50 protein-coding genes, 2 tRNA genes and 1 pseudogene (1 of these 53 cut by a window edge) are annotated in these 53,589 nt (G+C 60.5%); 26 read left to right on the top strand and 27 right to left on the bottom strand.

Going from position 1 to position 53,589, the window contains the following annotated elements:
- From FFS18_RS17575 to FFS18_RS01735, 4 genes are all read left to right on the top strand, one after another.
- Positions 1 to 283: hypothetical protein (locus tag FFS18_RS17575; RefSeq protein WP_212743009.1), on the top strand; the 283-nt coding region annotated here is incomplete at its 5' end.
- Positions 284 to 456: 173 nt separating this feature from the next.
- Positions 457 to 1,524, top strand: a complete 1,068-nt coding sequence (gmd, locus tag FFS18_RS01745; RefSeq protein ID WP_137869532.1) for a GDP-mannose 4,6-dehydratase — start codon at positions 457 to 459, stop codon at positions 1,522 to 1,524.
- The gene (fcl, locus tag FFS18_RS01740; protein ID WP_137869509.1) at positions 1,524 to 2,459 is read left to right on the top strand and encodes a GDP-L-fucose synthase; all 936 of its coding nucleotides are present in this window, start codon (positions 1,524 to 1,526) and stop codon (positions 2,457 to 2,459) included. The genes gmd and fcl overlap by 1 nt, the downstream gene beginning before the upstream one ends.
- Positions 2,456 to 3,676: a WcaI family glycosyltransferase gene (locus FFS18_RS01735; RefSeq protein WP_137869508.1), complete on the top strand. Its 1,221-nt coding sequence runs from the start codon at positions 2,456 to 2,458 to the stop codon at positions 3,674 to 3,676. Before fcl ends, FFS18_RS01735 begins: the two co-directional genes overlap by 4 nt.
- A 15-nt stretch (positions 3,677 to 3,691) precedes the next feature.
- Here the strand turns inward: FFS18_RS01735 and FFS18_RS01730 are convergent, their stop codons facing one another.
- The 13 genes from FFS18_RS01730 to FFS18_RS01670 form a co-directional block, all read right to left on the bottom strand.
- The gene (locus FFS18_RS01730) at positions 3,692 to 4,858 is read right to left on the bottom strand and encodes an AGE family epimerase/isomerase (protein ID WP_137869507.1); all 1,167 of its coding nucleotides are present in this window, start codon (positions 4,856 to 4,858) and stop codon (positions 3,692 to 3,694) included.
- Positions 4,858 to 6,087: an HAD-IIIA family hydrolase gene (locus tag FFS18_RS01725; protein WP_137869506.1), complete on the bottom strand. Its 1,230-nt coding sequence runs from the start codon at positions 6,085 to 6,087 to the stop codon at positions 4,858 to 4,860. Before FFS18_RS01725 ends, FFS18_RS01730 begins: the two co-directional genes overlap by 1 nt.
- Positions 6,088 to 6,094: 7 nt before the next feature.
- Positions 6,095 to 7,093 (bottom strand): GHMP family kinase ATP-binding protein, encoded by a 999-nt coding sequence (locus tag FFS18_RS01720; RefSeq protein WP_249340250.1) that lies wholly within the window; start codon positions 7,091 to 7,093, stop codon positions 6,095 to 6,097.
- Positions 7,094 to 7,132: 39 nt separating this feature from the next.
- Positions 7,133 to 8,335: a glycosyltransferase gene (locus tag FFS18_RS01715; protein ID WP_212743008.1), complete on the bottom strand. Its 1,203-nt coding sequence runs from the start codon at positions 8,333 to 8,335 to the stop codon at positions 7,133 to 7,135.
- A 37-nt stretch (positions 8,336 to 8,372) separates the two neighbouring features.
- Positions 8,373 to 9,722 carry a hypothetical protein gene (locus FFS18_RS01710; RefSeq protein WP_137869503.1) on the bottom strand — a complete coding sequence of 450 codons (1,350 nt, stop codon included), beginning with the start codon at positions 9,720 to 9,722 and terminating at the stop codon, positions 8,373 to 8,375.
- Between the two features lie 103 nt (positions 9,723 to 9,825).
- The gene (locus tag FFS18_RS01705) at positions 9,826 to 11,166 is read right to left on the bottom strand and encodes an MATE family efflux transporter (RefSeq protein ID WP_137869502.1); all 1,341 of its coding nucleotides are present in this window, start codon (positions 11,164 to 11,166) and stop codon (positions 9,826 to 9,828) included.
- Positions 11,163 to 12,197: a hypothetical protein gene (locus tag FFS18_RS01700; RefSeq protein WP_137869501.1), complete on the bottom strand. Its 1,035-nt coding sequence runs from the start codon at positions 12,195 to 12,197 to the stop codon at positions 11,163 to 11,165. The genes FFS18_RS01705 and FFS18_RS01700 overlap by 4 nt, the downstream gene beginning before the upstream one ends.
- 177 nt (positions 12,198 to 12,374) lie before the next feature.
- Positions 12,375 to 13,571, bottom strand: coding sequence for a hypothetical protein (locus FFS18_RS01695; protein WP_137869500.1), 1,197 nt, complete (start codon positions 13,569 to 13,571; stop codon positions 12,375 to 12,377).
- Positions 13,571 to 15,748 carry a GumC family protein gene (locus FFS18_RS01690; protein WP_137869499.1) on the bottom strand — a complete coding sequence of 726 codons (2,178 nt, stop codon included), beginning with the start codon at positions 15,746 to 15,748 and terminating at the stop codon, positions 13,571 to 13,573. Before FFS18_RS01690 ends, FFS18_RS01695 begins: the two co-directional genes overlap by 1 nt.
- Positions 15,749 to 15,895: 147 nt before the next feature.
- The gene (locus tag FFS18_RS01685; RefSeq protein WP_171005187.1) at positions 15,896 to 16,582 is read right to left on the bottom strand and encodes a polysaccharide biosynthesis/export family protein; all 687 of its coding nucleotides are present in this window, start codon (positions 16,580 to 16,582) and stop codon (positions 15,896 to 15,898) included.
- Positions 16,583 to 16,712: 130 nt separating this feature from the next.
- Positions 16,713 to 18,098, bottom strand: a complete 1,386-nt coding sequence (locus tag FFS18_RS01680) for an O-antigen ligase family protein (RefSeq protein ID WP_137869497.1) — start codon at positions 18,096 to 18,098, stop codon at positions 16,713 to 16,715.
- A 39-nt stretch (positions 18,099 to 18,137) separates the two neighbouring features.
- Positions 18,138 to 18,851: an FkbM family methyltransferase gene (locus tag FFS18_RS01675; RefSeq protein ID WP_137869496.1), complete on the bottom strand. Its 714-nt coding sequence runs from the start codon at positions 18,849 to 18,851 to the stop codon at positions 18,138 to 18,140.
- A 239-nt stretch (positions 18,852 to 19,090) separates the two neighbouring features.
- On the bottom strand, positions 19,091 to 19,711 hold the full coding sequence (locus FFS18_RS01670) for a class I SAM-dependent methyltransferase (RefSeq protein ID WP_212743007.1): 621 nt from the start codon (positions 19,709 to 19,711) through the stop codon (positions 19,091 to 19,093).
- A 281-nt stretch (positions 19,712 to 19,992) separates the two neighbouring features.
- On the opposite strand from FFS18_RS01670, the gene FFS18_RS01665 reads away from it, so the two are divergent.
- Entirely contained in the window at positions 19,993 to 20,742 is a 750-nt protein-coding gene (locus FFS18_RS01665; RefSeq protein WP_171005186.1) for an FkbM family methyltransferase, read from the top strand.
- A gap of 19 nt (positions 20,743 to 20,761) precedes the next feature.
- Here the strand turns inward: FFS18_RS01665 and FFS18_RS01660 are convergent, their stop codons facing one another.
- On the bottom strand, positions 20,762 to 21,532 hold the full coding sequence (locus FFS18_RS01660) for a metallophosphoesterase (RefSeq protein ID WP_137869493.1): 771 nt from the start codon (positions 21,530 to 21,532) through the stop codon (positions 20,762 to 20,764).
- A 335-nt stretch (positions 21,533 to 21,867) separates the two neighbouring features.
- On the opposite strand from FFS18_RS01660, the gene wecB reads away from it, so the two are divergent.
- Genes wecB through FFS18_RS01645 form a run of 3 tightly spaced genes read left to right on the top strand, consistent with a single transcriptional unit; the run spans position 21,868 to position 25,073 of the window.
- The gene (gene wecB / locus FFS18_RS01655) at positions 21,868 to 22,941 is read left to right on the top strand and encodes a non-hydrolyzing UDP-N-acetylglucosamine 2-epimerase (protein ID WP_249340254.1); all 1,074 of its coding nucleotides are present in this window, start codon (positions 21,868 to 21,870) and stop codon (positions 22,939 to 22,941) included.
- Positions 22,928 to 24,223 carry a UDP-N-acetyl-D-mannosamine dehydrogenase gene (wecC, locus tag FFS18_RS01650; RefSeq protein ID WP_137869491.1) on the top strand — a complete coding sequence of 432 codons (1,296 nt, stop codon included), beginning with the start codon at positions 22,928 to 22,930 and terminating at the stop codon, positions 24,221 to 24,223. The genes wecB and wecC overlap by 14 nt, the downstream gene beginning before the upstream one ends.
- Positions 24,174 to 25,073 (top strand): class I mannose-6-phosphate isomerase, encoded by a 900-nt coding sequence (locus FFS18_RS01645; RefSeq protein ID WP_249340249.1) that lies wholly within the window; start codon positions 24,174 to 24,176, stop codon positions 25,071 to 25,073. Before wecC ends, FFS18_RS01645 begins: the two co-directional genes overlap by 50 nt.
- A gap of 19 nt (positions 25,074 to 25,092) precedes the next feature.
- Here FFS18_RS01645 and FFS18_RS01640 read toward each other — a convergent pair whose 3' ends face one another.
- Positions 25,093 to 25,809 (bottom strand): FkbM family methyltransferase, encoded by a 717-nt coding sequence (locus FFS18_RS01640; RefSeq protein ID WP_137869490.1) that lies wholly within the window; start codon positions 25,807 to 25,809, stop codon positions 25,093 to 25,095.
- A 187-nt stretch (positions 25,810 to 25,996) separates the two neighbouring features.
- On the opposite strand from FFS18_RS01640, the gene hslV reads away from it, so the two are divergent.
- From hslV to FFS18_RS01595, 9 genes are all read left to right on the top strand, one after another.
- On the top strand, positions 25,997 to 26,563 hold the full coding sequence (hslV, locus tag FFS18_RS01635; RefSeq protein ID WP_137869489.1) for an ATP-dependent protease subunit HslV: 567 nt from the start codon (positions 25,997 to 25,999) through the stop codon (positions 26,561 to 26,563).
- A gap of 5 nt (positions 26,564 to 26,568) precedes the next feature.
- Positions 26,569 to 27,870 (top strand): ATP-dependent protease ATPase subunit HslU, encoded by a 1,302-nt coding sequence (gene hslU, locus FFS18_RS01630; protein WP_137869488.1) that lies wholly within the window; start codon positions 26,569 to 26,571, stop codon positions 27,868 to 27,870.
- 143 nt (positions 27,871 to 28,013) lie between these two features.
- On the top strand, positions 28,014 to 28,877 hold the full coding sequence (locus FFS18_RS01625) for a helix-turn-helix domain-containing protein (RefSeq protein ID WP_137869487.1): 864 nt from the start codon (positions 28,014 to 28,016) through the stop codon (positions 28,875 to 28,877).
- Positions 28,878 to 28,997: 120 nt separating this feature from the next.
- Positions 28,998 to 29,939 carry a tetratricopeptide repeat protein gene (locus FFS18_RS01620; protein WP_249340248.1) on the top strand — a complete coding sequence of 314 codons (942 nt, stop codon included), beginning with the start codon at positions 28,998 to 29,000 and terminating at the stop codon, positions 29,937 to 29,939.
- Positions 29,893 to 30,897, top strand: coding sequence for a tRNA lysidine(34) synthetase TilS (gene tilS, locus FFS18_RS01615; RefSeq protein ID WP_249340247.1), 1,005 nt, complete (start codon positions 29,893 to 29,895; stop codon positions 30,895 to 30,897). The genes FFS18_RS01620 and tilS overlap by 47 nt, the downstream gene beginning before the upstream one ends.
- Before the next feature lie 80 nt (positions 30,898 to 30,977).
- Entirely contained in the window at positions 30,978 to 32,924 is a 1,947-nt protein-coding gene (gene ftsH, locus FFS18_RS01610; RefSeq protein WP_137869484.1) for an ATP-dependent zinc metalloprotease FtsH, read from the top strand.
- A 124-nt stretch (positions 32,925 to 33,048) separates the two neighbouring features.
- A complete protein-coding gene (locus FFS18_RS01605; protein WP_249340246.1) occupies positions 33,049 to 33,372 on the top strand; it encodes a hypothetical protein in 324 nt (107 codons plus the stop codon).
- Positions 33,373 to 33,405: 33 nt separating this feature from the next.
- Positions 33,406 to 33,891, top strand: a complete 486-nt coding sequence (locus tag FFS18_RS01600) for a DUF11 domain-containing protein (protein WP_171005185.1) — start codon at positions 33,406 to 33,408, stop codon at positions 33,889 to 33,891.
- A gap of 19 nt (positions 33,892 to 33,910) precedes the next feature.
- Positions 33,911 to 34,516, top strand: a complete 606-nt coding sequence (locus FFS18_RS01595; protein ID WP_137869481.1) for a DUF3800 domain-containing protein — start codon at positions 33,911 to 33,913, stop codon at positions 34,514 to 34,516.
- Between the two features lie 131 nt (positions 34,517 to 34,647).
- Here the strand turns inward: FFS18_RS01595 and rpoZ are convergent, their stop codons facing one another.
- Positions 34,648 to 34,992 (bottom strand): DNA-directed RNA polymerase subunit omega, encoded by a 345-nt coding sequence (gene rpoZ, locus FFS18_RS01590; protein WP_137869480.1) that lies wholly within the window; start codon positions 34,990 to 34,992, stop codon positions 34,648 to 34,650.
- 139 nt (positions 34,993 to 35,131) lie between these two features.
- Here rpoZ and FFS18_RS01585 point away from each other — a divergent pair, with 139 nt between their 5' ends.
- Positions 35,132 to 36,328, top strand: coding sequence for a phospholipase D-like domain-containing protein (locus tag FFS18_RS01585; protein ID WP_137869479.1), 1,197 nt, complete (start codon positions 35,132 to 35,134; stop codon positions 36,326 to 36,328).
- Here the strand turns inward: FFS18_RS01585 and FFS18_RS01580 are convergent.
- The gene (locus FFS18_RS01580; protein ID WP_137869478.1) at positions 36,325 to 36,963 is read right to left on the bottom strand and encodes a class I SAM-dependent methyltransferase; all 639 of its coding nucleotides are present in this window, start codon (positions 36,961 to 36,963) and stop codon (positions 36,325 to 36,327) included. The genes FFS18_RS01585 and FFS18_RS01580 overlap by 4 nt on opposite strands.
- 148 nt (positions 36,964 to 37,111) lie before the next feature.
- On the opposite strand from FFS18_RS01580, the gene FFS18_RS01575 reads away from it, so the two are divergent.
- The gene (locus FFS18_RS01575) at positions 37,112 to 38,422 is read left to right on the top strand and encodes an MFS transporter (RefSeq protein ID WP_137869477.1); all 1,311 of its coding nucleotides are present in this window, start codon (positions 37,112 to 37,114) and stop codon (positions 38,420 to 38,422) included.
- Here the strand turns inward: FFS18_RS01575 and FFS18_RS01570 are convergent.
- Positions 38,419 to 40,746: a CDC48 family AAA ATPase gene (locus FFS18_RS01570; protein ID WP_502704163.1), complete on the bottom strand. Its 2,328-nt coding sequence runs from the start codon at positions 40,744 to 40,746 to the stop codon at positions 38,419 to 38,421. The genes FFS18_RS01575 and FFS18_RS01570 overlap by 4 nt on opposite strands.
- Before the next feature lie 154 nt (positions 40,747 to 40,900).
- On the opposite strand from FFS18_RS01570, the gene FFS18_RS01565 reads away from it, so the two are divergent.
- Complete coding sequence (locus FFS18_RS01565; protein WP_137869476.1) at positions 40,901 to 41,779, top strand: LysR substrate-binding domain-containing protein; 879 nt, start codon at positions 40,901 to 40,903, stop codon at positions 41,777 to 41,779.
- A gap of 35 nt (positions 41,780 to 41,814) precedes the next feature.
- Here the strand turns inward: FFS18_RS01565 and FFS18_RS17330 are convergent, their stop codons facing one another.
- Positions 41,815 to 41,982, bottom strand: a complete 168-nt coding sequence (locus FFS18_RS17330; protein ID WP_171005184.1) for a hypothetical protein — start codon at positions 41,980 to 41,982, stop codon at positions 41,815 to 41,817.
- Between the two features lie 111 nt (positions 41,983 to 42,093).
- A tRNA-Thr gene (locus FFS18_RS01560) sits at positions 42,094 to 42,168 on the bottom strand.
- A gap of 117 nt (positions 42,169 to 42,285) precedes the next feature.
- Between FFS18_RS01560 and FFS18_RS17800 the strand changes: the two genes are divergently transcribed.
- Positions 42,286 to 42,414 (top strand): hypothetical protein, encoded by a 129-nt coding sequence (locus FFS18_RS17800; RefSeq protein ID WP_283214393.1) that lies wholly within the window; start codon positions 42,286 to 42,288, stop codon positions 42,412 to 42,414.
- Here FFS18_RS17800 and FFS18_RS01555 read toward each other — a convergent pair.
- A complete protein-coding gene (locus tag FFS18_RS01555; RefSeq protein ID WP_137869475.1) occupies positions 42,404 to 42,718 on the bottom strand; it encodes a DUF1905 domain-containing protein in 315 nt (104 codons plus the stop codon). The two genes, FFS18_RS17800 and FFS18_RS01555, sit on opposite strands and share 11 nt — an antisense overlap.
- A gap of 102 nt (positions 42,719 to 42,820) precedes the next feature.
- Positions 42,821 to 43,822: a peptidylprolyl isomerase gene (locus FFS18_RS01550; RefSeq protein ID WP_137869474.1), complete on the bottom strand. Its 1,002-nt coding sequence runs from the start codon at positions 43,820 to 43,822 to the stop codon at positions 42,821 to 42,823.
- Positions 43,823 to 43,895: 73 nt separating this feature from the next.
- Between FFS18_RS01550 and FFS18_RS01545 the strand changes: the two genes are divergently transcribed.
- A tRNA-Ser gene (locus tag FFS18_RS01545) sits at positions 43,896 to 43,986 on the top strand.
- Between the two features lie 111 nt (positions 43,987 to 44,097).
- Here the strand turns inward: FFS18_RS01545 and FFS18_RS01540 are convergent.
- Together FFS18_RS01540 and FFS18_RS01535 are read right to left on the bottom strand one after the other, a co-directional pair.
- Positions 44,098 to 45,759: a recombinase family protein gene (locus FFS18_RS01540; RefSeq protein WP_137869473.1), complete on the bottom strand. Its 1,662-nt coding sequence runs from the start codon at positions 45,757 to 45,759 to the stop codon at positions 44,098 to 44,100.
- Complete coding sequence (locus FFS18_RS01535; protein ID WP_137869472.1) at positions 45,756 to 46,241, bottom strand: DUF2924 domain-containing protein; 486 nt, start codon at positions 46,239 to 46,241, stop codon at positions 45,756 to 45,758. Before FFS18_RS01535 ends, FFS18_RS01540 begins: the two co-directional genes overlap by 4 nt.
- Here FFS18_RS01535 and FFS18_RS01530 point away from each other — a divergent pair.
- Positions 46,188 to 47,338, top strand: a protein-coding gene (locus FFS18_RS01530) for an IS3 family transposase (protein WP_137869471.1) whose coding sequence is annotated in 2 segments (ribosomal slippage) — positions 46,188 to 46,440 and positions 46,440 to 47,338 — 1,152 coding nt in all. Because the reading frame shifts where the segments join, the coding sequence is not laid out codon by codon here. The two genes, FFS18_RS01535 and FFS18_RS01530, sit on opposite strands and share 54 nt — an antisense overlap.
- Here the strand turns inward: FFS18_RS01530 and FFS18_RS01525 are convergent.
- On the bottom strand, positions 47,300 to 47,695 hold the full coding sequence (locus FFS18_RS01525; RefSeq protein ID WP_212743006.1) for a DUF6602 domain-containing protein: 396 nt from the start codon (positions 47,693 to 47,695) through the stop codon (positions 47,300 to 47,302). The two genes, FFS18_RS01530 and FFS18_RS01525, sit on opposite strands and share 39 nt — an antisense overlap.
- Positions 47,692 to 48,453: a nucleotidyltransferase family protein gene (locus FFS18_RS01520; protein ID WP_137869470.1), complete on the bottom strand. Its 762-nt coding sequence runs from the start codon at positions 48,451 to 48,453 to the stop codon at positions 47,692 to 47,694. Before FFS18_RS01520 ends, FFS18_RS01525 begins: the two co-directional genes overlap by 4 nt.
- Positions 48,454 to 48,770: 317 nt before the next feature.
- On the opposite strand from FFS18_RS01520, the gene FFS18_RS01515 reads away from it, so the two are divergent.
- The 3 genes and pseudogenes from FFS18_RS01515 (at position 48,771) to FFS18_RS01505 (ending at position 52,667) form a co-directional block, all read left to right on the top strand.
- The gene (locus FFS18_RS01515) at positions 48,771 to 49,409 is read left to right on the top strand and encodes a hypothetical protein (protein ID WP_137869469.1); all 639 of its coding nucleotides are present in this window, start codon (positions 48,771 to 48,773) and stop codon (positions 49,407 to 49,409) included.
- Between the two features lie 201 nt (positions 49,410 to 49,610).
- Positions 49,611 to 49,808: pseudogene (locus FFS18_RS01510) on the top strand (pseudouridine synthase); the annotation flags it as partial.
- A gap of 210 nt (positions 49,809 to 50,018) precedes the next feature.
- Positions 50,019 to 52,667: a TonB-dependent receptor gene (locus FFS18_RS01505; RefSeq protein ID WP_171005182.1), complete on the top strand. Its 2,649-nt coding sequence runs from the start codon at positions 50,019 to 50,021 to the stop codon at positions 52,665 to 52,667.
- Positions 52,668 to 52,778: 111 nt separating this feature from the next.
- Here FFS18_RS01505 and FFS18_RS01500 read toward each other — a convergent pair whose 3' ends face one another.
- A protein-coding gene (locus FFS18_RS01500; RefSeq protein ID WP_120216837.1) for a TonB-dependent receptor crosses the window boundary here: on the bottom strand, positions 52,779 to 53,589 show its 3' end. 2,177 nt of this gene lie beyond the right edge of the window; 811 of the gene's 2,988 nt are visible here — the last part of the coding sequence; its start codon lies beyond the right edge, outside the window; its stop codon occupies positions 52,779 to 52,781.

Here is a 53,589-nt window from a genome sequence, read left to right as displayed (position 1 = left end):
TTCATTACTGCCACCTTCGCATTGCGAAATTCAAAAATTGCATGGGCTTAAGCTGATTTCGCTGATTGAAGCACAGAAACTGCCAAAGACCATTTTTTCGAGAGTTAGCCTAGAAGTGGGGCGCGATGCAATGCAACTTGTGGCTGATCGTCACAGCAGACCGTCGGGTCAGAACACTATGGCGCAGGAGGTTGGTTTTGTCGGAACGCAGATTCCCGACACCATCAATTTTCTTTGGCTCAGACCGAGCTGTCGCTTGACCCGATCACGCCCTTGCGGGTAGCCGGATGGCCAATCAATATCGGACCCACTAATTCAGCCGAAAAAATTTGCCTATCAAGTCAATAGACAATCCCGACTCCTTGACAATCATGGATCATTCTTGCGCGTCGGCGAAAAAGAGTCGTTTTATTGCACGTCTATGCGCGCATCATTGGAGCAATTAACATCGTGACGTTGAATTCAGAAAAGACGGCCCTGATCACGGGTGTCACCGGTCAGGACGGCGCTTATCTCGCGGAATTACTTCTGGAGAAGGGGTATACGGTCCACGGCCTCAAACGTCGTTCCTCGTCGTTCAATACCGGTCGAATCGAAGGCATCTATCAAGATCCTCACGTGGCCAATCCCCGGTTTTTTCTCCATTACGGCGATATGACCGATAGCACCAACCTGATCCGCATCGTTCAGGAAACGCAGCCGGACGAGGTCTATAACCTTGCGGCGCAAAGTCATGTGCAGGTCAGCTTTGAAACCCCGGAATATACCGCCAACTCCGATGCCATCGGAACATTGCGCCTTCTTGAAGCCATTCGCATTCTGGGCCTGGAAAAGAGCTGCCGATTCTACCAGGCTTCGACCTCCGAACTTTATGGCCTTGTCCAAGAGGTGCCGCAGCGCGAAACGACGCCATTTTACCCCCGTTCGCCTTATGCGGCGGCAAAACTCTATGCCTATTGGATCGTCGTCAATTATCGCGAAGCCTATGGCATGCATGCCTCGAACGGAATTCTGTTCAACCATGAAAGCCCGTTGCGCGGGGAGACCTTTGTAACGCGAAAGATCACCCGTGCGGCGGCGGCGATCAAACTCGGAAAACAAGATCGTCTATACCTCGGCAATCTCGACGCGCGTCGCGATTGGGGTCACGCACGCGAATATGTACGCGGCATGTGGATGATGCTTCAGCAAGATCAACCCGATGATTATGTGCTTGCGACAGGGGAAACCACCCATGTGCGCACGTTCGTCGAATGGGCATTTGAGGATGTCGGAATCAATTTGGAATGGCGCGGCGACGGTGTCGATGAAAAAGGATATTGCCGCGATACGGGGATCCTCCTGGTCGCGGTCGATCCGCGCTATTTTCGTCCGACGGAAGTCGAGCTTCTGATCGGCGATCCGACAAAGGCGCACACCAAATTGGGCTGGAAGCATGAAACATCGGTCCGCGAATTGGCACGCGAAATGGTTCAAGCTGACCTTGTTGTTATGGCCGAACAGCCGGTCATGAAAGGCGCGTAATGCCCCACAAGATCGCAGGAAAGAGGGTCTTTGTTGCAGGTCACCGTGGTATGGTCGGCGGTGCGCTGATGCGACGTCTGGCGTCGGAAAATTGCGAACTGCTGGCGGCACCGCGCGCGGAACTCGACCTGATGAATCAATCAGATACTGCAGCATGGCTGGCGCGCGAGCGTCCGGACGTGATCATCGTCGCCGCAGCGAAAGTCGGCGGCATTCTGGCGAATCAGACCTATCCCGCAGACTTTCTTTATGACAATTTGGTCATTGCCACGAACCTGATTGGCGCGGCACACGCGGCCGACGTCAATCGGCTGCTATTCCTGGGGTCGTCTTGCATCTATCCGAAGTTCGCCGAGCAGCCCATCCGCGAGGAGGCGCTTCTTACCGGCCCGCTGGAACCGACAAATGAATGGTATGCGGTCGCGAAGATCGCGGGGATCAAGCTCTGCGAGGCTTATCGACGCCAGTTTGGCCGCGACTATATATCTGCAATGCCGACGAACCTTTACGGCCCCGGGGACAATTTCGATCTCGATTCCAGTCACGTTCTTCCGGCACTCATCCGCAAAGCGCACGATGCGCGCACGGCTGGCGCGGCGTCGATCACGCTATGGGGTACCGGGTCGCCACGCCGCGAATTCTTGCATGCCGATGATTGTGCTGACGCGTGCCTGCACCTGCTGGAAAATTATTCCGACGAGATGCACGTGAATGTCGGTTCGGGAGAGGACATCACGATCCTCGAACTTGCGCAAATGGTATGCGATGTCGTGGGCTTCGAGGGAGTGATTGACCACGACCTGTCGAAGCCGGATGGAACGCCAAGGAAGCTGATGAGCGCCGATCGCCTCCGCGCAATGGGTTGGCGACCCACGATCGAATTGCGCGACGGCATTGCGGCGACCTATAAATGGTATCTGGAAAACCGCGCATGAAATTTCTGGTCGTCGGGCTCAACTATTCGCCCGAGCCAACCGGATCCGCACCCTACTCTGCCGATTACTGCGAAACATTGGCTCGCGGTGGGCATGAGGTTCGCATGGTGTGTGCCGCGCCCTACTACCCGCATTGGCGCACGTTCGACGGCTATCGCGGGCTCCGCTGGCCACGCCGCCTGGAAAACGGCGTCTTGGTCTGGCGGTGCCCTATATATGTCCCGAGCCGCGCCTCGGGAGCGGCCCGTATTGCTTTTTATATCAGTTTTTTCCTCTCGTCCTTCATTCCAGTTCTGTGGTCGGCAATGCGGATGCGACCGAACGTCATCGTCAACATGGCGCCCACGTTGATTTCTGCCCCATCGGGATTGCTCGCCGCCAAACTCTGTGGGGCACGCACCCAGGTTCATGTTCAGGACTTTGAGGTTGAAGCAGGGTTTGCGACCGACCAGTTGGCGTCCGGAGGGCGTTTGGCACGCTGGGCCATGGGGTTCAGTAACTGGGCGATCCGGGCGCATGATTTTGCCACCAGTATTTCACCGGCGATGGTCAAAAGGCTTGTTCATATCCGGGCGAGCGACACCGATTGTTATGAACTACGCAACTGGGCCGATATCGCAAACATCGTGCCGCAGGAAAACTCGAAATTTCGCAAGCTATGGGATGTCCACACCCGCCATGTCGCACTCTATTCAGGCAGCATCGCGCGCAAACAGGGTTTAGACATGCTGATCGAAACGGCCCGGTTGCTTCGGGACCGCCAAGATCTGACCTTTGTGATATGCGGAAACGGGCCCTTTCGGGCGCAGTTGATCGAGATGGCTTCCGGGCTGCCCAATATCCAATTTCATGACTTGCAGCCGCGCGAAGATCTGGGTGAACTGCTGAACCTCGCGACGATTCACCTGCTGCCGCAAAAGCGCGACGCGGCCGACCTGGTGTTGCCATCAAAATTGACCAACATGCTCGCATCCGGCCGCCCGGTGATTGCGGGCGCTGATGCCGGCACCGGCCTTGCGGACGAGATCGCGGACTGTGGCATCGCCGTGGAGCCCGAGAATTCTGACGCGATGGCGCACGCGCTTGTTTCGCTTCTTGACGATTCGAAAAACTATGCGCGATTGGCTCTCAAGGCGCGGCAACGCGCAGAATCGGTCTGGGCACGCCAACCGATCCTAGATCGCTATCTTGCCTGGATCGGTCATCGCCTCGCTTAACGCCTGTCCATAGGTTCAACGAAGCAATCGATGCATCTCCGCCACCGCGCAGATGATATGGTACATACTGGATGCGCGAGCATCATCGGCCAAAACCCGGTTGTCGCGGTCGATAAATTCATATGCGCCGCCGGTGACGGGATAGGCGAGATAGCGTTCGACCCCAGCCACCGAGCGCGCAACGCGGTCATACGCATCATCGCGCGCAGCATCGTCCTCGGCGATTTCGGCCATCGCCAGCCAACATTTTATCCGCTCCGTCTGCTGCCAAAGCCGCGCGCGGTCATCCTTCACCGTCCGATCATCCCAGATTTCCATAATCGCCAGATCGCGTTGCCTGTCGACGCCGAATTCCTCTGCGGTGCTCGCCAGCCGCGATGCCGCCGATCGCGCGACGTCAACGCCTCGCGAAGCGTCCCATCGCCATAACAGCCACGCCCATTCGAATTGATGTCCAGGCTCTACGATCCGGCCGCTATCATCAGACATCGGCGTCCAATCGCCATCGAAAAACTCCCGTAGCATGCCATCGCTGCGTATGAAGTGTTCCAGTGCGAGACCGCCGATCTGCTCGGCCTGCCGGGACCAGACATCCGCCCCGCCGGTCAGCGTGCCTTCCCACGCCAGGCAAGCTTCGAACATATGCATGTGCGGGTTTGCCTTTAACGGTAGCGAGCGTGGCACGCTTTCCTCAAAGCCACCCAGCGGATGCCGCCATCCTGTTTGCGCGCTAGCCAGAATTCTTTCAGCAACCTGCTGAAGTTCGGCAGGTTTGCCGAGATACGCATGGGCAGCGGCGAGTCCGAATAGAGCAAAGGCGTGGTCGTAAAGGTCAAATCGTGCATCGACCGTAACACCTCCGGGTCGCGTGACCGATTTGACGCTTCCGTCCGCGTTGAGGCAATTACCAAGCAGATACGAGACGCCATGCTCAACCAATTCTGCCGCAGGGCCGGACCAGCCCAGTGACCCCGCCGTCGCAAAGGTAAAGATCTGACGGCCCACGACACGGGTGCGACGATCGGCATCCGACGCTCGTCCATCGTGGCTGATCGTTTCAAAATAGCCGCCGTCCCGGCGATCGGTCCCGACGCGGTCCCATAGCGGCAGAGCATCATCGAACAGCCATGCCGTAGCGCGATCGCGAGCGTCAACTGCTCGATCGAATGCCGTCGCAATCATCACACAAGGCCCCGTTCCGTGGAAATTTCAAGGAGGCGGTGAACCAATGTGTCGAGCGCCCCCCCTGCGAAATAATGCGCGTCGATTCCGGCCGCCTTGGCCGCATCAAGGTCGCTCTGCTTGTCGCCGATCAGAACGCTGCCACTCATATCAACGCTCCACTGCTCAGCAAGGTCGAGGATCATCCCGGGTGCTGGCTTTCGCCAGTCGCAGGCTTTGCGGTATTGCTCGATGGTGCCGTCGGAATGATGGGGACAATAGCGATAGTCGTCGATGTGCGCGCCAATCTCGGCAAGCTCCATCTGCATGTGGTCGAACAAGTCCGCAACCGCCGTTTCCGGATAGAGTCCCCTTGCCACCCCGGCTTGATTTGTCACGACGAAGACCAGGTAACCCGCATCATTTGCCGATCGCACTGCCGATCGGGCACCCGCGATCCAATCAAAGCGTTCCATGGTGCCGACATAGCCATGATCGACATTCAACACGCCGTCGCGATCGAAAAAGATCGCAGGTCTGCGAATAAGCGCCGGAATGCTCTCCTGGGCTTCCGAATAGGAGTCGGGTATGCCGATATCGAGGAAGAACCCGTCGTAGGCCCGCGCACCGATTCTTCGTTCGGCGACCAGAGCGGGGAAAATGTCGCGCTCGAGCGAGCAAATATCCGCAATCAACTGCAAGACGGCATCGCGGCGCATCGCATAGATACCGCCGTTGATAAGTCCACTCGACCGTCCCGGTGCGCGATCTGCAAAATCCTGAACGACCCCGTCGACCACCTCAACGACCCCGAAGCGGTCAGGCTGGGCAACCTCGCGGAGTGCCAATACACCGGCCAGAGCGGGACTCCTCTGCAGTTCAAGACACAATAGACGCAGCGGGATGTCAAACAGGCTGTCACCGTTCATCAAGATGAACTCGCTGGCGAGGATGTCTTCCGCATATCGGAGCGCGCCGCCAGTCCCTGCGGGCACGGGCTCGACAATCACGCGAATATTTGCCTTCAAACTTGCGATGAAGCGGCTTTCCTTGACGAGGCGGACGACCTGATCGGAGCAGAATCCACTCAGCAGAACGATGTCGTTGAAACCCTGACGGACGACTTCGCCGATCAGGATTTCCAGGAAAGGACGACCGCCGACCGGCAGCAGCGGCTTCGGCGTTGCATGCGTTAGCGATCCCAAACGGGTCCCCAGCCCGCCGCAAAGAATAACGGCCTGACGGATCATGGCGCGCTCAGATTTGCCACACTTCGCAGCCCCGCTCGACGATCTTGACCGGACTCGCCATCGCGCCCGCGGCGTTCAGCGACGTAATCAGTCTATACCGCCATTCGGGGTGAACGAGGAAAAACAGAAAGCCCCCGCCGCCCGCTCCCGAGACTTTGCCGCCGAGCGCGCCCTCCTGCAGTCCGAATTCGAGCATCTCGTTGATGCGCTGGTTCGCAACAGCGGCCGCAGTCGCGCGCTTGGCGAGCCAGCTTTCATTGAGGATGCGCGCCATTTCGTCGATGTTGCCGTTCAGGACGGCCGCCTTCATGTCGATCGCGTCGGATTTCAGTTTGTGCAGCGCCTCGACGGTCTTCCCGTCCGCAGCCGTCATGCCCTTCACCTGTTCGGTGATAATCGACGCGGACTCACGCGACTGCCCCGTGTAGCAAGTCACGATCGAGGTCTCGACTTCGTTACGCACCCCGGCATTGAGACGCAGAGGATTCACGATGACGCGGTCGTTGGCAAGATATTCAATGAAGTTCATGCCACCAAAGGCGGCGGCATATTGATCCTGCCGCCCGCCGGCGAGTCCCAGGTCGATGCGTTCGATTTCAAATGCCAGTTTCGCGACGTCATAGGGGCCGAGCGGTGCGTCGAGAACCGCGCGCATTGCTTCGACCAGCGCTACAACAAGCGCCGACGACGAGCCTAGCCCGGAACCGGACGGCGCATCGACGGTTGTCGCGATCGACATCGGTATCCGGATGCCACCGCCGAAATCGCGGATCATGCGTTCATATACGCCGCGGTGCAAAACAAGCTTCGCCGTGTCGAGTGGCCCATCCAGGTCAAACTCTTCGGCCATCCCGACATCATCCGCCACAAACCGGATGAGCGGACGATCCGTCGGCAAGAGCGTCGCAAACGCAAAACGATCTATCGTTACATTCAGGGTCGCGCCGCCATATTGGTCGCAATAGGGTGACAGGTCGGTGCCGCCACCCGCAAGTCCGAGACGCAACGGCGCACGGGCGCGAATTTTTCCTGCAAGGCGCAACATTTATCTTTCGCTATCCGTCGTCAGCCGATGCCGTCCGGAGCGAATGGCGTCAAGTAACGTCTTGCCGCGACTGACCCAATCGAACTTGCCGTCACATTGCGCGCGCGCGCGTGCTGCCATCGCGTTCAGGCGGGCTAGATCGTCGATCGCCGCGACAATCGCATCGACAAGTTCGTCGACTGTTTCGGCCGCAATTAAATCGGTATCGAGATCCAGCGGCAACCCTGCCGCTTGCGATCGGATTGTCGCGACGGGTATGCCATTGAATATGTAATTCACGACCCGATGTTTGAAGCCACCGCCGAGTTCGTCGGGCATCAAACCGATCCGCGAATCGTAAAGATAAGGCAGTGGGTTTTCGACAAAACCCAGCGCCCGGACTGTCGATGACCTATGTTCGATCGATTCCAGAAAAGCCGGGTCCGAACGCCCGAGGATCAACAGTTCGATACCCGCCGCCGAAAATCGTTCGTGCGCGGCCGCGACGAAACGTCGCAGATTTTCCTGCTTGGCGATCCAGAGCAGTGAACCCATCATGATCACGCGGCGCGCCGTCTGTTCGGTAATCTCGCCAGCTGGTCGCTCGGCGCCGCTATAGGCTGGGGTGACCGTCACATATTGTTTATTGGGTTCTGCGGCGCGATAAAGCGCGCCATCCTCGTCCGTATTGGTCGCAATTATATCGACGGCCTCAACGAGCTTATCCTCGAGCCGGGCCGCCTTTTCGGCATCGTGGCGCACGATCAAACGCATGGCCGGATTGCCGGCGTATTGATCAGCAACCGTGCGACGTAGCGACGCTTCGTGATTATGCGACAAATAGACGAGGACGGGACGTTGATCGCCCCGACTGGCGCAATAAGCCTGTACCGCCTCCAATGCCCAGCCTGTGGCATAATAATCGAATATGATGGCATCCGGGTGCCGTGCGAGTGCGGCTTCGAGTGCATGCAAAAACGCGCCGGTGCGCTGCCTGACGGCGTCACTGGGCAATGGTGTCAACAGGCTGAGCGCGCGCGACCAGCGGCTGGGTGCAAGGTGGGTCCGTTCTCCCAATGGAGCAATGTTTGCCGTCTCGTCCCGGATCGTCGCGAGCACTTCGACGGAAGCGCCGTTCGGATCGAGGCTGGACAATAGACCTTCCGAATAGAGTAGCTGACCGTCGGTGGGATTTCGCGAATCCCAACGGGCAATCCATAACAATCTCATTGCCGACAGACTTTCTTCGTTTTGCTTAATGCTATGCCGCGCGCGCGGAACGATCGCCCGCCCAGCTTTTCTGGGCAACAAATGCGACCGCGGCGAAAGTGAACAGAATGTACCAAGGCCGGTAAGCCGAAACACCGCCAAAGGTCTGCAACGCCAACAACCAAGCAACAAACGGAAATGCCAACCTTTGTATGCCAAAAACTCGAAACAGTCTTGCAAGTAAAATTACTAAAACTGTACCACCAAGCACACCAAAAAAGATCCAATACTCCCAAAACGCGTTCGAAATGAGGAAGGCTCCGTCACGTTGCGTACGAATATAGGGAAAAAGCGCAATAATATCGTAACTTCCGTACGCTTTACGCGCAAGCGGCAGCAAGGCGTCAAACGAGCCAAGTCCCAAACCGAAAAGAAAATTGTCGCGCAGACTTTCAAGCCAGATCAGCGGAGGTCCGAACACCCGCAGGACATAGCTGCCGCCGCCAAGGATCGACCGCGTTGACAGGCCGGACAGGCCGGTGCCGTATACGAGCAAGAACGACATCGCCAGCAGCCCGACGACCATCCCCACGCCCGCCAACCAGGAATATTTGCCGCGCTCGCCAGGGCGCAGGGCGAGCGCGCCGTAAAATACAGCGGCCGTAAAGAATATGATCGTCGGACTGCGCATCACGACCATGCAGATCAGCGAAACAATCAGCGCCCCGCCCACTTTGAAGACGAAACGGGTCCGAAGCAGCAGAAATATCGTGGCGATCAATATTCCGGCACCGATCCCGACGACGCTGGGCTCACGCGCGAAAAAGCGCGGCCGCACCGCGCCATAGGACGCGACGTCACGGATATCGGCCGAATAGAGAAGATTTTTCGGGTAGAGAAATTCACGAAACGCGTCACTGATCTCTCGAACGGCATCAAATCGTTCGAAGAACGATCCGACGACAATAACTGCGAGAATTATCGAAAAATACTGGATCAGCTTCTCGCGCGACGACAGGATAATTATGATGAACATGCAGTATGCCGACACCATGGCGGTAATTAATTGCGCATAGGATTTAAGAAATTCGACGATAAACACCCGCCCTGTTATAGTAGGAACGATCGCGATCATTGGGACTGCCAGAAAAAACAAACCAATAATTGTAACGTGAACAGATTTGATCGCGCTGCGGTTCAAAAATCCGCCGACGACGGCAAGCAACGTCGATCCCGCATAGGGAACGATCAGCGAGTCAACTGAATAGACCGACAACTCCAGATACATGGCAACAAAGTGCAATGCCACGACGGCCGCATTTTGATTGGGACTGAGCGCATGGATCAGTACCGCCGGAATCGTCGACTTTCCCAGTGCTTCTTGTTGCGCCCATTCGTTCATATTTGTTCCATATCAGATCGTTAGATTTTTGAAAGCCTATTGCCGGATAAACGCGGTGCTCACTTCGACGCAAGTCAATGAGCGCGCATCGAGAAATCGCCCCTTACTGCCGATGAAAACGAAGTTGTCGGAGGCCGTTGGCAAACTGCGCGCTCGTTGGCCAAGGCCGGATTGCCAGTGACCGGCAGTTCAATATCGTCATCAGCACGGCGCCCGCCGCCAGCATCGCCATGCCACCCGCTGCTGCGAGCGGAGCGCTTCCGAGGTCCGCCAGAGCCCATATCGCGATCGGCGCCGCAAGCGTCGCCGCTCCCTGCCCCAACATGTTCCAGCGACTGATGTTCGCCCCTATCGCGGCGAGAAAGGCCGGGGCCGATAGCGCGTTCGCCATCCAGCCGACGACGGCGATCGCAATCATCGCGACGAGTTGCGGATCAATTTTTTCGATCATGACCAAACTGATGAGCGGCGCCGCCATGATCACGAGCACGGTCAGCCCGCCCGCAAATATCGCGAGATGGACCATCGATGTAGCGAAATGCTCTTCGAAACGGGCGCGATTGGAGACATAGCTCACCGCAAAAACGGGCAGCAGCGCTTGTGTCGGCATGACGACCAGCTGGCGGGCCTGAGCCGCAATGCGATTGCCAATCTCGAAATAGGCGACAGCATGCAATCCGAAAGTGGCCGATAAGGTGAATTTGATCAGCGGGTCAAATGCGAGCGATGCAATCTGCGTCACCTGCATTTTCAGCCCGATACCATAAAATGCACGAAACCGCGCACGCCGCCAGTGAAAACGAAACGCTTCCGACGGCGATTGCCCGAAGACGTGCGTGCAGTACATGCGCGCAGCAACGATCAGAAAGGCACTCTGACAGGCCTGCGCAAGCACAACGGCCACGAGACCAAGCTGGTCGGATAGAAACCATACCATCGCAAGCTGAAGTGGCATGGCCGCCACGATCAATATACTTTTGGCATAAGCGCGGTGCACCCCCACGACGACGGCCAGGGCAGTTTGCGCGACGCTGAGGATCACGAACGCGACGATTGCGAATGGCAGCAATTGTGTGGCTTCAGCCTTGGCATTTGCCGGGACCACCGTTTCAATTGCCAGTATCAACGGGAAATATAGAATGACGGCCACCACCAGATGGAGCGCGAAACTGGTGATAAGGGCGGTATCCGCAAATTCGCGCGCCTCATCCGTCCGTCCGAGAGCGTAGGATTCGCCGACAAATCGGGGCACGACGGCCGCTATGCTGGCATCACCGACACGCAACAGGATCGTCGTCGCGACCACCAACGACCAGATGCCGAGAGCGTCCGTACCGAGCTTGGCCAGAATGATTTTCAGAATCGCGAACAGGCCGATCCCTGTCACCACCACTTCGGCAATGGCCCAAATCGACGATTTGCGCAGACCGGAGGCGACTGTCATATCGCGCCTGGGCACAAGATGGAAACGAGCCGTGCGATGTCGCGTTCGCGAAGCCCGGAGACGGTCGCTCGGCGCTCCGCGGAAACGGGCCGGGTCGGCGACCATTCCAACAAAAGGCGTGCAGATGTGTGGGAATAGTCCGTCCAGTCGGGGGACAGAGCGACGTGCTCGTGTCCCAGCGCCTTTGACTGCCGCTCCAGAAAGCTGTGGCCGGTTACGATCGCTGGAATACCGAGTTGGAAGGCCCGGCCAAAGATACCCGAAGCCTGATCATATTCACGATCATATGCGCACCATACGGCAAAGGAATCATGAAAGAGCTCGAACATTCGCGCATCCGAGATTCGCTGATTAATCAAGATTCCGCCAGCAGCGACAAAAGCATCGCCCAACGATCCTAGCGACGCTTCGAGTGACCCGGCAGCAACGAACTGAAATTTCTCTCGGATCGCCGCTTCGCCAATCCACATGGATGCAAACTGGTCGAATCCCTTGTTGCGATCGAGGCTTCCCAGCAATGCGATCTGCGGCTTCTGACCTGCCAATGCCCTGCTCGGTTGCTTCAGAACCAGTGGCGCACAAAGTTCCAAATCCCATAATTGCGGATCGTTTATCCAATCATCGGCATATTCTGCCAACCGCGGCTCGATGGAAAATGGCAGGATCGTGAGAATCGAAATACCCGGTGCTCGCCGCATCATTTTGAACAGAATTTTCTTGATCCAATGACTTGGCTTTTTCGGTCTCAAGCAATTTTGCGGCCGCAAGAACAACGCGACGGTCTGAGGCCCGCCGAAAATCGACCGCAGCGCAGAAAGCAGCAGCGCCCGATAGTTGAAATCCAGTGTCGCATGGAAAACAGCGATCGCCGCTTTGTTTCGGTTATCGCTGACGGCGAAGCCGTGCGATTCAATCAGCGGCCTTAGCACCTCGTCATATGCCGATTGATGTCCGGACCCCGCTTGGGAAACCCAATGAATCACTGGCGACTCTACCGAGCCCGCATTTCCTCGGTCGTCGTTGACTGGCACGTTCAGAAATCCGTTACGCAACTCGAAGAAACAATCGGCCTAAACCGCGCGATTGTTGAGCGCCGTTCCTTGTCGGGTGGGTGTTGGCTTGTCAACAATATCCGAATTTCGGGCGGCCACGCGCCGGCTGAACCGCCACGACACCGCAGCGCCATATTCACTAGGACGCAATTTCATTTACCCACCGTCGGGTACAATCCGAATCGTCGAAAGTTCGAGCTCGATCGGACCAAGGCTATTTTCCGACAGACCGACCATGCGAAGTTCAGGATTTCGGCATGCATTGGGCGCTGACGAGACAAAGGCAAGATCGCCATCCGATAGCTGTATGAGACGGTCGTAGAAATTCGGCGTCGAACCGCAATAAAGGATGAAGCCCACTCGCTGCAGCACACTTCGATCGAGCAGCGGCCCTTTCACAACGATCTGAAGACTGGATTGCGGCGCAATCAACCGCTGCCGAAGAAAGACCGGCGCGCCGCGACCGTCCCAACGAAGCATCAGGCTTGCATCGCGCTGGCTGAGTCGATTGGCCTGCGCCGAATAGCCCGACCCGCGCTCGGAACGCCATTCGAACGCCATGGGTTGATACTCGGCGTCCTGCGGATCAGCAGCCATCGAAGTGAATCGCGGGTCGAAGGGCAGCGGCGCCGCTGCGCCGATCCTTTGGAACCGACGCCAGAGCTTTTCGGAGCGATCGATCGCGCCAGATGCTTCCAATCGATTGACAACCGGAGCCACCTCGTCGCGCTTCGGGCCGAGCTTCTTGTCGAACATTGCGTCAAGTGTCGCGGCCCGCGCCGAGACCGCCGCAACCGTGCCAAATCCCGCGGGGGCGACCAAGAATGCGTGTCGCCAGGCCGGTTGATTTGCCAACAATTGAACGAGTTCACTGCGAGCTTTCGGGCCGGTTTGTTCGATCTGAACCAACAGGGTCACCAGTTGATCGGTCAGCTTGCCGCGGCGCAGCAGGCCATCGATACGTGCCAGCACGGCCTGTTCATCCACACGCGCGATACCGTCCCGCATCAGGGCTATCTGCAAAGCCGTCGAACGCCAGCCGAGCGATTGCATCGTCGTGCGTTCAGCGTCGGTGAGCGTTGCTCCCTTGCGCAGCTGTACGCGCGACGCGATGAGTCCATATAGCAGATCGGCCTGCAGCGGATTGCGTGCGATCTCACGCTGGAGCGCCGATCGCTCCAAAACGGGTCCCGTTTTAAATATGTCCGCCTGGCGCGACTTCGAAATGTAATTTGCCGTGACGTTCGCGCGATAGACTGCATAGCCCGTCACGCAAACAGAAATTGCCAAGGCGAATGCGCACCAAATCTTCCAATTAAACATGCTGGGCTGGGCTCGGTTCAATTCAACCATCAACGATCGGCCGAATATGTGTAAGCGTAGGCATAAGCATTGCCATAGCCTGATGCGTCCGCTTCGAAGCGTGTAATGATCGCTCCCACGATATGGGCACCGCTGCCCCGCAGGCGCTGCACCGATGTCAGTGCACCGCGGCTATGGTTGCGGCCCGATTCCGCAATATAGATTACGCCGTCTACCGCGGATGCCGCAACGATTGCATCGGCGAGGCCGAGGATCGGCGGACAGTCGATCAGCACACAATCATAGAATTCATGGCAGCGAGCGATCAGGTCTTTGAGCGCGTTGGTTTCGATCAGTTCGCTCGGATTGGGCGGGATGGGTCCGGCCGTGATCACATCGACGCCCGACTTGGCATCCTTGCGGATCGCCGATTGAAGATCGATCCCCCCGGCAAGCAGGTCACTCATCCCTAACACATTCTCAATACCGAAGATGCGATGTTGGTTGGGACGACGCAGATCGGCGTCAATCACCAACACCTTGCGGCCCGAACGCACAAGCGCATAGGCCAGCGAGAAGCATGTTGTGCTTTTCCCTTCGCCAGGTTGCGTACTCGTGAAAGCGATCGACTTCGGCAAGCCCGAGCGACTGGACAGCAACAAAGATGTGCGAATGCTGTTGATCGCTTCGTAGAATATCGACTTGGGATCGCTCAGTTCATCACGAACCTGCATCGCATCCCCACCATCGGGGACCGCGCCGAGGACCGGGATATGGAGCCCGCGCGAGACGTCGTCAGGCGTCCGGATCATATTGAACAGCGTCTCGCGCGCGATGGCAAACACCAGTGCGAGCAAACTCCCGAGCACAAGGGCTCCAAGCAGATTCAGAATGATATTCGGCGACACGGGATCCGCTGGCGATACGGCACGATCGACAACCGAAAGATTATTGGATTGCACGCCTGCTTCGGCGGCTAGCTCGTTATATCGCCGCAAAAGAAATTCATATTGTTGGCGGCTGGTATCGGCTTCGCGTTGCAATATCGAAAGCTGGATAGAGTCCGTTTGCTCTTCCTGCGATTGCTGGCGAAAGTCGTTAACCTGGGCGCGCAACGAATTCTCTTGCTCCCGTGCGACGTCATAGTTCGACTTTACACCTTGGCGAACAGCGCCGGCCAGCTGCAAAATTTCGCTTTCCAGCTGGGAAATGCGTGCGGCGGCCCGTCGCATCGACGGATAATCTTCTTTGCGGCGTTCACTTTCTTCGCTGTACAGCGCTTCCAGTTCGGCCTTCTGCTGCACCAGCCGTTGGATCGCCTCGTTCGATTGAACCTGCGGAATATTGAGCACCGGGATTGAACGGACGCGGTTCCAGCGCGATTCCGCCTCGATCCGATCGGCCATCACCGTGGCCAGTTTTTGATTAAGCTCGACCAAGGAATCGACGGTCAGCGAGCTGCTCTTCCGATTTGCATCGCCGTTGCTCCCGCTCGTGTCGACAATGTTCGTCCGCCGGGCATAGTCAACTGCCGCGCGTTCGGACTTTTCGAGCCGGAGCTGCGCTTCCTGAAGTTGCTCCCGCAGGAAGTCACGCGCGTAGCTGGAGGAGTCGAACCGACGTTGCAAATTGCTGCGAATAAAGCTGTCGGCAAAGCTGTTTGCGATGCGCGCAGCCAGTCGTGGATCGCTCGATTGAAAGCCGATCTGGACAACTCGCGAATCGACAGGCAGATTCAGCGACAGATTGTCCTGTAATATTCTGATTACCTGTTCGCGCCGCGCTTCCTCCAGTGTTTGGCGCGGACCCGGATTCGTGGCGGACTCTTCGCCCATGGCGGTCAGAAATTCGTCATTGTTGAACAGGTTCATCTCGTCGGCCACCGCCGTTGCGGTCGTGCGCGAACGCAAGACGTCGAGTTGCGTCTGCAGGAATCGCTCGGCATCTTGCAAGGAAACGACGTCTTCCTTGCTTTCGGTTCCCAAAACTTTCTCGCGTTCCTGATTGATCTGAACCGATGCCGCCGCCTGGTAAATCGGCGTCGACAATAGCGTCAGAGCAATTCCGGCGGTCAGCGTCGCGAAAACAATCGCCAGCATCCACCAGCGCGACCGGAGCAAGGCCGAATAAATCGCGACCATGTCGAACCCCAGAACGGTGGGATGCGACACCTCGGTGCGTGGTACATCGCTCGCGAACGGGTCAAGTTGTTGGGTAGTTTGGATCATTGAAGGTCCCAAAAAAGAAAACAGCTAATTACGTATAAATACCAAATTCGAGCGTGCGATTCACGATTGCAGCGCGAGCGTCGATCCGCCAAAAATCATGGTTCCATTGTCAAATTGCCGACCCAAGATTCCTATCAGACACACCGGCTAATTGTTGTTGGTCGCTGATTGAAGGGCGATGAAGATAGAGCCAAGTCCTGGCAATGCCGATAGGATATCGCGATACACCGATTTGGCGTTCGACACACCCACCACGACGATGTCGTTGCCCTTGATCACGGGATCGGGCTGCCATCCCTGACGAATGGCCTGCAAGTCAAAGCGGGCAGCATAACGCTGATCATTGATCGTCCGGAAAATCAGGACCTCATCCAGCTTGGCGGTCTGTGTCGGCCCCTGCGCACTGGCAATCGCCGTCAACAGCGTCGCCTGCCCTTGGATTTCAAAACGCCCCGGGCGCGTGACCTGTCCTTCCACCGTCACGATTTGCGACGCGGATTTCGACACATTGACCAGAACCTGAGGATCGACGAGGTACCGAGCCGCCAGCTTGTTCGCAATCTCCAGCGACAATTCGCGGCTGGTCTTTCCGGCTGCTTCCACGAGCCCGATGAGGGGGAAGAGCACGTTGCCGCTGGCATCGACCGGCACTTTCTCGAGCGACAGATCCTCTTCCTGGAACACGGTGATCGCCAGCTCGTCGAGCGGCCCGATGCGATATTCATCGCTCCGAGGCGCGCCGCTGCTCATTGGATAGATATCCGCAGCTGGATTCTGCATAATCGTGGGAGACAATTTTCCGTTCGCACAACCAGCAAGGGCGATAGTGATCATCAACAAAAGGCAACGCCCGATACCCACTAACTTGTCTCCAATTCTTCAACCGGGCATGCGCCCTACTCTTCGCCATAGAGCGGTAGATGTGACCGCCGCAACCCCGTAACCACCGCCGCCATGTATAGGCCTAGCTTTTGCTTCCCTGGATTTCCTGTGTCACCGCCATGCGACGCGACGAGATGGCGAATTGGCTCAAAATCAATCCCAGGCCAAAAAAGAACATCGTTGCCATGGCCATGCGTCGGATCGGATAATCGACCACGCTGTGCACGGCGATCAGCAGGACGATGCCGCCGCCCAACAAAACATGTCTCCGAACGCCAGCGTCGGGGAGGCATGCACCGCGAATAACGCCGATCACCACCAAGGCTGCAATAAACGCCAGCACAACAGCGCCCGGGATGCCCGCTTCAAGGACGAGCTCCAGAAAGTCGCTGTGGACGTTGTTGATGTAAGCGGGGTCAAGTTCGGTCAACGCCTCGTGCTTGTCATATATGGGGGAAAAGGTGCCGAAGCCTGCGCCCCAAGGTAGATACTGTTTGATAATGTCGATGCTGTTACGCCAGATCATCCAACGCTGATCGTCGCCGACGGCGGCATAACGGTCGAGTACTTGCGACACCCGCGGGATCGAAGCGACCACAAAAACGCTCGCGACAAGGGCCGCGCCGCCCAGCCAATGCCACCTGGAGAGGCTTATGCTGCGGAGCTGAGAGATCGCAACAAAGAACAAGGCAACCAAGGTGAGGGCCAGACCGGTACGGGACCCCGTTCCCAGGGTCGCCAACGTCCACAACAGGACGAGCGCGACGACCGCAATCTGACGGGTTGCCACCTTGCGTTGGCGCTGACGCGGACCCTGCGTTTCGCCGAGAAGATTGACGGAAAGCAAGACGCAGCAGGCAAAGAAAAGCCCCGTGTGGTTTCGGTTCGCAAAGGTGCCAAGCAGCCAACCCCGGTGACTGTTGCCAAACAGGTCGAACACCGCACCGGCCGATGAAAACTGGACGAACCCGATCGCAAACTCAATCGCAGCAACCGCCAGGACAAAGCTGATCAACCGGTCGCGATCCGTCACGTCGAGCCGCGCAACAGCGATTGCAAACAGGTTCAGGACGATCAATGCGCCGATCAGCTGCCAATTGACGACCGGATTCAAAGCCATCGGCAACGCGGTATCCAGCGATCCGACCAACGCGCGAACCGCCGTCTCGGCTTCGCGACCGGCAAGCCCTTGCCACACATGCGGGGGCAGAGGAACCAACTGCGCGAGCGGCAACGCCAGCACAAGGATGCCGGCGACAAGCACGAGTTTCGGGAGCGCCACAACCGGGAGCTTTTTGTCCGACAGCATAAGGCAGATGCCGCAACCGACGCCCGCCACAATTACCGCCAGATAAGCAAAATTCAGATTGGCCGCGCCCCCGCCCAACAGGATGCCGATTCCGAGCATCGCGGCAGCCCCGAAAAATGCGAGGCTAGGCTTGATGTTTTTTCGGTCAGGCTTTTTCATGTCATGGAACGATCACTGTTGGCATGGCCATTATTGCTTTCAAACTTTGAGCCAGCGGCGCAGTGTCGGAAGCACCCGTCGTGCATGTCGACGCGACTGATCGGGGCTCTCGTAACGCCGGTCGGCGCGAAATTTGCCGTCGGCCCGAACGAATGCAATATCGCACATGATCATGGCACCGTCCAAAGGTCGCGCGATCGGATCAAGGATATCGTAAACCTCGAAACCATCCTGCGCCATCCTCGTGCACACTTCGCTGAAGATCGCGGTTCCGCCGACGACATCGATCAACCGTGTCTCCAGGATCGCAACCTCGACCATGTTCAGCAGATTGGGCGCGCCTTCGATGACGCCCAGCTCGAATCCCTCGACATCGATTTTAAGCAGGACTGGGCCTTGCGGATTCGCCAACAGCGAATCCAGACGCCGCGCCTTGACGATCCTGTTCGGCGCGCTTTCGTCGCCGGTGGGCTTGGCGTTATGGAGGCCGGCAACCTCGTCGCTGACACCGAAGCGAACTTCGCCATTTTCGGGGCCCGCGGCGACGAAATGCGCCTCGCCCCGATATCGCGACAGGATCGCGTTGATTGAGTGCTCGAACTCGGCAATCGGCTCGATCAGCACGAGATACGGGTCAGGGAAATGACGATAAAGTTCGATCGTGCCGTCGGCGACGCCGACGTCCACGATTGTCGCCGGCCTGAACCCCAGGTCATGCAGGTGCGCACAAAACTGATCCATGTCGCGCGCCACCGGTTTTCCGGACCGCAATCGGACACCGACAAACCGCAGCCATCGTCGCAATTGGAATCGAATGAACGGAGACAAGTGGGGAAGCGCCTTGCTGGCTTGTGGTCACATGCAGCCAAGACCGGCCGGACCGTCGCGGAGATAAAGAGCAGACAGCGAGTTGTCAAACATCGAAAAACAAGCGTCGAAACGAATACCAACGCAAATGTCCATCAGGACTCGTACGTTGACGGCTCTGCCAATTAGCGGGATTTACTGTCCCCTTTCTCGGCCCATATGATGCTTTCGAAGCCCCACAGAGCCCAGATCGCGCCAGCATCGTCGACCTTTTTACTGATCCGCGACCAAGGCTCGAGGATCAATCCGACCGCGGCATAAACCCAAGGGCGGCTGCGACGGATCGCCTTGTTGATTGTCATGCCATTCCGTTCGAGCCGTTCAGCGATGACCGAAAAGGAAGGTACCTCGCGATGGGTCGGATCGTCGAAAAAATTAAGCGTTCCTGCGCGCGAAGGAAAATTCCGAGCAGCTTCGGTCGGGAACGCCAGATAGAGCCGCCCGCCTGGCTTAAGCGCAGCGCACATTGCGTCGAGGACAGCGTCTTGGTCTTCGCAATGTTCGATATTGTGTGACGAGATCACAGCGTCGAATGCCTCGCCGATGTTTGCGATTTCTGTCGCAAAGCTCGCCGAGTCCGACCGAACATAGCGATCCATTGCCGAATATGAGGCTTCGGATTGAAGAAAGTCGCTGACATCCACACCCACATAATAGATGCCCGGCTGTACGCGCTTGATCCGTTCTGCCGAGCGATTGCCGCAACCGACGTCGAAAAGCTTTGCATCAGGGGGTAGCGATGCCACGAATGCCGTTTTATTGGCTGGTCGAGACCATCGTGCAAAACTCGTCCGAAAGCTCATCGACAACCCATGTCCAATGCAAAAAAATCAATATGTGAGCGAATCACGGCGCCACGCGGCCTAGTCAAAGTGCCTCTTGCGCGCAACCCATTCCCAATCCCCAAGCAATGCGTCCCCGTTCCGCCAATTGCGAAAAATTCCGTCGGGTACACCGCGCACAGAATTACATTTTTGGCAGCACTGCACCGTTGCAAAGGCGACGAAATGCCCATAGATGGCGCCCAATGATCAGCCTGAAAACGATTGCTCGCCGCAACCGGTACCTTTTTTTGTTGGCTCGGCGTTTGAAGCAGCGGATCAAGGGTTTGCCGGAACCCGAACTCGATCTTCTCACCTGGCTCGTGGACCGTGATCGCACGGCGATCGATATTGGCGCACACAGCGGGCTTTACAGCCAAATGCTGTCGAGATTTTCCAAACATGTGATCGCGATCGAGGCGATACCCGAGCTGGCTGCAAACCTCCGTCGATTGTTTCCGCAGGTTGAGGTGATCAACGCAGCCGCTTCCGATCGGACAGGCGTCGTCGAACTCGCCATTCCGGAAGGGAAGCCGGGGCTATCCTCGGTAGCACACGAGCAGTTCGAACCGACGCTTGCGGTGCGCAAGATCGAAGTGGAATGCCTGACCGTCGATGGATTGATGGCCGCGCGCACCGATAGAATCGGGTTCATCAAGATCGACGTTGAGGGACATGAGCTTGCGGTTCTGGAAGGCGCGCGGGCCACGATCGCCAGGCACCGACCGACGATGTTGATCGAGGCTGAGGAGCGCCATCGGCCCGGCACCATCGCCGCAATTTTCGATTTCTTCGACGCGTTGGATTACAGCGGCTTCTATCTCGACGGCCAGCTACGCGCGTTAAAATCCTTCGATCCGGCGGTCCATCAGTCAACCCAGGGTGTTGAAGTTGCCAAACTCGACCGCGGCGGGTACGCCGGAAAGTACATCAATAACTTCATTTTTATAGCTTGAGGGCTATGCTTGAATATACTCAGATCCCCGTCTGCAGAAACCAGCGGCGGTCGGCCGACAGGCCGACCGCGGTGAGCACGCCTGATACATAGGCGCCGGTGTCGATCCCGATCCGATGTGGTTGTTCCTCGACATTGTTGCTGATCGTGTGACCATGAACAACGACAACATCACGGCTTGCATTGCTCCGTAGAAAATCTTCTCGGATCCAGCGAAGATCGCTCACTTTCTGACGATCGATGGGGATTTCATCTCTAATCCCGGCATGCACAAACACATAATCCCCATAGGCGACCAGGTCTTCGCCACGATCGAGAAATTCCGTGTGCGTCGCCGGTACGACTTGCGAAAAAATTGAAGCTAGTTCTTCATAAGACGCGGCATCATATTTTGGGTCGTCGCACATATAGCTGCGGATCGTGGCGTCGCCGCCTATTTTGACGAAATAGCGCAGCGCGCGCGCATCTCCCGTCAGCGCCTGGATCATGCATTCTTCGTGATTGCCGATCAGGTGGTGGAAGCGATCAAAGCGCGGAGCGGCGGCCAAAGCCCGATCGATCACCTTATTGGAATCGGGGCCGCGGTCGACGAGGTCACCAAGCAGGATGAGAATGCATTCGTCATGGTCATGCGATCGTCGGTCAGCGTCGATTCGATCGAGCAATTCGGCGAACAAGTCGTCGCGGCCATGGATGTCCCCTACCGCATATAACAGCAGCCCAGACGGAACCGTTGGAACCTTGAGGCCTGCGCCCTTACCGCTTCTTCGAAATCGCGCAAAAATGCCCATTAAAATCAAAAATCCTGTACCATCTGACTGGCCAACCGTTTCGGTCGACCGGTCGACCGGTCGACCGGTCGACCGATCGCTCGCTCTTAGCTCTTCGGTCGAGGGCAGGCCAGAGAAAGAGATTGGTGCGGCTACGCCACGGCAAAATTCAATCGCATGACTGAATTTGCGATCGAAATTTAAAGGAAAAACAAGAACTTTCGATTACCGACGCAGTCGCTGGCGAGCACGGCAGCTTTTCGAACTTAGGGTCAGGACCCAAACCTCCTCGAAGGATAGGACCAGTGAGCGCAAAGATATCCATTGTCTTCGGCACGCGACCGGAAGCCATCAAGATGTTTCCGGTGGTCCACGCACTGCGCGCGATGCCGAACTTGGAAGCGCGCGTCTGCGTCACTGCGCAGCATCGCGAAATGCTGGACCAAGTGCTAGAGATCGCACGGATTATTCCCGACGTCGATCTCGATATCATGACCTCCAACCAGACACTCGACACGCTGCTGGCGCGTCTTGTCACGGGCCTCGGCGCGACATTTGATGCCGAAAAGCCCGACCGGATCCTCGTCCATGGCGACACGCTGACAACGATGGCCGCCACCCTCGCCGCCTATTTCCGTAAGATTCCGGTCGGCCATGTCGAAGCCGGCCTGCGTAGTGGCAATATCTATCACCCTTGGCCCGAGGAAGTGAATCGCAAGGTCGCCGGGGCGGTTGCAGACCTGCACTTTGCGCCAACCGAAACGGCCGCCGCGGCGCTGCTGGCGGAGAATGTGCCCGCAGAACGTATTAACGTCACGGGCAACACTGTCATCGACGCGCTACTAGCGACGAAGGCGCGTATCGACGAGGATCCCTCTCTTGCGACCGGCCTCGACCCGGTCGTCGAGCGCTTCGCGGGCAAGCGCATTATCGCCGTCACCTCCCATCGGCGCGAGAATTTCGGCGACGGTATGACGGCGATCGCTGAGGCTATTGCGGCGATCGCAGCGCGCCCCGACGTTGCGATCGTCTTTCCGGTCCACCCCAATCCCCATGTTCGCACCGCGATGGAACCGATCCTGGGCGGCCTCGGCAATGTCGCGCTGATCGAACCGCTCGACTATCCGCACTTTGTCCGCCTTCTCGCCTCGTCGCATCTCGTGCTCACTGACAGTGGCGGGGTGCAGGAGGAAGCGCCCGCGCTCGGCAAGCCCGTGCTCGTCATGCGCGAAACGACCGAACGCCCCGAAGGAATCGATGCCGGCACCGCGCGGCTTGTCGGGACCGACAAAGCGCGTATTGTTTCCGAAATTTTCAGGCTTCTCGAAGATAAGCAGGCCTATTCGGCCATGGCCCACGCCCACAATCCTTTTGGTGACGGCACAGCGGCCCAGCAGATTGCGGAGATTGTTGCGCGTGCCCATCGATAGCGAACAGACAGTCACGGTCCTCGGCCTCGGTTATATCGGCCTGCCGACGGCGGCGCTGATCGCGCGCTCGGGATGCCAGGTGACCGGCGTCGATGTCAGCCAGCACGTCGTCGATACCGTCAACAACGGTAAAGTGCATATCGAGGAAGTCGATCTTGACGGCTTGGTACAAGGCGTCGTTGCACGCGGAGCGTTGGTTGCGTCGACTGACGTCGCGGCCGCCGACACCTTTGTCATCGCAGTGCCGACTCCGCACGATGACGAATATCGACCCGACATCGGGCATGTATTGTCTGCGGCGCGCGCCATCGCGCCCAAGTTGACGGCGGGCAATCTGGTCATCCTCGAATCGACCTCTCCAGTCGGCACGACCGAGAAAGTGGCCACCTTGCTGGCCGAGCTTCGCCCCGACCTCAAGGTTCCCGGCGCGTGCACCAGTGCCGCCGACATCTTCGTCGCTTATTGCCCCGAGCGCGTCCTGCCGGGCCGCATCCTCGTCGAGCTGGTCGATAATGACCGTTGCATCGGCGGTATCACGCCGCGTTGCGCCCGCCGCGCGATGACCTTTTATCGTCAGTTCGTCCGCGGTGCCTGCGTCACCACCTCGGCCCGCGCCGCCGAAATGGTCAAGCTGGTCGAGAACAGCTACCGCGACGTCAACATTGCCTTTGCCAACGAGCTGTCGATGATGGCCGAGGAAATGGGGGTCGATGTCTGGGAGGTGATCCGCCTCGCCAACCGCCACCCGCGGGTCAACATCCTGCAGCCCGGCCCCGGCGTCGGCGGCCATTGCATCGCGGTCGATCCCTGGTTCCTGGTGCATGGCGCGCCGAACCACAGCCGCCTGATCCGTACTGCGCGCGAGGTCAATCTGGCCAAGACCGCGCATGTCATCGGCGCCGCCGAAATGCTGGTGTCGCAACATCCGGGCGCGCGGGTCGCTTGCCTCGGCCTCGCGTTCAAACCGAATATCGACGATTTCCGCGAAAGCCCCGCAGTCGAGGTTGCCGCGGCGCTGGCCCGCCGCTTTGGCCAACAGATCAAGATCGTCGAACCCTATGCGCGCGGGCTGCCGATGGAATTTGCCGGGACTGGCGCCGAACTGGTCGATCTCGACAGCGCGCTCGCGGGCTGCGACATATTGGTCGTGCTGGTCGATCATGAGCTGTTCAAGTCGATCCCACTCGAAGAGCGCAGCGACAAGATTGTCTATGATACCCGTGGCTTGTGGCTTGACCAGCCGCCCCCTGGAAACGGCAATCGGCTTCATCAAGCGGCCTGATACGCTGCGGCTTGACGACATGCCAATGGCCACGCATGCTCTGACCATGCTGCAACGCCTTGAAAAAATCGTCGTCGAAAAGCCGTGGGGACGGACCGATATACCGAAAGAATTTGGGGAATTTGGCGGTCAACGGATCGGCGAAATCTGGTTTGCTCATCCCGACGGTGACGCTGCGCCGTTTATGATCAAATTTCTCTTTACGTCTGAGCGCCTATCAATCCAGGTCCATCCGGACAACGCCGCTGCTCAGGCGGCAGGCTTGCCACGTGGGAAGGAAGAATGCTGGCTGGTCCTTGATGCGCGGCCTGGTGCCGAATTGGGTGTCGGGCTCAATGGCGAGATAACACGGGAGGAGCTCCACAACGCCGCTCTCGACGGGTCGATCGTCGATAGGATCGATTGGCGACGATCCAAAACCAACGACTTTGTTTATAATCAGGCTGGAACGATTCATGCGATTGGACCCGGCTTGACGATCGTCGAGATTCAGCAAAACGTCGATTGTACCTACCGTATCTACGACTATGGCCGCGCGCGGGAGCTGCATCTCGATGAGGGCCTAAAAGTTTCTTCGCTGCGGCCGAGCCACGACCCGCGCGACCAAAGCGTCGACCCGACAAAAAATGCAATGCTCGTGGACGGCCCTCATTTTCGCGTTCTGCAATTAGCGGATCAGATCGATCCGGCAATTGTATCGGGAAACATTGACGATTGGACCGTCGTGCCGCTTTCATCGGGTTGCAGTGTGGACGGCGAACTGATTCATCTAGGTGAAGCGGTCTTGATAAAGGATCCCAGATCAATCGAACTGATGCCGGACAGCCGTGCGCTGTTAATCTGGTCCTAAACGGATTAATCCGCCCCTCTCAAGTGAGTGCCGAATTCTTTACGAATAGCCCATCAACCTCGTGCATGCGCTTGTCCCTGCTATATCCTTGGTGGATAGCAACACAAGTATAGCCTTTTTCAACAATTTCTTGGCCCAGTTCAGTAAAGAGCGGGGCGCCATCATAGGACGGCGCAAGTGCCATCTCCGTATAAATCAGGGGTACTGCATCGAACAGATTTTCTGCGCCTTTCAGTACGTTCAATTCATACCCTTGCGCATCGATTTTCAGCAGGAAGGTTTGATTGGCCGAATTTACGAGCGAATCAAGTGTCTCTACGTCAACAGTCTCGGTACGAATGGCTGCAATTCCCGGCTCCGACTGACTGGATTCAGCCAGGGCGGCCAACAGCGACGACGACTGGCTGTTCCCTGATACATTGATCAGCGCGGTTCCCTTGACGGCCCCGACTGCGCATCGCGGTGCCACCTGCCATCGTGCAATGGCAGATGCCGCACGGGTTAGAGCGTTATGCGCGTCCGACAGTGGCTCGACTGACAATATATTGCCTTCCCAGCCCTCCGCAAACACCCGCTCAGCGAACTGCCCGGTATTGGCACCGACATCGATGATTGTGGTGACGCCGTGCTCCCGCGCCAACGTGAGGAGTATTCCAAATGGGTCATCAACCAGGCTATAACGCCGAATATCGTAGCCGAGCGGTCGCAGTATGGCACGGATAATACGCTTAAACATCTACGTGCGCTCTCCTAGGTTCAGACGCTGTGCTCACTATCTCCCAGTAATCCAAAATGCAATGCAAAGGCCTACATCAAGACAGATGTTATTTCCTTTGGAATCATTGCCTATTTCGCCAGTTTAGGTCACAAACTCGATCGTCAGGCTCTTGCGGCCCCGCCCGCCATCTCCCATATCGCCACCCATGACCAATCCTCACGCGCAAAGTGCCGCGCCCTGGCACGGAACCACCATCCTTTCCGCCCGCACAGCTGACAGGGTCGTCGTCATCGGCGACGGACAGGTGTCGATGGGTCAGACGGTGATGAAACCCAATGCCCGCAAGGTGCGCCGCCTTCACGACGGCAGTGTCATCGGTGGCTTCGCGGGCGCAACCGCCGATGCCTTCACCCTCTTTGAACGGCTCGAAGCCAAGCTCGAGCGCCACAACGGCCAGCTGCTGCGCGCTGCGGTGGAACTCGCCAAGGACTGGCGCACCGATAAATATCTCCGCAATCTGGAGGCGATGATGATCGTCGCCGACAAGGAGGTGACGTTGGTCATCACCGGTAACGGCGACGTGCTCGAGCCCAAGGGCGGCATCGCGGCGATCGGATCGGGCGGCAATTACGCCCTCGCCGCCGCCACCGCGCTGGCCGATTATGAGCAGGACGCCGAGATATTGGTGCGCAAGGCGATGCAGGTCGCCGCCGACATCTGCGTTTATACCAACGACCAGTTTACCCAAGAAACCATCGAAACCCAGGCTTAAAGCAGATGAACAAGGACCTGACTCCGAAGGCGATCGTAGCTGCGCTCGACACGCACATCATCGGCCAGGATGCTGCGAAGCGCGCAGTCGCGGTCGCGCTGCGCAATCGCTGGCGCCGCCAGCAACTGTCCGCCGATTTGCGCGACGAGGTGACGCCGAAGAATATCCTGATGATCGGCCCCACCGGCTGCGGCAAGACCGAGATTTCGCGGCGTCTGGCCAAGCTCGCCGACGCGCCGTTTATCAAGGTCGAAGCTACCAAGTTCACCGAGGTCGGTTATGTCGGCCGCGACGTCGAGCAGATCGCCCGCGACTTGGTCGAGGAAGCCGTGCGGCTGGAGAAGGACCGCCGCCGCGAAGCGGTGCGCACCGCAGCCGAAGAAGCCGCGATGGAGCGGTTGCTCGATGCGCTGACCGGCAAGGGCGCCAGCGAGGCGACGCGGCAGAGTTTCCGCCAGCGCATTCGCGAAGGGCATCTCGACGACAGCGAGGTCGAGATCGAAATCGCCGACGCACCCTCAATGCCGTTCGAGCTACCCGGGCAGCCGGGTCAGTTGGGCATGATCAACCTGTCCGACATTCTCGGCAAGGCGATGGGCGGTCCGCCCAAGAAGCGCCGCAAGCTCAAGGTCATCGAGGCCGCAACGCGGCTGATCGAGGAGGAGCAAGACAAGCGCCTCGACCAGGACGACGTCGCCCGCATTGCGCTCGCCGATGCCGAGGCCAACGGCATCGTCTTCCTCGACGAGATCGACAAGATCGCGGTCAGCGACGTGCGCGGCGGTTCGGTGAGCCGCGAGGGCGTGCAGCGCGACCTGCTGCCGCTGATCGAGGGCACCACAGTCGCCACCAAATACGGCCCGATGAAGACCGACCATATTCTCTTCATCGCCTCGGGCGCTTTCCATGTCGCGAAGCCCAGCGACTTGCTGCCCGAGCTGCAGGGGCGCCTACCGATCCGCGTCGAGCTGAGCGCGCTCACCGAAAGCGATTTCGTGCGCATCCTGAGCGAAACCAAGGCTGGCCTGCCCGAACAATATGCCGCGCTGCTCGGCACCGAGGGGGTCACCCTGTCGTTCACCGACGATGCAATCGCCCGCGTCGCCAAGCTGGCCGCGGAGGTCAACGAGCGGGTCGAAAACATCGGCGCACGGCGACTCCAGACGATCATGGAGCGGCTGGTCGAGGAGGTCAGCTTTGGCGCCGAAGACATGGCGGGCACCACGCTTGCGGTGGACGCCGCCTATGTCGATCGTCAGCTCGCCGAAGTTGTCGGCGACACCGACCTCAGCAAATATGTTCTCTAATCTGCGGAGCCTCAGGCGGGCGTAATTAGGCTTCTTTTCAGCCGCTCGTTTGCCGAACTTCATTTGACTTTTTCCGCCCGTCAATGCGATGAATGGGGCGACACGGTCACACAGGGTTGCAACCGACCGGCGCGGAGACAGTAATGACAGACGAGGACGTCGCCCCGGAGCAGGGCGAGCTGGCGATCACGCGCACCGGCGATCGGCTTCGGCTGGCGCGAGAAGCGGCGGGGTTGTCGCTTGCCGATGTGGCGACGCGGACGCGGATCACCCAGCGCCATCTGTCGGCGATCGAAAAGTCTGATTTCTCGGAGCTTCCCGGGCGAACCTATGTGACCGGATTCGCGCGCGCCTACGCCCGTGCGGTCGACCTGCCCGAGGCCGAGGTCGGTGCCGCGGTGCGCCGCGAACTCGAGGAAGACGCCTATGGCGCGCGCCCGTTGTACGAAGCTTATGAACCGACCGATCCGGCTCGCCTGCCCACCGCGCGGATGACCTGGACGCTGGTGATCGTCGCCCTGCTTCTCGCCTCGGCCTATGGCGTGTGGCGCTTCCTGTCGGTCGAACCCGGCGAAGCCTTGGTCGCCGCGCAAAATCGCGCCGCCGATGCATCCGAAGCGCCGCAGAGCGACGCCGCCGCGCCGCCGACAACCAAGACGGGCGCCGGTGCGGCGGCCGTCGCCGCCGATGCGCCCGTCGTGCTGACGGGCATATCCGAAGTGTGGATCGGGTTCGACGACGCTGCGGGCAAGACCGAAAACTGGCGCACGCTCGACCCGGGCGAAACCTATCAGGTGCCGCCCGAGTATATCGCGCAGTTCACGCTCCGCACCAGCATCCCGCAGGCTCTTAAGGTTACCGTGGGCGGCCGCGATGTCGGCGCGATCGGGCCGGCCGACACGCTGGTCAAAGGTGTTTCGCTCAAGCCCGCCGATCTGGTGGCGCGCGCCGACGGCAATGGCGCGGCGAACGCAGCGGGGACCGCGGGCGCGCAGCCCAAAGGCTGAATCGGCCATCATTCGGGCCGGTCAGAGCTGCAGCGCGCCGAATTGGGTTTGCGCTGGCGCGCCTTGCCGCGTTATGAGCGAAAAAATGGTTAATTGGTGGGGGCCGAACGGCAAATGAAGATGCGTCATATCATTTTCTTGGGGGCGGCTTCGGTCGCACTGGTGGCGACGATGCCCGCGGCAGCGCAGGACGGCGCCATCGACAAGCGGGTCGAGCGGCTGGAAAAGGAAATGCGGGCGGTCCAGCGCTCGGTGTTTCCCGGCGGCAGCCCGACCTTTTTCGAAGGCGAGATTGCGCCCGACAACACCCCCGGCGAGCGCGCACGCGGCAACGCCCCGGTCATCGACCTGACCGCTCGCGTCGATGCGCTGGAAAGCCAGCTTCAGACGCTCACCGGCCAGACCGAACAAAATGCCTTTCAGCTTCGCGAGCTGGAAAAGCAGTTCACGGCCTACAAGGCCGAAACGGACAAACGTTTCGCCGATCCGGCGACCGTCGCAACGCCTGCCAGCCTGCCGCCCGCCGCGACCGTGAAGCCCCCGGCAACCACGGCGACGGCCGCTGCCTCTACCCCGGCGAAAAAACCCGCGACGCCCGCCGCGAAGCCGGCCAGCGCCACCCCCAACGCCGCGCGGCTCGCGCTGGTCAAGAAGGTGGAGATCCCCGTGACGGGTAACGAGACGAAGGACGCGTACGACTATGGCTATCGTCTGTGGGAAGCCAAACTCTACCCCGAGGCGCAGGCCCAGCTGAAGCAGGTGGTCACCAAATGGCCGACCAGCAGCCAGGCCAGCTATGCCCAGAACTTGCTTGGCCGGGCCTATCTCGACGAAGGCAAGCCCAGCCTTGCTGCCGTCGCATTCTACAATAATTACAAGGATCGCCCCAGCGGCGCCCGCGCTCCGCACAGCTTGATGTATATGGGGGTCGCGCTCGACAAGCTGGGCCGCAAGGCCGACGCCTGCAAAGCGTTCCGCGAACTCGAAGAAGTGTATGGCGACAAGGCGCCGCAGGATGTCCGGACCGATGCAGCTACCGCCAAAGCAAAAGCAGGCTGCTGACCGCGACCGAGCCGATCGACTGGCGGGCGACCTGCGCTCGCTCGTCGGCTCCGATTGGCATCGGCGCCATTATGGCGTCGCGGTGTCGGGCGGCCCCGACAGCATGGCGCTGCTCTGGCTGATGGCGACGTTGCTGCCCGGACAGGTCTGGGCAGCGACGGTCGATCATGGTCTTCGCAAGGGATCGGACGACGAAGCTCGAATGGTCGCAGGTTTTTGCGATCGCGAGCATATCCATCATTCGACCTTGCGGCCCGCGGTCCCGATCAAGGGTTCGCTACAGGCGGCGGCGCGCACCGAACGGTATCAGCTGCTCGAACAATGGCGCAGCGCCAATGCGATCGACCACATCGTTACCGCGCACCACGCTGACGATCAGCTGGAAACGCTGGTGATGCGGCTCAATCGCAGCAGCGGCGTCAGCGGCCTCGCCGCGATCCGCGCCCGCAACGGCGTCATCTTGCGACCGTTGCTGCGCTGGCGGCGCAGCGATCTGGTCGATATCGCGCTCGATGCCGACCTGCCCTTTGTCGACGACCCGTCGAACAGCGACAATCGCTTCGATCGCGCGCGGCTGCGCCAGGCGCTGCGCTCGCAATCGGTGCTCGACCCGGCAGCGGCGGCGCGATCGGCCGAGTGGCTGGCCGAAGCCGACGAGGCGATCGACTGGGCCGTCGAGCGTTCGATCGCGTCGTGGCCCGACGCCTCCGACATCGCCGTCATCCGCGACGAAGGCTATCCGCCGGAGATGTTCCGCCGCATCGTGGCGCAGCGCCTGCGCGCCAATGCGCCGCAACTCGCGGTGCGCGGTGCCTCGCTTGATGGGGTGATCGCCGCGATGCACAATGGCAAGCGGGCGATGGTCGGGGCGCTGCTGATCGATGCCGTTCGCGGGTTTGAAGGGGCAATCTGGCGCATTTCTGCGGCACCGCGCCGGAAACCACCCAAAAAGGCCTGATTGCCTCATTGTCATTTAACCCGATTATCCTATCTTGTCGGGGTGAGGCGCATCGCTGCGCCGGTTAGGAAAGTATTCGAATGCAGGACGACAAGGAACCGCAGGGCAACCCCTGGATGAAGAGTGTGATGATCTGGAGCGGCATCTTGCTCGCCATGCTCCTCGTCGCCTCGATGTTCGGCGGCGCGGCGCAGCCTGCGGGCAACACCCTGGCCTATTCGGAATTCCGGCAAAAGGTCGAGGAAGGCGCCGTCAAGGACGTTGTGCTGTCCGAAGACAAGGTGACGGGCACGCTGTCGAACGGCGATCGCTTCACCGCCAATGTCGTGCGCGACCCTGACCTCCTCAAGATGCTCAATGACAATGGCGTCAAATATGACGGCAAGGCCACCGAAGCGCCCAATTTCTGGATGTATATGCTGATCCAGTCGCTGCCCTTCCTGCTGATCCTCGGCATCGCCTTCTTTGTGTTCCGCCAGGTTCAGAAGAACAACGGCTCGGGCGCGATGGGCTTTGGCAAGTCGCGCGCCAAGATGCTGACCGAAAAGCAGGGCAAGGTGACCTTCGACGACGTTGCGGGGATCGACGAGGCGCGCGAAGAGCTGGAAGAAATCGTCGAATTCCTGCGCGATCCGACCAAATTCTCGAAACTCGGCGGCCAGATTCCGAAGGGCGCTTTGCTCGTCGGGTCGCCCGGCACCGGCAAGACCTTGCTCGCCCGCGCGATCGCCGGCGAAGCAGGCGTTCCCTTCTTCACCATTTCGGGCTCGGACTTCGTCGAAATGTTCGTCGGCGTCGGCGCCAGCCGCGTCCGCGACATGTTCGAACAGGCGAAGCGCAACGCACCGTGCATCGTCTTTATCGACGAAATTGACGCGGTCGGTCGCCATCGCGGCGCAGGCCTTGGCAATGGCAACGACGAGCGCGAACAGACGCTGAACCAGCTGCTCGTCGAAATGGACGGCTTCGAGGCCAACGAAGGCATCATCATCGTCGCCGCGACCAACCGCCCCGACGTGCTCGACCCTGCCCTCCTCCGTCCGGGCCGCTTCGATCGCCAGGTCGTCGTGCCGCGCCCCGACATCGAGGGCCGCCAGAAGATCCTCGAAGTCCACACGCGCAAGAAGCCGCTCGCACCCGACGTCGACCTGCGCCGCGTGGCGCGCGGCACACCCGGCTTCTCCGGCGCCGATCTGGCTAATCTTTGCAACGAAGCGGCGCTGCTTGCGGCGCGCAAGGGCAAGCGGCTGATCGCCAACGACGAGTTCGAAGAGGCCAAGGACAAGGTGATGATGGGCGCGGAGCGCCGATCGATGGTGATGACCGAGGACGAGAAAAAATCGACCGCCTATCACGAGGCCGGTCACGCGCTTGTCTCGCTCCACGTCGAAGGCTGCGATCCGCTCCACAAGGTCACGATCATCCCGCGTGGCCGCGCCTTGGGCGTGACGTGGAACCTGCCCGAACGCGACCGTTATTCGATGAGCATGAAGCAGATGAAGGCGCGGCTTGCGCTCTGCTTTGGCGGGCGCATCGCCGAACAGCTGATCTATGGCAAGGACGAGCTCAACACCGGCGCGTCGAACGACATCCAGCAGGCGACCGACATGGCGCGCTCGATGGTCATGGAATATGGCATGTCCGAAAAGCTGGGCTGGCTGCGCTATCGCGACAATCAAGACGAAGTGTTCCTGGGCCATAGCGTGTCGCGCGCGCAGAACATGTCCGAAGAGACCGCGAAGCTGATCGACGCCGAAGTCCGCCGTCTGGTCGAGGAAGGCGAACAGACCGCGCGCAAGGTGCTGACCGATCATATTGACGAGCTCCACCTGCTCGCCGCGGCGCTGCTCGAATATGAGACGCTCTCGGGCGAAGAATCGAAGCGGGCGATCAAGGGCGAAGACATCGGCCGCGAAGACGATGCGGACAAGCGCGGTACCCCGGTGTCGGGCCACGCTGGCTCGCTGCCGCAAATCAAGCGCAAGCCGCGCGGCCCGTTCGGCGACCCGAAGCCGCAAGGCGCCTAGGATCGGCGCCGAACGCGTTCGATTCAGGGCTCATTCATTGGCTGACGGCAAGTTGCGGCGCATGGCTTTACCGAATTGCGCGCGCATCTTGCCGGTCCTGCTCGCAGCGCCGTTGCTGTGTGCGATGGCCCCGGGCGACATGAGCGTCGCGGCGTTCCTGGCGCGCGCCGACTCCATCGCCCGACTCGGCCCGCTCGCGCTTGCGACGCCGCAAGGCAATGCGTTGAAGAGTGAAGTCGTGGCCGCGGGCAAACGGTACAAGGCGCGCATCGACGCCGACCGCCGCGCGGGGCGGAAAACCACCAGCTGCCCGCCCGAAACAGGTACGCTGACCCCCGACCAGTGGCTGGCGCATTTGCGTTCCTATCCCGCCCCGCTTCGCCGGACCGTCAGCATCAATACCGCGTTCGATGCCCTGATGAAGAAACGCTACCCCTGCCGGGCCTGATGCGCCATGAAGCGGTCGACAAAGGAGACGATGATGGCCGCTAAATCGGGAAAAATGTTGGTGCTCGCGGCGCTGCTGGCGATGGGACCGCAACCCGCTGCCGCGCAAGGCACCGGGGTGCTCACGAACAAGGTCGAACTGGAAAAGCCGGGTGCGATCGTCGAGGGGCGCGAGGGCGAGAAAACCTACACCACGCCCGATGTCGTCGTGCCGGGCGACCGGATCCGTCTGACCCTCACCTTCACCAACAATGGGACCGCTCCCGCGGCCGGGGTCAATCTGACCAATCCGATTCCCGCAGCGCTGGTCTTTGATGGCACGACGGACACGGCGGGCTTTGCCGTGTCCGTCGATGGCGGCAAGACGTTTGGCGCCCTCGCTGCGCTGACGGTCGCCGTCACCGGCGCGGCGCCGCGCCCCGCCATCGCCGCCGATGTCACCCATGTCCGCTGGCTGTGGCCCGACGCGGTTCCCGCGGGGCAAAGCCGCTCCGTCGCTTTCTTCGGCCGCGTCCGGTGATCGATCGGCGCTACCGCCGGTGACGATTTATTGCGACGAATCGGGTGGCCTGAACGCCGGTGCGATGACCTTCGCCGCGGTGATGCTGACGCCGCAGGTGGCCGCCGACATTCATGCCCGGTTTCGCAGTGTCACCGGACTGCGCAGCGAGCTGAAAGGCAGCCGGATCAGCGTGGTTGAGCGCGCCTATCTCCTCGAACTGTTCGATCGTGCGGGTGGCCGCGCTTGGGTGGCGGTGGCAAAGCGCGACACGTTGACGCAGCCTCCAGACGGCGCGCCGCTAAGCGATTTGGCGCTCTATGCGGCTTTGCTCAACTTGGCGGTCGGGCGCTGGCTGCCCGAAACCGGCGGCGTATGCACGGATGTCGTGATCGACGAGGGCCGCTATGATGTCGCTATCCTGGCCAAAGTGCGCGAGGAAATCCAGGCCGGTCTCGGCCGATGGGGCCGTGCCTCGCTCGCCGACAGCCGTCGCAGCGAAGGGGTCCAGATCGCCGATGTGATCGCGAACAGCCTGTTTAACATCGCAGTCGCCTCGCCGCGCGCGCACCGGATCCAGCGGATGATCGAACCGATGCTTGCATCGAAGACGATCCGCGTGGCGGAGTTGCAGCAGGTTGCGTAGCTGGATGGCTTCTTTGGGGTCGGGAGGATCACCGACAGCAATCGGTGCTTAGAAGACATCGCGCACGCCTCATCCCAACCAAAAAAGGGCCGCGGTTTCCCGCGGCCCTTTTTTGTTAGCGATCGCGCCGGTTATTCGAAGTCGCTGCCACCACCCGCGGGGCTGCGCGGTGGCGCGGCGGCGGTCAGGCGCAGGGCTTCAGCCGAACGGCTGATCGAGCTGATTTCATCGGGGGTATCGTCATCGTCGACAACAACCTTCTGCAGCGTCGTGACCAGCGTTTCCTTCAGGTCCTTCGGGCGCACGGTCTGCTCGGCGATTTCGCGCAGCGCCACGACCGGGTTCTTGTCGCGGTCGCGGTCGATGGTCAGCTCGGAACCGCCCGAAATTTCGCGTGCGCGATGCGCGGAGAGCAGGACCAGGTCGAAACGGTTGGGAATCTTGTCGACGCAATCCTCGACGGTAACGCGGGCCATGTTGTTTCCTTAGAAGATAGGAGAGGCCAGCCTTTTTGGAGGCGTGGCGGCAAGCGCTGCGCGCTAGCAGCAAGGCCCGCCGCTGTCAATCAAAGCCCTGCCCTTGCGGCGTTCGCGGCGGCATGCCTATGAGCGGATGATGACCGACGTCCCCTGCCCCGCCAGCGATCCCGACGCCCTGACCGCCGATGTCGCCGGGCATCGGCTGGAGGTCATCGTCGACGGCGACCAGCGGCTTGCCCGCATCCTGGCGCTGCTGAACGGCGCGGTCCACAGCATCGACATCATCATGTACATCTTTGAGCACGACGGCGCCGGAACCCGCGTCCTGGATGCGATGACCGCGGCGGCACGGCGGGGCGTGCGGGTCCGCGCGGTGATCGACAGCTTCGGCTCTTCGGATATTGCCGACAGCATCTTTGCGCCGCTGCGCGAAGCGGGTGGCAGCGTGACCTTTTTCTCGCGGCGCTGGCGCTCGAGCTATCTGATCCGCAACCACCAGAAACTGCTGCTGATCGACGAAACGGTGGCCGTCACCGGTGGGTTCAATATCGCCGCCCCCTATCTGGGAACGCAGCGAGACAATTGCTGGTTCGACCTCGGCATCGTCGTGCGCGGCCCGTCGGTCACGCGGATGGTCGCCTGGTTCGCCGAAATCCACGACTATACCGTGAACAACGACGGCAAATTGCTGATGCTCCGCCGCCTGATCCGCGAATGGCCGGTCGAAGCCGGACCCGTAACCTGGCTGGTCGGCGGTCCGACTCAGCGGCTGTCCCCATGGGCGCGCGCCGTGCGCAGCGACCTCACCGGCGCGCGCCAGCTCGATATGGCGATGGCCTATTTCTCGCCCGGGCAAGGTATGCTGCGGCGGCTCGGCCGCGTGGCGCGGGAGGGCCGGGCGCGCTTCATCATGGCGGCGAAGTCCGACAATGCGGCGACGATCGGCGCCTCGCGGCTGCTTTATGGCTATCTGCTGCGCAAAGGCGCCCAAATCTGGGAATATCAGCCGTGCAAGCTGCACATGAAACTGATCGTCATCGACGATGTCGTCTACATCGGGACTGCCAATTTCGACATGCGCAGCCTGTTCGTCAATGTCGAGGTCATGCTGCGCATAGCCGACGCCAATTTTGCCACGCAAATGCGCGGTTTCATCGCGGCGCAGCAGCCCGAATGCGAGAACATCACCCGCGCCTCGCACAAAGCGCGTGCCGGGTGGTTGACCCGGCTGCGCTGGACGCTGGCATGGTTTGTGGTGGGTGCCGCCGATTATACCGTGTCGCGGCGGCTGAACTTCGGTCTCGGCGACCCCGATCCAGACCTGGAGGTTTAGTCTTTCCAGCCCCAGAATAGGAAACAGGGCGGCACATTCACCCATTCGAACGCATTGTCGATACGGGCGAAATGCGGCGCGAGAAAATCGCGGGCGCGAGCGCGGAACTGATAGACGAGGAACGCACCGCCGGGGCGCAACACGCGGTGCGTGGCGGCCGCAATCGCCGGGCCGACGCCCGCGGGCAACGTCGAAAAGGGTAGGCCCGACAGAACATAGTCGGCCTTGTCGAACCCATGCGCCGCGATGATTGCCTCAACCTCGCCCGCCGAACCATGGACCGCGATAAAACGGCTGTCGCGGATGTCTGTCCGCAGATAATCGATGAAATCTTCGTTGGTATCGATCGCGATCAGCGTCGCATCGCCCGCCATGCGTTCGAGCACTGGGCGACAGAACGTCCCGACCCCCGGACCATATTCGACGAACAGCTTGGTATTCTTCCAGTCGACGGGGCGCAGCATGTGGCGGATCAGCGTCGGCGAAGAGGGTACGATCGAACCCACCATGACCGGATGCTTGACAAAGCCGCGGACAAACATGCCCCACGGCCCGAAAAAGCGTTTGAGGCGCTCGCGCAGGCGGCGGGCCAGCGGCGCTTTCGTTTCTTGGGCCTGCGCCCGCGGATTGGTCATGGTGGCCTTCGCGTTGTTGCGGTTGGCGCTGGCGTGGCAAAAACAGCGCGTTGGCGCAAGGAAAGAGTCAGTCTTGACTCTGGACAGGTGACCGGGCGCGTGTAGGGAAAGGCCGACTTAAGGGGGCGGCGCAGCGAAGGGGGCAGCCATGGCAAAAACATCCGGCTCGATCCCGGCCGACCGCATGGCGATTCTGTTCGCGGTGATGCTGGTCGCTGCCGCGGGCAACACCGCGATGCAGTCGATCCTGCCCGCGATCGGTGCCAAGCTCCACATCCCCGACGTCTGGGTCAGCCTCGCCTTCAGCTGGTCGGCGTTGTTGTGGGTGTTGACGGCACCCTATTGGGCGCGGCAGTCGGACCAGCGCGGACGCAAGGCGCTGATGGCGTTGGGCGTGATCGGCTTCATGCTGTCGATGGCGCTTTGCGGCGCGGCGCTATGGTCGGGACTGCAAGGCTATCTCGCCGCCGGGACAACCTTCATCATTTTCGCGCTGTTCCGCAGCCTGTATGGCGGTTTCGGATCGGCGGCGCCGCCCGCGGTGCAGGCCTATGTCGCGGCGCGCACCGACCCGGAAGAGCGCACGCAGGCGCTGTCACTCGTCTCGTCGTCCTTTGGCCTCGGTACCGTCATCGGCCCTGCCATCGCGCCTTTTTTCATCCTGCCCTTCGTCGGCCTCGCCGGTCCGTTGCTCGTCTTTGCCCTGATCGGCCTGCTCGTCCTGATCATGCTCCGCTGGCGACTACCCGACGATGTGCCGCGGTTCGCAGCACGCGGCGCAATCGTCGCCTATCCGACGTCGGCGGGCTCCCCCGCTGCGGCAACCGACGATAGCGACGACGATGTCGTCGATCCAGGCGCCGCCAGCGCCCCGCCGCTGCGCTGGTCCGACACCCGCGTTCGCCCGTGGCTGCTGGCTGGGCTATATGGTGGCCAGGCGCAGGCGATGATGCTGGGCGTCATCGGCTTCCTGATCCTCGATCGGCTTGATCTTCGCCTCAACCCCGACGAAGGCGCCGCGATGACGGGCATCGTGTTGATGGCGGGTGCCTTTGCCACGCTGCTATCGCAATGGGGATTGATCCCGTTGCTCAAGCTGTCGGCGCGCACTGCCGTGCTGATCGGCTCCGCTCTCGGCGCAACGGGGCTCGTGATGACCGGCTTGTCGCAGGACCTGCACGGCATCGTGATTGGCTTCGCTCTCGCCTCGCTCGGTTTCGGGCTGTTCCGCCCCGGCTTTACCGCGGGGGCATCGCTGTCGGTGCCGCGGCGCGATCAGGGCAGCGTCGCCGGCATGACCGCGTCGATCAACGGATCGGCTTATATCGTCTCTCCCGCCATCGGTGTGCTGCTCTACAATTGGCACCCGATGATCGCCTATGGCCTGATGGCGGCCTTTTGCGGCTGGCTCGTGCTGTGGGGCTGGTCGGCGCTGCGGCTCGACCAGCCCGCCGCTTAATCCTTTACCGCGCCGTCGGCGTGCTTCTGCTCGCGCACCGGCTTAAGCATCCCGGGCGCAAAGAAGCCGATCGGGTTGACGCTCATCGCGGCCTGCTTGATCTCGCCCTGGATTTTTTCATAATCCTTTTCCATCGCTTCGGTGACCGATGCGCGGGTGTCCTTCAGCGCCGCGTCGAAATCGGCCATGGTCACCGCATCGCTGTTGATCGACCGCTTGAGCGCGGCCAGACCGGCGCGGCGGGTCAGATCCTCTAGGTCGGCGCCGGTGAATCGATCCGACTTTTCCGCGAGCACCGCCAGATCGACGTCGTCGGCGAGCGGCATATTGCCGGTCTGGATTTCCAGGATGCGCTGGCGTCCCTCGGCGTTGGGGACCGACACATAGATCAGTTCGTCGAGCCGACCGGGGCGTAGCAGCGCCGGGTCGATCAGGTTCGGACGATTGGTCGCACCGATAACGACGACCGACTGCATTTCCTCGATCCCGTCCATCTCGGCCAGGATCGTGTTGACGACGCGCTCGGTCACCTGCGGCTCGCCGGACGTCCCGCTGCCACGCGCCGGGACCAGGCTGTCGAGCTCGTCGATAAAGATGATCGTCGGCGCGACCGCGCGCGCGCGGGCGAACAGCCGCGCAATCTGTTGCTCGCTCTCGCCATACCATTTCGACAGCAGGTCGGACGACTTGATCGAGATGAAATTGGCGTCGGACTCGCGCGCCGCCGCCTTGGCCAGCAGGGTCTTGCCGGTCCCTGGCGGGCCGTAGAGCAGAAAGCCCTTGGCGGCCCGGATGCCCAGCCGCCGAAAGGCTTCGGGATGCTTGAGCGGCAGCTCGACCCCTTCGATCAGCTTTTCGCGCGCCGCGTCCAGCCCGCCGATGTCGCTCCATCGCGTCGTCGGCGCCTGCACCATCACCTCGCGCATCGCGGACGGCTGCACCCGTTTCAACGCATTGCTGAAATCATCGCGCGTGACGCGCAATTCCTCCAGTACATCCGGCGGAATCGTCCCCTCGGCCAGGTCGAGCTTCGGCATGATGCGCCGCACCGCCTCGATCGCCGCTTCGCGGGTTAGCGACGCCATGTCGGCACCGACAAAACCAAAGGTGGTGCGCGCGAGTTCGGCGAGGTCCACGTCGGCCGAAAGCGGCATCCCGCGCGTGTGGATACCCAATATTTCCCGCCGCCCGCTTTCGTCGGGAACCCCGATGACGATCTCGCGATCGAAGCGGCCCGGACGGCGCAGCGCCTCGTCGATCGCGTCGGGGCGGTTCGTCGCAGCGATGACGACCAGGTTGGTGCGCGGCTCCAACCCGTCCATCAATGTCAGCAACTGCGCGACGAGGCGTTTTTCGGCCTCGCCCGTCACCTGCCCGCGCTTCGGCGCGATCGAATCGATCTCATCGATGAACAGGATCGACGGCGCAGCCTTCGCCGCCTGGTCGAAAATATCGCGCAGCCGCTTTTCGGACTCGCCATAGGCCGAACCCATGATTTCCGGGCCGTTGATCAAGAAAAATTGCGCTTCGCTCTCGTTGGCGACCGCGCGCGCGAGCCGCGTCTTGCCGGTCCCCGGCGGCCCGTGCAGCAGCACCCCGCGCGGCGGGTCGACGCCCAGGCGGCGAAACAATTCGGGATAACGTAACGGCAGTTCCACCATCTCGCGCAGCTGGTCGATCGTTTCACCCAGCCCGCCCAGATCGTCATAGGTCACATCGGTGCGGCGTGCGTCCTGCGGCTCCTGATATTCGGGTAGCAGTTCGATTTCGGTGTTTTCGTCGATGAACACGACGCCCTTGGGCGCCGCGGAGACGACGATCAGCCGCACTTCGGCCAGCGCATAGGCGGGCGCGTTGAGCATCTGGCGTAGCTGCGGCGGCATATCACCCGATTCGAGCCGCTGCTGGCCCGCGGTCGCCACGGTATCGCCGGTTACCACCGGGCGGCCGAAAAAGCTGCGCTTCAGCGCATTCGCCGATCCTTGCAGCCGCAGATTTTCCTGCGCCGGGGCGAACACCACGCGCGTCGCGGCGCGCGTGTCAACGCGGCTCAATATCACCATATCACCTGCCCCCGCGCCCGCATTGGCGCGTTGCAGGCCGTCGAGGCGGATCACCTCCAGCCCCTCGTCCTCGGGATAGGGTGCGACGACGCGCGACGCGGTCTGCCGCTTGCCGCTGATCTGGATGATATCACCCTCGGTAACGCCCAGTTCGGCCATCGTGGAACGAGGGATGCGGGCAATGCCGCCCCCGCTTTCCTCGGCGCGTGAATTCGCCACCTGCAGTTTCACCTGTTTGTCTTTTACCGCTGCATCGGCCAAGGCGCGTCTCCGTCAAAAAGATCCATATGCCGAAGATAGGATGGTCGTTCCCGATTTGCGACCCCCGCCCGTCGCTTGACCCAGCACCGCCCTATGCCGCACTGCACAAAATTGTGGCAAGTCGTGCAGGGTCATGTCATCATCGGTGCCGAATATGCCCCGCCTTCCTCCCCTCAGCAGCATGGAAGCCTTTCTCGAGGTCGCCCGCTATGGCACGGTGAAGGCTGCCGCAATCGAACTGGGGCTGTCGATGCCCGCGCTGTCGCGGCGCATCCAGACGCTCGAACACGCCGTCGGGCGGCCGCTGTTCAACCGCCACCATCATGGACTCAGCCTGACCGAAGCGGGGCGCGCGTTGCAAGGCCAGCTGGCCCCGATCCTCGACGAATTGCGCACGGTGATCGGCCAGGTCGGCAGCCCCGACGCGTCGCTGCGCCTGCATCTCAACGTGCTGCCGCTGTTTGCGCAACAGCGGCTTTTCCCGCGCCTGCCAGAACTGCGCCGTGAACATCCCGAACTGCACATCGACATCGATACGATGTCGCACGCCGAGGCACGGCTGGGCGACGGCATCGATGCCGCGATTGCACTCGCACGTTCGATTGACCCGGCGCTCTATGCGGCCAGACTTGATCAGGACAAGGTGTTTCCAATCGCCGCGCGGACGCTGACCGACGGCGACCGGCCATTTGTGGTTCCGGAGCAATTGCAACGCATGACCGTCCTCCTCCACCGCGAAATGCCTGAGACGTTCAGCGAGTGGAAAAAGGCGATCGGCATGCCATATCTCGAACCGGCGGGTATCGACTATTTCGATTCGGGACCGCTTATGCTCGAAGCTGCCGCGCAAGGCATCGGCGTCGCCTTCATGCACGGCCACCATTTCGACGACGCGCACGACCCGCGCTTGGTACGTCTGTTCGATTTCGACGTCGACAGTCCTTACAGCTATTGGTTCGTGTGCCGCCCGCGCGCACTGCGGCAGCCTGCGGTAAAGCTATTTCACGACTGGCTGCTGGCGGCGAAGATTTAGCGCCGTTGGCAGTTCAACGGCTGCCTCCGACCAAGCTATTCCGGCGTATTGTTGGCCTCAAGGCGATTGCGGCTCTTTTGATCTTCGCGCTCGCGCTGACGAAGATATTTGCGATCGGGGTGATTATGCCGAATATAAGCGATACCGGCGGCCGCAGCCGCCAGCATCAGGGCGATCAGGCCGTAAGCGACCCATAATCTCATCTCGATGTCATTGACTCCGTCGGTGGCAAATCTCACCCCGACCCACACTACGGCGCCCGCGCCCGAAGGTTCCCCAGTCGTGTGTCGCACGACGCCCGACGGTAAGAGAAATGGTGCTGCTGGGGAGGATTGAACTCCCGACCTCGTCATTACCAATGACGCGCTCTACCACTGAGCTACAGCAGCAACCGGAACGCCCGCAAACGCCTGTTCGCTGGGCAGGCGCGGCCTATGGCGGGGCGCCTGTCACCTGTCAAGGTGCGAGACTTGACGATCGGCTAATTTCGCGGGCATGGCGCCCTGGTGAGCAAGCCGCCCTCCCCCGCCGACATCGAGCGCGAACGCCGCCTGGCCGAAGCGCTGCGCGACAATCTGCGCAAGCGCAAGGCGCAGGCGCGCGATGCCAGGGTCGAAACCCCACCTAAAGACTGACCGTCACCGTCACCTCGTCACCCTCGACCAGCCCCTCGGCCTTACGCACCGCGGCCTTGACCGGCAGCAGCCAGCCGCCGCTTTCCTTGTGCGGGAACACCGATGTCTGCCAGCTTGTCTCGCCGATCGTCGCATCCACCCGCGCCGACCCGAACCCCTTGCGCCCGTTCAGCCACTGTCCGCTGATTGCCGCAATCCGGACGCCGTCCGCCGCATCGCCCGCGATGGTGACGAAGAACCACGCAGCAGGGGCGGTCGCTGACTGCCAGCGCCAGAGCGGGGTGGTGACGGTGAAGCTATCCACTTCGCGCTCAATGCGTTCGTGTCGAGCGAAGTCGCGACACCCGACCTGAGCCCACCGCCTCCCAGCATCTCGACTTCGCTCGATGCAAGCAGCTTAAAGCCGTCATTTCGTGACGGGCCGCACCGGCACCGGAATATTGCAGATGTCGGCGCCGCCAGCAGGCTTAATGAAAAACGGATCGCGGCGATTGGCGCGCGCGTCGGCGTAGCGCGCGAAGCTGTCGCTTTCGGTCGACAAATATTCGAAGCGCGGCTGATCGGCGACGGGCAATTCGCTGGCAATGCGGATCGACGCGATCGGCACGCGCTCTGCCTCGGTTTCATAAAATCCCAGCGCGCCGGTACCGCGCGGTAAGCTCGAGAAATGCTCGATACCGCTGACCACGCGTCCGACGAGAGCAATATTCTGATCGAGATGGCGCGGGGCGTGGCCGATGACCGTATAAAGCTCGGCGCCGCTGCCTGTGTCCGGCGACAAGCTCCGACCGACGCCGACCATCCCGTAGCAATGGACCGGCCAACCCGACTGGTCCTGACGGTCAATGGCGACCGGCCAGCCCCGAAAAGCAATGGTTTCTTCAGCGAAAGGGTCGCGCGGGATTGCCCGCTTGATCGCTGGAATTTTCTTGTCTGCTGGTTGGCGGAAGGCGGCGAGCAGTTCGGCTTCGTCGGACTTCATTTTCGCGCGCAGTGCGGCCTGCAAATCTTCGCTGAGCGGCGTCACATACTCGCTCTCCGCCACCGTCGCCAAGCCTTCCGGCAGCGCTTTCTTCTCGGTCGCATCGCCCCATTGCACGACATAATTGTCCTGCACCCGGTTGATGCTCGTCCCGTCCCACCAATGCGCGGCGGCGAGCTTGCGAATATTGCCGATCCACCCCTGGCTGAACGGCGCGGGCATCAGCTGGATAACGACGCGGCGCGCTTTGCCTTTGGCGTCGGGTGCCAAGTCCATCACCAACAGGTCGGACGGCGCGATCGCGATCCAGTCGCTGTCGGGCGCCGCCGCCGCTATCTCTCCCGGCGACGGGATCGGCACAGGCTCCTGCGCGGCAACCGGAAGGGCGAGCGAAGCGGCAGCGGCGGCCAGAAGCAGATGTTTCATGCCGCCTGTCTGCCATGCTCAACCGACTTGCGAAAGCCCCGCCCAGCGATTAGGGCGCGCGTTCCAAGCATGCGGAGCGGTGGCCGAGTGGTCGAAGGCGCTCGCCTGGAAAGTGAGTATGGGTCAAAAGCCCATCGAGGGTTCGAATCCCTCCCGCTCCGCCATAAATGCCTGAATTAAATTGATAATTACCGGTAACGTTCGGTGCATGGCGAATGATATGGTCGCCGGTTTCCTCACGGTGCAGTGATAGAGCCACGACAGACGCGTAAAATCTACTCCAATCCGAGAAACTTTTGCTGCTCAGACCAGGATAATGGCAATGCGTGGTGCCTCAGCAAGCTCAAATTGGAGCCTGCGGGCAACGTTCCATCGAGAATTTTCTCAACTATCGCCGGCGCCAGAAAGTTCAAGCGCACCATCCGCGATATCCAAGATTCATTAACGCCCTCTCGGAGAGCGATATCAGATACACGAGCTTCCCCGCGCTTCAGCTCATTCCACCACAAGCGTGCTTGCACGAAATGTTTAGCGATATCTTGGCGCGGGCGCTGACGAACAACAGACCGCCCATTCTTCTGCACTAGCCTGAACGCGCTTCCAGTGCGGGTCAGGCGCGCTGCCGATCGCAGAGTCAGAGTTTCCGCGGTCTTCACGTCAGGCAACCCCATGGCGTGACAAAGCGAAGATACTGCGATCTCCGCTTCTAACGTCGAAAGGCCCACCGTAACTTTGCGTACTAGCGACCTGACGCTGAAGTAGTCCATTCGTTGGATCGCGGCGACATAAAGATCCACTCGCGCGTCCATCGATGCAAGACTGGCCGACGATAGTTCGACCCCAGCCTCTATCAGCATCGTCAGCGGATCGCTGAGCGCTTCACAGATCAGGTGGACAACCGCAGCGTCGAGTTCGCGACTTGGGATACGAATCGCGCTCCCGATCGGCCTTTCGACATTTTCGGTTGCTTCCTCGGCAACATAATACCGATAGCGCTTTCGGCCCTTACAAGCGTGGTTCGATTTAAATCGCCGTCCATCACTGGTTTGGGCAAGGCCGGCTAAGAGAGCCCCGAAAGCCCGATTCCCTTTTGCATGGTAACCTTGACGATTTTTGTCGAGAAGGTTCCGCACTTCATTCCACAGTTCATCAGAAACGATGGGATCGTGCTGACCGTCATACACTTTGTCATGATGTACGATTTTGCCAGCATAGACGGGATTTGAAAGAATTCGATAGAGCTGGCCCCGGGTAAATTTCCCTCCGCCTGAAGCCCGGCCTGAAATCGCCAAACGTTTCGGCAGGCGAATTTCATCTCGATCCAGTTCATATAGGAGAATTCGAACGTTGCCGGAATCCAGGTAACGCCGAAAAATATCGCGGACTAGCTCGGCGTGGACATCCACGATCTTGAGACTACGCCCGTTGGGAGCATAACCCAACGGGGGATTGCCGCCCATCCACATCCCCTTGGCTTTTGAAGCAGCAATCTTATCGCGAATCCGCTCCGCCGTGATCTCGCGCTCGAACTGTGCGAAAGATAGCAGCATGTTTAGCGTCAGGCGGCCCATGCTGGAGGTCGTATTGAACGCTTGGGTAACGGAGACGAAACTCGTGCTAGCACTCTCGAACACCTCCACCAATTTTGCAAAGTCTAAAAGCGATCGTGTGAGCCGATCGATTTTGTGAACTACAATAATGTCGATCTTTTTTGCTTTTACGTCTGCCAGCAAGGCCTCCAAGCCGGGTCGTTGAAGTGTGCCGCCCGAATATCCGCCGTCATCGTACGTCCGGGAGATGAGAGACCAGCCTTCGGTAGACTGGCTTTTGACGTAGGCCCCGCAGGCTTCGCGCTGGGCATCCAGAGAATTGAATTCTTGGTCCAATCCCTCATCTGTCGATTTGCGGGTGTATATGGCGCACCGAAGTCGCTTCATGCCGATCGCACGGTTTCAACCAATCCGAAGAATGCCGGGCCAGACCAGCGGGTTCCCGTGATCGCGCGTGCGACCTCACTCAGCGAGTGCCACTTCCGAGCCTTCCAGTTCAAATTCCCACCCTCGTCGATTGTTACTACGTGCAGTGCTCCTTTCCATTCGCGCACCAAACGCATTCCCGGTTGAACTGGGACGCTCATCCTTCCTTGGGAAGCAAGCGTTTCGAGGCGGCGTATCGAGGCAGACGACAAACCGCCCGCCTCTCGAGCTTGCAAGTCGAAGGCTATCGCTAGTCTCAATATGGGGGCGCTGACCCGAGGAGTCGGCGTACCAATTAAACAAGTCCAGGCTTGCCTTAGCTCTGCTGACGTGCTCCCCTGAAATGTGACCGATTTTGAGTAGAGTCCGACACGAAGGAGTCGGACAGAATGAAGCGAAGCAGGTTCAGCGAAGAGCAGATCATCGCGATATTGAAGGAGCATGAGGCGGGGATGCCGACGGCGGATGTATGCCGCCGTCATGGGATCAGCTCGGCGACCTTCTACAAGTATAAGGCCAAGTTCGGGGGTCTGGACGTGTCGGAGGCGCGGCGGCTTCGGGCGCTTGAGGACGAGAATGCGAAGCTGAAGAAGCTTCTGGCCGAGGCGATGCTCGACAATGCGGTGCTGAAGGATCTGACATCAAAAAAATGGTGACGCCCGGCGCCAAGCGGGAAGCCGTCGCATATGCTCGTGACCATCACGGGCTGAGCGAGCGTCGGGCGTGCAGCCTGGTCGGCGTGAGCCGCCGGGTGATCAGATATGAGCCAACGAGGCCGGATGACGGTGCTCTGCGGCAACGCCTGCGCGAGCTGGCGGCCGAGCGCCGCCGGTTCGGCTATCGTCGTCTGGGGTATCTTCTGGCGCGGGAGGGCATGCGCCCTAACCACAAGAAGCTGCTGCGTATCTATCGCGAAGAGGGACTGCGAGTCCGCCGCCGTGGTGGCCGCAAGCGGGCCTTGGGCACGCGGGCGCCGATGGCACTGCCGCAGGGTCCGAACCAGCGGTGGTCGCTCGACTTCGTGTCGGACAGCCTGGTGTGCGGTCGACGGTTCCGCATCCTGTGCATCGTCGATGACTTTACGCGGGAATGTCTGGCGCTGGTGGCCGATACGTCGCTGTCGGGCATCCGCGTTGCCCGGGAACTGACGACGCTGATCGGCCTGCGGGGGAAGCCTCACATGGTCGTCAGCGACAACGGCACCGAACTGACCTCGTCGGCGATCCTGCGCTGGTCGCAGGAGCGTCAGGTCGAATGGCATTATATCGCGCCGGGGAAGCCGATGCAGAACGGCTTCGTTGAAAGCTTCAACGGACGCCTGCGTGACGAATGCCTCAACGAGACCCTGTTCACGTCGCTGGCGCATGCCCGCTTCGTGCTCATGGCTTGGCGATACGATTATAATCACGTCAGGCCGCACTCGAAACTGGGCGGGCAAACACCCGCCGAGATCGCCGGCCAATGGTCCTGGGGGCATGCCCCCAGGACCATTGCCATCCCATCAATCAACCATCATGAAGGAGCCGGACTCTACCTCTGACTGGTAACAATCAGGGGAGCACGTCACCGTCAATTCCTGCTTGGCTTCGAACACAGCATAGACGCTCTCAGCCGGGACGACGTCGGTGCCTTTGAAGCTGAACACGAACGGCGAATATTGGCGGTCGTGAATGATGACGTCGATCTGCTGGCTAAAGGCGCCCCTGCTATCGACGACGAAGCCCTTCCGGCTTTCGTAACGGTGCGGCAGATAGTGATTAAGCACATCGTTCCAGACCTGCTCGCTCGCATCTCCCTTTTCCGTTGGGTGCCCGAGTCTCCGGGCGGTCGCGAGTTCGCGTTCGATCTTGTCGTGGAAATCGGCGAAGAGGGCGGCGAGAGACCAGTCTGACGTCATTGAAACACTGTCTCCCAGGAGCTGTTCAGCGCCGAACGCGCGGCCACTGCGAGGGCAGCTTTCGCGTCGGCCGTTAAGGTCGCCGATACGGCATTGTTTGTATTTGAGGGATCGATGAGCCTGCGTGTCGCGATCGACTGATCGATGGCGCGAAAGGCGGTGACGACGTTGTCCTGCACAGCGCCGACGCGCGCGCCCTTCAAGGCATCGATCACGAAGAGTTCGAGGTAGAAGGACGGCCAGTCCAGCCCGAAGCGATTGCGCCAGATCTTGATCAAGCGGATCTCGTTGATCCGGCCCGACCCGGAGACGACGCGAATATGTTCGTTGATGTTCGTCTGGAGCCAACTGCTGGTCTTGTGGCTCCAAAGGCTATGATAGTTTCCGTACTGATCCTGCCGGCGCCCTGGGGTCACGTCGACCTTCCAACCGCCAACTGAGATGCCGATCGAGACATTTTGACGCCGCGCGACATAGCCCGCTTGTGTTAAGGCGTTGAAGAGGGTGTCGTAAATCGACTGGAGCGTGTCGCTGAGCGTCGAAGTCAGGGAAATGAAAATGTCGATGTCAGTGCCGCCCTGCACCGCCGTGCCTTTGGCAAAGGAACCACTCGGTTGAATATCGAGGATATACTGGGTGCCCCACCGGCGGAGTACCGGGTCAATTGTAGCTTGGACGCCGCGCACAGGCGAATAGAGACCCGTGTCCGAGGTGTGCCGCGCCAGCACCATCCGAATATGTTCATCAATCCCCACCATCGCCACAGAGTATAAGACTGAAACTCGCTTGTCGCGTCGATTACCATCCGACGCGACGAGTGACATCGCCTAGTGGAGAGCGTCCTAGCGGTGGCTCATGTTAGAAGGAGACGTTCGAGGTGGCCGATCTGAACGACCGGCGTTGGGTCGGCTGCCGACGCCGCTTGAGCGGCAGCTATCCTCGAAACCCGGCTCCAAACCGGACGGTCGACTACCGGCCAGTCGTGCGGAGAGCGTTCGATCGTTCCCAGAGCGTTGGAAACCCCAGATTGTTGGCTTTTTGGCGCGGTATCGGTCTAGGAGTAAAGGGGAGATCAATGGGCGTTCATGTCATCAAGCGCGGCTCGGACGAGCAGACGTTCGCATTCTGCAAACGTTGGCTGACCGCGGCCGACAGTCTTCGCGCGCATCTCCACGACGAAGGTGAAGGGTTTGATCCGTTCCGCTACAACGAGACGGCCACGGTCGGCTTTCTCGTCGCGGCAGCTGGCCGCGCTCGGATGCTGGCGCTTCCAGAATTTACCGAGGACTGTAAAAATCTGCCGGAAGGCCGAGTACGCGCGGGGCGCTGCGACCTCTGGCTGGCGAGCGAGGACTGGAAGATCAACTGGTTGCTGGAGTTCAAGCAACGCTGGTATGGGCCCGGCTCGCGTCGCGGCTTAGTGACCTCGCTCAACGACGCGATCAAATGCGCCGTTGACCGAGACAAGCGTGAGGCGAACGTACGCTGGGCCGTCACCGTCTATTGTCCCGTGGATAAATGGTACGAGCAGAGCGAGAACGAGCGAGGCGGATGGACGTCGGCCAAAGCCCTTGAGGATCTCGCCGCTCATGTCGATCTGGCGTTCTGCCTCGATGGCATTATGGGGCCGGCCTATCTATTGCTGAAGAAGCTTCCTGGCGGGGCAAGGTCAGTCGCGCGACATCAGTTGCGCAGCGATATTCTGGATAAGTGAACAGCGGAACGCGTCGTCAGACTGGGTTTGTTGGCGTTGCGAGCGGAAAAATGCTCGCGTTCCTCCATTGTGGTCGCGAAGCGGACAGTCAGTCGCGGGCCATTCGCAGCGGCACAGGCAATGCAGGAATGAGTCATCTCGTCGGAATTTGAGTCAGCTTCCGCGGAACGCGACACTGGAATCAAGCCGCCCGAACTTTGACCGGGCGATCCGCCGGTGCGTTTTCGCAAGAGCGTCGCCGACAGCTGGCTGGAGATCGTCATCACCGAGGGACGCAATCGTCAGGTGCGGCGGATGACCGCGGCGGTGGGTTACCCGACGCTACGGCTTGTGCGGTTGCGCATCGGCGGATGGATGCTGGGCGATCGGGTGCCCGGCGCATGGCGCGCGGTGGGCTAGCGCATTTGCAGGGCTTTCGGGGCTCGCGCGCGACGCTTATGTTGCAGTGCAAACTGTTGCTTTTCGGACACAAATGCGAAGAAAAACGGAATTACCTGATGCCGCCGCGTTGACGCGGCGCGCGCGGCAACTACAGCGGCCTGTTCCGGTGGGGCATCTCCCTCTTTGGCCGCAGGGCCGCGCTTGCACCGGTTTGGAGAGAGAGACATCATGACTTTGCGCAACATTTTGCTGGGCGCCACGATGCTGTGCGCCAGCGCCACCCCCGCCATCGCTTTTGCCCAAGACGCCGCCCCCGCCGACGACAGCGCGGTCGCGGTCGACGATACCGATTATGGCAATGATATCATCGTGACCGCGTCGAAGCGGTCGCAGACCCTGCAGGACACGCCGGTCGCCGTTTCGGTGACGTCGGCGGCGCAGCTGGAGGAATCGCAGATCCGCGACCTCATCGACCTGCAGACCGCGGTCCCCAGCCTCCGCGTGTCGCAGCTCCAGTCGAGCGCCAATACCAACTTCATCATTCGCGGTTTCGGCAACGGTGCCAACAATGCCGGTATCGAACCGTCGGTCGGCGTGTTCATCGACGGCGTGTATCGGTCGCGCTCGGCCGCCCAGATCGGCGACCTTCCGAACGTCGAACGCATCGAAGTGCTGCGCGGGCCGCAGTCGACCCTGTTCGGTAAAAACGCATCGGCGGGCGTCATCAGCATCGTCACGCAAAAGCCGCAGTATGAATTCGGCGGTTCGGCCGAAGTGACCTATGGCAATTTCGACGCGATCACCGTCAAGGGCGACGTGACCGGGCCGATCAGCGAGACGGTCGCCTTCTCGATCGGCGGCAGCTACAATCGCCGCGACGGCTATGCGCAGGATCTGAAGCTTGGCACCGACGTCAACGACCGCAACCGTTGGGGCGTGCGCGGCCAGCTCCTGTTCGAACCGACCGACGCGCTGTCGATCCGCCTGATCGGCGATTATGACAAGATCGACGAAAATTGCTGCATCGCCGGCAACGTCATCGCTGGTCCGACCGTTGCCATCACCAACGCCCTGGCGGGCGGCCCCAGCGTCGATGCGAACAACCCCTTCTCGTATAATGTGTACAACAACTTCCTGTCGTCGAACGAGATCGAAAACTACGGCGGTTCGGGTCAGATCGACTATGACCTCGGCAACCTCGCGCTGACCTCGATCACCGCGTACCGCAAGGTCAAGGCGCTGACCAACCAGGATTCGGATTTCACCGGCGCCGACCTGATCGGTGAAAACAGCCAGGACCTGGGGATCAACACCTTCACCCAGGAACTGCGCGTCACGTCGGATTTTGACGGCCCGATCAACTTCCTGCTCGGCGGCTATTATTTCAACGAGAAGATCCGGCAGAAGAACGACATCCGCTTCGGCACCCAGTTCCGCCCCTATGGCGACCAGCTGATCCGCGCCGCGAGCGGCAATGCGCTCAACGTCGCGCTGCTCGAAGGCACGTTCGGCGCGCTCGAGGGCGCCCCGACCCGCTATCTCGGCACCTTCTTCCGCGCCGGCGACGGGCTCGACGAAGCCTATCGGATGAAGGACGAAGCGTTCTCGATCTTTGGCACGCTCGATTTTGAAGTGACCGACCGGCTGACGCTGTCGTTCGGCGGCAACTACACCAAGGACCGCAAGAATTTCTCGACCAATGTGATCAGCACCGACACCTTCTCGGGGCTCAATCTAGACGCGCCGCAATATGCGCCGTTCCGCAACCAGCTGCTGTTCCAGGGCGGCCTGGCGCAGACGATCGGCGGCCCGAGCGTGCTCAACCTCGGTCGTTCGGCAACCGCGGCTGAAATCGGCGCGTTTGCAGCGGCGAACCCGGCGGCTTTCGCGGGGATTTCGGGACAGGTACAGGCTTTTGCCAACGCCAATCAGAACAACCCGGCGGCGAACCCGCTTAATGGGCTGAAGGCATTCCAGTTCCTGCCGCCGTTCCTGAACGTCCCCAATTCGGTCGAGGATGGGAAGACCAGCGACGGCGATTTTTCATACAGCGTTCGCGCCGCCTATGAGGTGACCGACACCGTCAACGTCTATGCGACCTATGCGACCGGCTTCAAGGCGAGCTCGGTCAACCTGTCGCGCGACAGCCGTCCGCTCGCGTCGGACCTGGCGGCGATCACCGCTGCGGGCCTGCGCACCCCGAACCTGGCGACGGGCTCGCGCTTTGCGGCGCCCGAAGAATCGACGGTCTATGAATTCGGGATCAAGGGCCAGTGGGACGTCGCGGCGGTCAACGTCGCGGTGTTCAAGCAGTCGATCAAGGGCTTCCAGTCGAACGTGTTCACCGGCACCGGCTTCGCGCTGGCCAACGCCGGCAAGCAGTCGACTTTTGGCATCGAGTTCGACGGGTCGGTGCGGCCGGTCGAGGGGCTGAACCTGACGCTGGCGGCGACCTATCTCGACGCCAAGTACGACAGCTTCGTCAATTCGGCGTTCGGCGACATCTCGGGCACGACCCCCGCGGGCATCCCGGCGCTGTCGATGTCGATGGGCGCCACCTATACGCATGAATTTGCGGGCGGGACGAAGGCGATCGCGCACGTCGACTACAGCTATGAAAGCCCGGTCCAGATCGTCGAAGGCCTGAGCGGTTTCCCGGCAGGCGTGGTCGAAAGCCTGCAGCGCGAGGTGAACTCGCTCAACGCGTCGTTCACGGTTCGCCTGACCAATGGCCTGGACGTTGGCGTGTGGGGTCGCAACCTGACCAACGCGCAGTACCTCACGACCATCTTCCCGGCCGTGGCGCAGGCGGGCAGCGTGTCGGGCTATCCCAGCCAGCCGCGCACCTATGGCGGCACCGTTCGCTTCAAATTCTGATCGCGGCGGGCTGGAGCGCTCGAACGCTTCGGCCCTCCGGTCGCGGATAAAAGAAACCCCGACCTCTCGATGGAGAGGCCGGGGTTTTTTGTCGGCGTTGCCGCCGGTCGCTTAGAACTTCACGCCCGCCGCGATGCCGTAGCGGCGCGGTTCGAGGGTGAAGATGTTGGTGTAGTTACCCGACGACTGGTCGGTGATGTACAGCCCGGTGACGCTGGCCGAGTCGAAGACGTTCTGGATGAAGCCTTTGACATACCATTTCTCGTCGGGGCCGTTGAGCTGCAGCTGGGCATTGACCTGGGCATAGCCCTTGATCCGGTTCACATTGCCGTTGAAGATGCTGCCGTAGCTTTCGCCGGTGTAGGCGAGGTCGAGGCGGGGAACGAGCGTCATGTCGCCGCCGCCCAGCCGCGCGGTATATTGCACGCCGGCGCTGAACTTGTAGTTCGGTGCCTGCGGCAGCTGGTTGCCCTTGATGTTGACGGGAACCCCGGCGGAGAAATATTCGATCCCGCCGAAAGCGGTCGGATTGAGCCCCGCTCCGGCAAAGGCGCCGGCGGCCGCTGCTTCCATGACGCCGCAGATGCTGAACGCGCCGGTCGACGCGATGCCGCCGTCGGCAGGGAAGGCGGTGGTCGGTTGCAGGCCGGCCCCGCCCTGGACACCGGGAACGAAGCCGCCGTTGATGACCTGCTGCACCCCGTTCACAAAGGCATTGACCCCGGCGACGTTGCCCGACCGCGACGCCACGGCGCAGTTCGCGGCATTGGTGATGTCCTTGATGATCACCGCGTCAGAGCGGCCACCGCCAAAGTCGCGCGGATTGCTGGTGAACTTGTCGTCGCTGACCTTGCTGTGCAGGTAGCTGAAGCCCAGGTTGATCACCAGGTCCGGGTCGGGCCGCACGATCGCTTCGGCTTCG

This window comes from Sphingopyxis sp. 2PD (assembly GCF_005503695.1).
Classification (GTDB): Bacteria; Pseudomonadota; Alphaproteobacteria; order Sphingomonadales; family Sphingomonadaceae; genus Sphingopyxis.
This window is presented reverse-complemented; position numbering and strand designations above follow the sequence as displayed.

Coding starts and splice junctions, on each gene's coding strand:
- fcl (WP_137869509.1), top strand. CDS start 1,524: ATGCCCCACAAGATCGCAGGAAAGAGGGTCTTTGTTGCAGGTCACCGT.
- FFS18_RS01735 (WP_137869508.1), top strand. CDS start 2,456: ATGAAATTTCTGGTCGTCGGGCTCAACTATTCGCCCGAGCCAACCGGA.
- FFS18_RS01730 (WP_137869507.1), bottom strand. CDS start 4,858: ATGATTGCGACGGCATTCGATCGAGCAGTTGACGCTCGCGATCGCGCT.
- FFS18_RS01725 (WP_137869506.1), bottom strand. CDS start 6,087: ATGATCCGTCAGGCCGTTATTCTTTGCGGCGGGCTGGGGACCCGTTTG.
- FFS18_RS01710 (WP_137869503.1), bottom strand. CDS start 9,722: ATGAACGAATGGGCGCAACAAGAAGCACTGGGAAAGTCGACGATTCCG.
- FFS18_RS01705 (WP_137869502.1), bottom strand. CDS start 11,166: ATGACAGTCGCCTCCGGTCTGCGCAAATCGTCGATTTGGGCCATTGCC.
- FFS18_RS01695 (WP_137869500.1), bottom strand. CDS start 13,571: ATGGTTGAATTGAACCGAGCCCAGCCCAGCATGTTTAATTGGAAGATT.
- FFS18_RS01690 (WP_137869499.1), bottom strand. CDS start 15,748: ATGATCCAAACTACCCAACAACTTGACCCGTTCGCGAGCGATGTACCA.
- FFS18_RS01685 (WP_171005187.1), bottom strand. CDS start 16,582: ATGATCACTATCGCCCTTGCTGGTTGTGCGAACGGAAAATTGTCTCCC.
- FFS18_RS01680 (WP_137869497.1), bottom strand. CDS start 18,098: ATGAAAAAGCCTGACCGAAAAAACATCAAGCCTAGCCTCGCATTTTTC.
- FFS18_RS01665 (WP_171005186.1), top strand. CDS start 19,993: ATGATCAGCCTGAAAACGATTGCTCGCCGCAACCGGTACCTTTTTTTG.
- FFS18_RS01660 (WP_137869493.1), bottom strand. CDS start 21,532: ATGGGCATTTTTGCGCGATTTCGAAGAAGCGGTAAGGGCGCAGGCCTC.
- wecB (WP_249340254.1), top strand. CDS start 21,868: ATGTTTCCGGTGGTCCACGCACTGCGCGCGATGCCGAACTTGGAAGCG.
- FFS18_RS01640 (WP_137869490.1), bottom strand. CDS start 25,809: ATGTTTAAGCGTATTATCCGTGCCATACTGCGACCGCTCGGCTACGAT.
- hslV (WP_137869489.1), top strand. CDS start 25,997: ATGACCAATCCTCACGCGCAAAGTGCCGCGCCCTGGCACGGAACCACC.
- hslU (WP_137869488.1), top strand. CDS start 26,569: ATGAACAAGGACCTGACTCCGAAGGCGATCGTAGCTGCGCTCGACACG.
- FFS18_RS01625 (WP_137869487.1), top strand. CDS start 28,014: ATGACAGACGAGGACGTCGCCCCGGAGCAGGGCGAGCTGGCGATCACG.
- FFS18_RS01620 (WP_249340248.1), top strand. CDS start 28,998: ATGCGTCATATCATTTTCTTGGGGGCGGCTTCGGTCGCACTGGTGGCG.
- tilS (WP_249340247.1), top strand. CDS start 29,893: ATGTCCGGACCGATGCAGCTACCGCCAAAGCAAAAGCAGGCTGCTGAC.
- ftsH (WP_137869484.1), top strand. CDS start 30,978: ATGCAGGACGACAAGGAACCGCAGGGCAACCCCTGGATGAAGAGTGTG.
- FFS18_RS01605 (WP_249340246.1), top strand. CDS start 33,049: ATGGCCCCGGGCGACATGAGCGTCGCGGCGTTCCTGGCGCGCGCCGAC.
- FFS18_RS01600 (WP_171005185.1), top strand. CDS start 33,406: ATGGCCGCTAAATCGGGAAAAATGTTGGTGCTCGCGGCGCTGCTGGCG.
- rpoZ (WP_137869480.1), bottom strand. CDS start 34,992: ATGGCCCGCGTTACCGTCGAGGATTGCGTCGACAAGATTCCCAACCGT.
- FFS18_RS01585 (WP_137869479.1), top strand. CDS start 35,132: ATGACCGACGTCCCCTGCCCCGCCAGCGATCCCGACGCCCTGACCGCC.
- FFS18_RS01580 (WP_137869478.1), bottom strand. CDS start 36,963: ATGACCAATCCGCGGGCGCAGGCCCAAGAAACGAAAGCGCCGCTGGCC.
- FFS18_RS01575 (WP_137869477.1), top strand. CDS start 37,112: ATGGCAAAAACATCCGGCTCGATCCCGGCCGACCGCATGGCGATTCTG.
- FFS18_RS01565 (WP_137869476.1), top strand. CDS start 40,901: ATGCCCCGCCTTCCTCCCCTCAGCAGCATGGAAGCCTTTCTCGAGGTC.
- FFS18_RS17330 (WP_171005184.1), bottom strand. CDS start 41,982: ATGAGATTATGGGTCGCTTACGGCCTGATCGCCCTGATGCTGGCGGCT.
- FFS18_RS01550 (WP_137869474.1), bottom strand. CDS start 43,822: ATGAAACATCTGCTTCTGGCCGCCGCTGCCGCTTCGCTCGCCCTTCCG.
- FFS18_RS01540 (WP_137869473.1), bottom strand. CDS start 45,759: ATGAAGCGACTTCGGTGCGCCATATACACCCGCAAATCGACAGATGAG.
- FFS18_RS01535 (WP_137869472.1), bottom strand. CDS start 46,241: ATGCTCCTTCAATATCGCGATGATCTGCTCTTCGCTGAACCTGCTTCG.
- FFS18_RS01525 (WP_212743006.1), bottom strand. CDS start 47,695: ATGACGTCAGACTGGTCTCTCGCCGCCCTCTTCGCCGATTTCCACGAC.
- FFS18_RS01520 (WP_137869470.1), bottom strand. CDS start 48,453: ATGGTGGGGATTGATGAACATATTCGGATGGTGCTGGCGCGGCACACC.
- FFS18_RS01515 (WP_137869469.1), top strand. CDS start 48,771: ATGGGCGTTCATGTCATCAAGCGCGGCTCGGACGAGCAGACGTTCGCA.
- FFS18_RS01505 (WP_171005182.1), top strand. CDS start 50,019: ATGACTTTGCGCAACATTTTGCTGGGCGCCACGATGCTGTGCGCCAGC.